The sequence below is a fragment of the Sorangium sp. So ce119 genome, from assembly GCF_051524405.1.
GTDB classification, from domain to species: domain Bacteria; phylum Myxococcota_A; class Polyangia; order Polyangiales; family Polyangiaceae; genus Sorangium; species Sorangium cellulosum_G.
Genome location: NZ_CP150310.1, coordinates 5,644,927 through 5,701,818, shown reverse-complemented (window position 1 = coordinate 5,701,818; position 56,892 = coordinate 5,644,927). Strand labels below are relative to the sequence as shown.

47 protein-coding genes (2 of these 47 cut by a window edge) are annotated in these 56,892 nt (G+C 72.2%); 24 read left to right on the top strand and 23 right to left on the bottom strand.

Annotation, left to right across the window (positions count from 1 at the left end; translation table 11 throughout):
• On the bottom strand, positions 1–423 hold the 5' end (the start) of the coding sequence (locus tag WME76_RS21490) for a serine/threonine-protein kinase (protein WP_437962137.1). The gene continues 468 nt to the left of window position 1, outside the view; 423 of the gene's 891 nt are visible here — the first part of the coding sequence; its start codon is at positions 421–423; its stop codon lies off the left edge, out of view.
• Positions 424–1,064: 641 nt separating this feature from the next.
• Here WME76_RS21490 and WME76_RS21485 point away from each other — a divergent pair.
• Both WME76_RS21485 and WME76_RS21480 read left to right on the top strand, forming a co-directional pair.
• Positions 1,065–4,928: a serine/threonine-protein kinase gene (locus WME76_RS21485; protein WP_437961942.1), complete on the top strand. Its 3,864-nt coding sequence runs from the start codon at positions 1,065–1,067 to the stop codon at positions 4,926–4,928.
• Between the two features lie 292 nt (positions 4,929–5,220).
• Positions 5,221–5,898: a haloacid dehalogenase type II gene (locus WME76_RS21480; RefSeq protein ID WP_437961941.1), complete on the top strand. Its 678-nt coding sequence runs from the start codon at positions 5,221–5,223 to the stop codon at positions 5,896–5,898.
• A gap of 105 nt (positions 5,899–6,003) precedes the next feature.
• On the opposite strand, the gene WME76_RS21475 is transcribed toward WME76_RS21480, so the two are convergent.
• The 8 genes from WME76_RS21475 to WME76_RS21440 form a co-directional block, all read right to left on the bottom strand.
• On the bottom strand, positions 6,004–6,285 hold the full coding sequence (locus WME76_RS21475) for a pyrimidine/purine nucleoside phosphorylase (protein WP_437961940.1): 282 nt from the start codon (positions 6,283–6,285) through the stop codon (positions 6,004–6,006).
• A gap of 130 nt (positions 6,286–6,415) precedes the next feature.
• Complete coding sequence (locus WME76_RS21470; RefSeq protein WP_437961939.1) at positions 6,416–6,679, bottom strand: zf-TFIIB domain-containing protein; 264 nt, start codon at positions 6,677–6,679, stop codon at positions 6,416–6,418.
• 59 nt (positions 6,680–6,738) lie between these two features.
• A complete protein-coding gene (locus WME76_RS21465) occupies positions 6,739–7,911 on the bottom strand; it encodes an aminoglycoside phosphotransferase family protein (RefSeq protein ID WP_437961938.1) in 1,173 nt (390 codons plus the stop codon).
• Positions 7,912–7,951: 40 nt separating this feature from the next.
• Positions 7,952–8,818, bottom strand: coding sequence for a hypothetical protein (locus WME76_RS21460; protein ID WP_437961937.1), 867 nt, complete (start codon positions 8,816–8,818; stop codon positions 7,952–7,954).
• A 570-nt stretch (positions 8,819–9,388) separates the two neighbouring features.
• The gene (locus tag WME76_RS21455; protein ID WP_437961936.1) at positions 9,389–10,207 is read right to left on the bottom strand and encodes a hypothetical protein; all 819 of its coding nucleotides are present in this window, start codon (positions 10,205–10,207) and stop codon (positions 9,389–9,391) included.
• 2 nt (positions 10,208–10,209) lie between these two features.
• Positions 10,210–11,415: an AAA family ATPase gene (locus WME76_RS21450; protein WP_437961935.1), complete on the bottom strand. Its 1,206-nt coding sequence runs from the start codon at positions 11,413–11,415 to the stop codon at positions 10,210–10,212.
• Positions 11,416–11,535: 120 nt separating this feature from the next.
• Positions 11,536–12,888 carry an ATP-binding protein gene (locus tag WME76_RS21445; RefSeq protein ID WP_437961934.1) on the bottom strand — a complete coding sequence of 451 codons (1,353 nt, stop codon included), beginning with the start codon at positions 12,886–12,888 and terminating at the stop codon, positions 11,536–11,538.
• A complete protein-coding gene (locus WME76_RS21440) occupies positions 12,885–13,619 on the bottom strand; it encodes a response regulator transcription factor (RefSeq protein ID WP_437961933.1) in 735 nt (244 codons plus the stop codon). The genes WME76_RS21445 and WME76_RS21440 overlap by 4 nt, the downstream gene beginning before the upstream one ends.
• A gap of 116 nt (positions 13,620–13,735) precedes the next feature.
• Between WME76_RS21440 and WME76_RS21435 the strand changes: the two genes are divergently transcribed.
• The 4 genes from WME76_RS21435 to WME76_RS21420 are packed head-to-tail and all read left to right on the top strand — an operon-like array spanning position 13,736 to position 18,420.
• The gene (locus tag WME76_RS21435) at positions 13,736–15,247 is read left to right on the top strand and encodes a TolC family protein (protein ID WP_437961932.1); all 1,512 of its coding nucleotides are present in this window, start codon (positions 13,736–13,738) and stop codon (positions 15,245–15,247) included.
• On the top strand, positions 15,244–16,491 hold the full coding sequence (locus tag WME76_RS21430) for an efflux RND transporter periplasmic adaptor subunit (RefSeq protein WP_437961931.1): 1,248 nt from the start codon (positions 15,244–15,246) through the stop codon (positions 16,489–16,491). The genes WME76_RS21435 and WME76_RS21430 overlap by 4 nt, the downstream gene beginning before the upstream one ends.
• A 1-nt stretch (position 16,492) precedes the next feature.
• A complete protein-coding gene (locus WME76_RS21425) occupies positions 16,493–17,224 on the top strand; it encodes an ABC transporter ATP-binding protein (RefSeq protein WP_437961930.1) in 732 nt (243 codons plus the stop codon).
• Complete coding sequence (locus WME76_RS21420; protein WP_061619538.1) at positions 17,218–18,420, top strand: ABC transporter permease; 1,203 nt, start codon at positions 17,218–17,220, stop codon at positions 18,418–18,420. The genes WME76_RS21425 and WME76_RS21420 overlap by 7 nt, the downstream gene beginning before the upstream one ends.
• A gap of 31 nt (positions 18,421–18,451) precedes the next feature.
• Here the strand turns inward: WME76_RS21420 and WME76_RS21415 are convergent, their stop codons facing one another.
• Together WME76_RS21415 and WME76_RS21410 are read right to left on the bottom strand one after the other, a co-directional pair.
• Complete coding sequence (locus tag WME76_RS21415) at positions 18,452–19,207, bottom strand: hypothetical protein (RefSeq protein ID WP_437961929.1); 756 nt, start codon at positions 19,205–19,207, stop codon at positions 18,452–18,454.
• Positions 19,204–20,526: an AAA family ATPase gene (locus WME76_RS21410; protein WP_437961928.1), complete on the bottom strand. Its 1,323-nt coding sequence runs from the start codon at positions 20,524–20,526 to the stop codon at positions 19,204–19,206. Before WME76_RS21410 ends, WME76_RS21415 begins: the two co-directional genes overlap by 4 nt.
• Before the next feature lie 185 nt (positions 20,527–20,711).
• Between WME76_RS21410 and WME76_RS21405 the strand changes: the two genes are divergently transcribed.
• From WME76_RS21405 to WME76_RS21385, 5 genes are all read left to right on the top strand, one after another.
• Entirely contained in the window at positions 20,712–21,194 is a 483-nt protein-coding gene (locus WME76_RS21405) for a hypothetical protein (RefSeq protein ID WP_437961927.1), read from the top strand.
• 101 nt (positions 21,195–21,295) lie between these two features.
• Positions 21,296–22,009 carry a zf-TFIIB domain-containing protein gene (locus WME76_RS21400; protein ID WP_437961926.1) on the top strand — a complete coding sequence of 238 codons (714 nt, stop codon included), beginning with the start codon at positions 21,296–21,298 and terminating at the stop codon, positions 22,007–22,009.
• Positions 22,010–22,348: 339 nt separating this feature from the next.
• The gene (locus WME76_RS21395) at positions 22,349–23,923 is read left to right on the top strand and encodes a glycoside hydrolase family 26 protein (RefSeq protein WP_437961925.1); all 1,575 of its coding nucleotides are present in this window, start codon (positions 22,349–22,351) and stop codon (positions 23,921–23,923) included.
• A 59-nt stretch (positions 23,924–23,982) separates the two neighbouring features.
• Positions 23,983–25,131, top strand: coding sequence for an STAS domain-containing protein (locus WME76_RS21390; RefSeq protein WP_437961924.1), 1,149 nt, complete (start codon positions 23,983–23,985; stop codon positions 25,129–25,131).
• 39 nt (positions 25,132–25,170) lie between these two features.
• A complete protein-coding gene (locus WME76_RS21385) occupies positions 25,171–26,220 on the top strand; it encodes an iron-containing alcohol dehydrogenase family protein (RefSeq protein ID WP_437961923.1) in 1,050 nt (349 codons plus the stop codon).
• Positions 26,221–26,308: 88 nt separating this feature from the next.
• On the opposite strand, the gene WME76_RS21380 is transcribed toward WME76_RS21385, so the two are convergent.
• The 3 genes from WME76_RS21380 to WME76_RS21370 are packed head-to-tail and all read right to left on the bottom strand — an operon-like array spanning position 26,309 to position 28,961.
• Positions 26,309–27,127, bottom strand: coding sequence for an ABC transporter ATP-binding protein (locus tag WME76_RS21380; RefSeq protein ID WP_437961922.1), 819 nt, complete (start codon positions 27,125–27,127; stop codon positions 26,309–26,311).
• A 2-nt stretch (positions 27,128–27,129) separates the two neighbouring features.
• Positions 27,130–27,924: an ABC transporter permease subunit gene (locus WME76_RS21375; RefSeq protein ID WP_437961921.1), complete on the bottom strand. Its 795-nt coding sequence runs from the start codon at positions 27,922–27,924 to the stop codon at positions 27,130–27,132.
• On the bottom strand, positions 27,921–28,961 hold the full coding sequence (locus WME76_RS21370) for a sulfonate ABC transporter substrate-binding protein (RefSeq protein ID WP_437961920.1): 1,041 nt from the start codon (positions 28,959–28,961) through the stop codon (positions 27,921–27,923). The genes WME76_RS21375 and WME76_RS21370 overlap by 4 nt, the downstream gene beginning before the upstream one ends.
• Positions 28,962–29,236: 275 nt before the next feature.
• Here WME76_RS21370 and WME76_RS21365 point away from each other — a divergent pair, with 275 nt between their 5' ends.
• The 3 genes from WME76_RS21365 to WME76_RS21355 all read left to right on the top strand — a co-directional run bounded on the left by WME76_RS21365 (position 29,237) and on the right by WME76_RS21355 (position 32,529).
• Positions 29,237–29,944, top strand: coding sequence for an SDR family NAD(P)-dependent oxidoreductase (locus WME76_RS21365; RefSeq protein ID WP_437961919.1), 708 nt, complete (start codon positions 29,237–29,239; stop codon positions 29,942–29,944).
• A 208-nt stretch (positions 29,945–30,152) separates the two neighbouring features.
• Complete coding sequence (locus WME76_RS21360) at positions 30,153–30,929, top strand: hypothetical protein (protein ID WP_437961918.1); 777 nt, start codon at positions 30,153–30,155, stop codon at positions 30,927–30,929.
• A 373-nt stretch (positions 30,930–31,302) separates the two neighbouring features.
• A complete protein-coding gene (locus tag WME76_RS21355) occupies positions 31,303–32,529 on the top strand; it encodes a pectate lyase family protein (protein ID WP_437961917.1) in 1,227 nt (408 codons plus the stop codon).
• A 99-nt stretch (positions 32,530–32,628) separates the two neighbouring features.
• On the opposite strand, the gene WME76_RS21350 is transcribed toward WME76_RS21355, so the two are convergent.
• Positions 32,629–35,373, bottom strand: a complete 2,745-nt coding sequence (locus tag WME76_RS21350) for a glycoside hydrolase family 3 protein (RefSeq protein WP_437961916.1) — start codon at positions 35,371–35,373, stop codon at positions 32,629–32,631.
• A gap of 89 nt (positions 35,374–35,462) precedes the next feature.
• Between WME76_RS21350 and WME76_RS21345 the strand changes: the two genes are divergently transcribed.
• Positions 35,463–36,428, top strand: coding sequence for a VOC family protein (locus WME76_RS21345; RefSeq protein ID WP_437961915.1), 966 nt, complete (start codon positions 35,463–35,465; stop codon positions 36,426–36,428).
• Between the two features lie 144 nt (positions 36,429–36,572).
• Here the strand turns inward: WME76_RS21345 and WME76_RS21340 are convergent, their stop codons facing one another.
• Both WME76_RS21340 and WME76_RS21335 read right to left on the bottom strand, forming a co-directional pair.
• Positions 36,573–37,610, bottom strand: a complete 1,038-nt coding sequence (locus tag WME76_RS21340; RefSeq protein ID WP_437961914.1) for an NAD-dependent epimerase/dehydratase family protein — start codon at positions 37,608–37,610, stop codon at positions 36,573–36,575.
• The gene (locus WME76_RS21335; RefSeq protein ID WP_437961913.1) at positions 37,607–39,721 is read right to left on the bottom strand and encodes a glycoside hydrolase family 52 protein; all 2,115 of its coding nucleotides are present in this window, start codon (positions 39,719–39,721) and stop codon (positions 37,607–37,609) included. Before WME76_RS21335 ends, WME76_RS21340 begins: the two co-directional genes overlap by 4 nt.
• Before the next feature lie 448 nt (positions 39,722–40,169).
• Here WME76_RS21335 and WME76_RS21330 point away from each other — a divergent pair, with 448 nt between their 5' ends.
• Positions 40,170–40,706 (top strand): FHA domain-containing protein, encoded by a 537-nt coding sequence (locus WME76_RS21330; RefSeq protein ID WP_437961912.1) that lies wholly within the window; start codon positions 40,170–40,172, stop codon positions 40,704–40,706.
• Positions 40,707–40,736: 30 nt separating this feature from the next.
• Here WME76_RS21330 and WME76_RS21325 read toward each other — a convergent pair whose 3' ends face one another.
• Positions 40,737–41,801 (bottom strand): hypothetical protein, encoded by a 1,065-nt coding sequence (locus WME76_RS21325; RefSeq protein WP_437961911.1) that lies wholly within the window; start codon positions 41,799–41,801, stop codon positions 40,737–40,739.
• A gap of 482 nt (positions 41,802–42,283) precedes the next feature.
• Here WME76_RS21325 and WME76_RS21320 point away from each other — a divergent pair, with 482 nt between their 5' ends.
• Entirely contained in the window at positions 42,284–43,375 is a 1,092-nt protein-coding gene (locus WME76_RS21320; RefSeq protein ID WP_437961910.1) for a hypothetical protein, read from the top strand.
• Positions 43,375–44,859: a hypothetical protein gene (locus WME76_RS21315; protein ID WP_437961909.1), complete on the top strand. Its 1,485-nt coding sequence runs from the start codon at positions 43,375–43,377 to the stop codon at positions 44,857–44,859. Before WME76_RS21320 ends, WME76_RS21315 begins: the two co-directional genes overlap by 1 nt.
• Here WME76_RS21315 and WME76_RS21310 read toward each other — a convergent pair.
• Positions 44,820–46,409 (bottom strand): ferritin-like domain-containing protein, encoded by a 1,590-nt coding sequence (locus WME76_RS21310; protein WP_437961908.1) that lies wholly within the window; start codon positions 46,407–46,409, stop codon positions 44,820–44,822. The two genes, WME76_RS21315 and WME76_RS21310, sit on opposite strands and share 40 nt — an antisense overlap.
• A 519-nt stretch (positions 46,410–46,928) precedes the next feature.
• On the opposite strand from WME76_RS21310, the gene WME76_RS21305 reads away from it, so the two are divergent.
• The 3 genes from WME76_RS21305 to WME76_RS21295 all read left to right on the top strand — a co-directional run bounded on the left by WME76_RS21305 (position 46,929) and on the right by WME76_RS21295 (position 50,379).
• Positions 46,929–48,269 (top strand): sigma-70 family RNA polymerase sigma factor, encoded by a 1,341-nt coding sequence (locus WME76_RS21305; protein WP_437961907.1) that lies wholly within the window; start codon positions 46,929–46,931, stop codon positions 48,267–48,269.
• A gap of 115 nt (positions 48,270–48,384) precedes the next feature.
• Entirely contained in the window at positions 48,385–49,125 is a 741-nt protein-coding gene (locus WME76_RS21300) for a TetR/AcrR family transcriptional regulator (RefSeq protein WP_437961906.1), read from the top strand.
• A gap of 6 nt (positions 49,126–49,131) precedes the next feature.
• A complete protein-coding gene (locus WME76_RS21295) occupies positions 49,132–50,379 on the top strand; it encodes a cytochrome P450 (RefSeq protein WP_437961905.1) in 1,248 nt (415 codons plus the stop codon).
• Between the two features lie 115 nt (positions 50,380–50,494).
• On the opposite strand, the gene WME76_RS21290 is transcribed toward WME76_RS21295, so the two are convergent.
• From WME76_RS21290 to WME76_RS21280, 3 genes are all read right to left on the bottom strand, one after another.
• Positions 50,495–51,352, bottom strand: coding sequence for a 3'(2'),5'-bisphosphate nucleotidase CysQ family protein (locus WME76_RS21290; RefSeq protein WP_437961904.1), 858 nt, complete (start codon positions 51,350–51,352; stop codon positions 50,495–50,497).
• Positions 51,353–51,452: 100 nt separating this feature from the next.
• Entirely contained in the window at positions 51,453–52,715 is a 1,263-nt protein-coding gene (locus tag WME76_RS21285; protein WP_437961903.1) for an RNA polymerase sigma factor, read from the bottom strand.
• A complete protein-coding gene (locus WME76_RS21280) occupies positions 52,712–53,107 on the bottom strand; it encodes a YciI family protein (RefSeq protein ID WP_437961902.1) in 396 nt (131 codons plus the stop codon). Before WME76_RS21280 ends, WME76_RS21285 begins: the two co-directional genes overlap by 4 nt.
• 201 nt (positions 53,108–53,308) lie before the next feature.
• On the opposite strand from WME76_RS21280, the gene WME76_RS21275 reads away from it, so the two are divergent.
• Both WME76_RS21275 and WME76_RS21270 read left to right on the top strand, forming a co-directional pair.
• Positions 53,309–53,485, top strand: a complete 177-nt coding sequence (locus WME76_RS21275; protein ID WP_437961901.1) for a hypothetical protein — start codon at positions 53,309–53,311, stop codon at positions 53,483–53,485.
• Positions 53,482–54,588, top strand: a complete 1,107-nt coding sequence (locus tag WME76_RS21270; RefSeq protein ID WP_437961900.1) for a DUF3089 domain-containing protein — start codon at positions 53,482–53,484, stop codon at positions 54,586–54,588. Before WME76_RS21275 ends, WME76_RS21270 begins: the two co-directional genes overlap by 4 nt.
• Positions 54,589–54,664: 76 nt before the next feature.
• Here WME76_RS21270 and WME76_RS21265 read toward each other — a convergent pair whose 3' ends face one another.
• Positions 54,665–56,179, bottom strand: coding sequence for a flavin-containing monooxygenase (locus WME76_RS21265; protein ID WP_437961899.1), 1,515 nt, complete (start codon positions 56,177–56,179; stop codon positions 54,665–54,667).
• A gap of 284 nt (positions 56,180–56,463) precedes the next feature.
• Between WME76_RS21265 and WME76_RS21260 the strand changes: the two genes are divergently transcribed.
• Positions 56,464–56,892, top strand: the start of a protein-coding gene (locus tag WME76_RS21260; RefSeq protein ID WP_437961898.1) for an AraC family transcriptional regulator. 537 nt of this gene lie beyond the right edge of the window; the window shows 429 of its 966 coding nt (coding positions 1–429); it begins with the start codon at positions 56,464–56,466; its stop codon lies off the right edge, out of view.

Below are 56,892 nucleotides of genomic sequence, written 5' to 3'. Positions count from 1 at the left end.
CTCGTGGAGCTCGGCGATCGCCAGCCAGAGCTGCTCGATCAGCGGGTGCGTGGCGTCGAACGGGAGCGCCCCGCTCCGGGCGATGCGCTCGGCGAGGAGCTCCCCCTCGCGCAGCTCGAAGACGATGAACGGGCCGTGCTTCGGGTCCGCGCCGCCGCCGATCGACGGGAGCGTGTGCGGGCCCCGCAGCCGCTCGCACGCCGCGGCCTCGCGCCGGAAGCGCGCCTCGGCCTCGGCCAGGGGCATGCGCTCCGGCGCGCTGAACACGCTCCCCGGATCCACGCGCGACGGAGGCTCGCCGAGCACCTTCACCGCGACGCGGCGGCCGGTGCTCGCGTCCTCGGCGCTGAACACTTCGCCGAGGCCCTCGCGGCGGAGGTGACGCACGACGCCGTAGCGCTGGAGCAGGACGGTTCCGGGCACGATTGACAAGAGCGGCCTCCTTCGCTTGACAAAAAGGGGTCGAGCGCGTTCCGGTCGCCTCCCCCCAGTCCCCAGACAAGCTCATTTATCACGCGGGCGCGACAGCGGAAGCGCCGCGCGCCCGTGGATGCGAAGAAGGGGCCGCCGCCTACACCGGCCACGCCGCGTCGGCCGGCCGCTCCACGCTCGAGGTCGTCTGGACGAAAACCGGCCCGGCGCCGCCATCGAAAGCGCGACGAGCGCGCCGTCGAGGCCCGCGGCGCCGGTGGGACCGATCACCGGGAGAGCCGCGGCGGCTGCTCCGGTATCGCGCGCGCGCGGGGCTCCGGGCGCGCCGGAAAGGCCGCTCGGCGCACGCTGGACGACAGCGGAGGAGAACCGACATGACCCGCGGCCGGACGTGACGGCAGGGGCCGCGCCGGGGCTTCGTCGCTCTGGAGTTGCCCCGGACCGCGCTCTCTGGTGACGATGCGGACCGAAGCGCGGTAATCGGCGGTGATTGCATGAGGGGACGCGGAGGCCTCGCGGCCCCGCGCCCGGTGACACGCCTGCTACCCCGAACCGCTGGCCATCCACATGAACTTCGCGTAGCTCCCACACAGAGGACGGACGTCGGTCTGCGGGGAGCGGCGGCTAGGGCAATGCGCGCGGGAAACGTCATCGACGGCCGGTTCGAGATCGTGGAGCTCGCGGGCGCCGGCGGCATGGGCCATGTCTTTCGCGCGCACGACCTCACGACGGGCGACACCGTCGCCCTGAAGGTCCTCCAGAACGCCGCCTCCCAGGACTCCAGCCGCCTCTCGCGCGAGGCGCAGGCGCTCGCCAGCCTGCGCGTGCCGGGGGTGGTCCGGTACATCGCGCACGGCCTCACGGACACCGGGCACCCCTACCTCGCCATGGAGTGGCTCACCGGCGAGACCCTCTCCCAGCGCCTCGCCCGGCAGTCGTTCACCCTGGACGAGAGCCTCAAGCTCGCCCGGCGCGTCGCGATCACCCTCGGGTCCGTGCACCGGCTCGGCGTCGTCCACCGCGACCTCAAGCCGAGCAACCTGCTCCTCGTCGACGGCGCCATCGACCGCATCACGCTCATCGACTTCGGCGTGGTCCGCATGTCCGGCATCGACCAGCAGCTCACCATGCCGGGCGCCATCCTCGGCACCCCCGGCTACATGGCGCCCGAGCAGGCCCGCGGCGAGGCGCAGGTCGACGCCCGCGCCGACGTCTTCGCGCTCGGCTGCCTGCTGTACAAGTGCGTCTCGGGGCGCGCGCCCTTCCGCGGCGCGCGCGGGCTCGCCGTGCTCGTCAAGGTGCTCATCGAGGAGCCGCCGTCGCTCCGGTGGCTCCGCGACGACGTGCCCGAGGCGCTCGACGACCTTGTCACGCGGATGCTGTCGAAGTCGCCCGAGGGGCGGCCGAGCGACGGCAACGCGGTCGCGGTCGAGCTCGCCGCGCTCATGGATCCCGCGGCGCTCTCCGTGCGCCCGCCGGCGCCGTCCATCCGCCCGCCGGAGCTCACGACGGGCGAGCGCAAGGTGATGTGCCTCGTCCTCGCGCGCGACGGCCTCGCCCCTGCCGCGGCCGATCCGGCCGCGCTCGAGGCCGACGAGCAGGCGCGCGCGCAGGCGCTCTCGGCCACGGCGGCGCGCTACCGGGGCCAGCTCGAGCTCGTCGAGGCGCGGCTGCCGCTGGTCGTGCTCTCCGGCGCGGGCGCGACGACCGACCTCGCGGCCCGGGCGGCGCGCTGCGCGCTCGCCGTGCAGGCGCTCCTCGGCGGGGCGCCGGTCGCGCTCGTGACGGGCCGGGCGGAGATCGCCTCGCGCATGCCGATCGGCGATCTCATCGACCGCGTGGTCCAGCTCCTCCCCGAGAGCCGCGCCCCGTCGCGCGCGGCGGCGATCCGCATCGACGAGGTGACGGCGGGGCTGCTCGGGCCGCGGTTCGAGATCTCCGGCGACGAGGCGGGCCGCTGGCTCCACGGCGCGCGCGAGGAGCCGGACGCGGCGCCCCACCTGCTCGGCAAGGTGACGTCGTGCGTCGGGCGCGAGCGCGAGCTGGCGCTGATCCGCGACGAGCTCGCGCGCTGCGTCGAGGAGTCGACCCCGAGCGTCGTGCTCGTGACGGGGCCGGCGGGCATCGGCAAATCGCGGCTCCGCCACGAGATCGTCCGCGGCCTCGGGGAGGAAGGCGCGCCTGTCGAGGTGTGGCTCGGGCAGGTGGACGCCATGAGCGCCGGCTCGGCGTTCGGCCTGCTCGCGCACGCGCTCCGGCGGGCGATCGGCCTGTCGGACGCCGACTCCATCGAGGAGCGGCGGCGCAAGGTGCGGGCGCGGGTCGAGCGGCACGCGGCGCTCGACGCGGCGCGCGTGGCGACGTTCCTCGGCGAGCTGGTCGGCGCGCCGTTCCCGGACGACGACGTCCAGCTCCGGGCGGCGCGGCGGAACCCGATGCTCATGGGCGACCAGCTCCGCCTCGCGTGGGAGGACTTCCTGCGCGCCGAGTGCGCGGAGCACCCGGTGCTGCTCGTGCTCGAGGACCTGCACTGGGGCGACCTGCCCACGGTCACGATGGTCGACGCCGCGCTCCGGAACCTGAAGGACCGGCCGTTCATGGTGATGGCGCTCGGCCGCCCCGAGGTGCACGAGCTCTTCCCGAAGCTCTGGGACGAGCGGCGCGGGCACAAGCTCCGGCTCGCGGGGATCTCGCGCCGGTCGAGCGAGCGGCTCGTGCGCCAGGTGCTCGGCGACGGCGAGAGCCAGGCGCTCGTGGCGACGCTCGTGGAGCGCGCGGACGGCAACGCCTTCTATCTGGAGGAGCAGATCCGCGCGGCGGCGGCCGGCAAGGGGGCCGACCTTCCGGAGACGGTGCTGGCGATGGTGCAGGCGGAGCTCGACGCGCTCGACGTCGGGGCGCGCCGCGCGCTGCGCGCCGGGGCGATCTTCGGCGAGCGCTTCCCGCGGGGCGGGGTCGCGGCGCTGGTCGGCCGGGCGGACGTCGACCCGCTGCTCGCGGAGCTCGAGGCGCGGGAGCTCGTCGTGCGGTGCGCGGCGGAGGGCGCGTCGGAGGCGGCCGAGTACCGGTTCCGGCACGCGCTCGTGCGCGAGGCGGCGTACGGGATGCTGACCGATCACGACCGCCGCCTCGGCCACCGGCTCGCGGGCGAGTGGCTGGAGCGCGCGGGAGCGGCGGAGCCGATGGCGCTGGCCGAGCACTTCGAGCGCGGCGGCGAGCCGGCGCGGGCGGCGACGTGGACGCTGCGCGCGGCCGAGCAGGCGCTGCTCGGGAGCGATCTCGGCGCGGCGATCGAGCGCGTGGAGCGCGGCATCGCGCGCGGGGCCTCGAAGACGACGGCCGGGGCGCTGCGGCTCTGCCAGGCGGAGGCGCACCTCTGGCGCGGCGAGTTCGCGCTGGCGGAGCGGCGGGGGATGGAGGCGCTGGAGCGGCTCTCGCCCGGGTCGGCGTCGTGGTTCTCGGCGCTCACGCAGATGATCCTGGCGGCCTCGAAGCGGGGCAACCACGACCAGGTCGAGCGCCTCGTGGGCGTGGCGCAGAGCACCGAGCCGCGGCGGTCGGCGCGGCCGGCGCGCAGCGTGTGCCTGTGCGCGGGGGCCGGGCGCCTCGTCTTCGGCGGGCGGTACCGGCTCGCGGACGAGCTGCTCGACGCGATCGAGCAGGACGCCGAGGAGACGCAGCAGGAGGTCGAGGTGCTGGCGCGGCTGCACGAGGCGCGCGCGTACCGGGCGATGGCGGACGGCGACCCCGGCGCGAGCCTCGCGGGCTTCGAGGCGGCGCTCGCGGCGTTCGAGCAGGCCGGGGATCGGCGCAACGCCTGCTGGGCGCGGAACAACCTGGGCTCCTGCACCGCGGAGCTCGGCGAGTTCGAGGGCGCCGAGGCGGCGCTGCGCGCGTCGCTGGCGGACGCGGAGCGGATGGGGCTCCTGGACGCGCGGCTCGGGGCGCTGCTCAACCTGGGTCCGGTGCTCGCGCGGCAGGGCCTCGTCGAGGAGGCGCGGCGGACGGAGGAGGAGGCGATCGCGACGTCGCAGCGCCTCGGCGACGTGCGCATGGAGGGCGCGGCGCGGACGTGCCTCGCGAGGATCCTGATCCTGTCGGGCGACCTCGCGGGCGGCGAGCGCGAGGCGCGCGCCGCGGTCGCGATCCTGTACGGCGCGCCGCCGCTCCGCGCCTTCGCCTACGCGGTCCTCGGGCGGACGCTGCTCGACGCGGGGCAGGCGGTGGACGCGCTCGCCGCGACGACCGAGGCGTACTGCCTGCTCGAGTCGGTGGGCGCCGAGATGGGCGAGTCGCTGGTGCGCCTCGCGCACGCCGAGGCGCTCTCCGCGTGCGGCCACCGGCGGGAGGCGACCATGGCGATCGCCTCGGCGCGGGAGCGCCTGCTCGACCGGGCGAGGAAGATCGGCGACCCGGTGTGGCGCGGGAAGTTCCTTGGCAACGTGCCGGACAACGTGGCGACGCTCGAGCTCGAGCGGAGGTGGCTGGGCGCCTAGGCCGGCGCCCGGCGCGGCGGGACCGGAGCGGCGGGAGCGGGCATGCTAGTACCTCGGGGCAGAGACCCTGCCAGGGCGCTGCCTCGCGAGCGGAGAGAGAACTCAACGCAAAGGCGCAAAGGCGCAAAAATGCAAAAATGCAAGAGTGCAGGAATGCACACACTTGCCCTTTCCTTTTTGCGCCTTTGCGCCTTTGCGTCTTTGCGTTGAAATCTCTCCCTCTCTCTCTGGATCCCTGGCGGTTCTCGCTTTCCCCTGACACCGCTCCAGAAGCCAGGGAGGTCACCAGGACATGTCGGACATCCGAGCTGCCATCTTCGACGCCTATGGCACGTTGCTCGACGTGCACGCCCCCGTCGTGGCGCAGTCCGAGCGTATCGGTCCGCACTGGCGCCGGTTCTCGGTGGACTGGCGGGCGAAGCAGCTCGAGTACACCTGGGTGCGCAGCCTGACGGGGCCCGCCCATCACCGCGACTTCTGGCGGTGCACGGAGGACGCGCTCGACTGGGTGTCTGCGAGGCACGGCCTCTCCGATCGCGGCCTGCGCGCGGCGCTGCTCGACGCGTACCGCGCCTGCCCCGCGTATCCGGAGGTGCCGGCCGTGCTGGGCGCGCTTCGCGCCCGCGGCCTCGCGACAGCGATCCTCTCCAACGGGGAGCCCGGCATGCTGGCGGCCGCGGTCACCGCCGCGGGCATCGCCGATCTGCTCGACGACGTGCTGAGCGTGGAGGCGACCGGCGTCTTCAAGCCGCACCCGCTCGTCTACCGCCTGCCCGAGCGCCGGTTCGGGCACGCCGCTGCGTCGATGGCCTTCATCTCCGCCAACGCGTGGGATGCGCAGGGCGCGCTCGCGTGCGGCTACCGTGCCTTCCGCGTGAACCGCGCGGGCGATCCGGACGAGTACGGGCTGCGAGATCGCGCGCCAGAGATCGACGACCTCGCGAAGCTGCCCGCGCTGTTGATCGGGTGATGCCGGCCGCCTGGAGCCGTCAGGGCGCGAGGCGGGAGGAGGGGAGGGGCGCCGTGGAGGCGGATAGGAGCGCCGCGGGAGGCGCGCGGCGCCGCGGGGGCGGGCTCAGAGGAACTCGCAGAAATACCCGGTGGGCTGCGCGGCCTTGACGTCGAAGCCGCTCTTGCCCGCCACCTCGAACGACGTCCCCGCCGGGTAGACGCGCCACTCCTGCGAGCCGTCGAAGCGGATCGCGAGCTCGCCCGCGACGACGGTCATCCGCTCCGGCGATTCGGTCGAGAAGTGGAACTCGCCGGTGTCGATGACACCCATCGTCTGCCGGCGCCCGTGGCGCTCGAAGCCGACGCTCTGGACGCCGCCGTTGAAGTAGCTGTTGTGCTTGAGCATGGCGCCCTCCTACCGCGGTTCGCCCCGCGAGGCCAGCCCGACACGCGCGCTCGTCGCGCCTCGGCGATCGGGGCCGGTCATGGACGCCACGCCGCCTGCGCCGCGTCGGCCGCCTTCCTGAGCGCGTGCCTCACGAGGAGAAGAGCATCTTGGCGAAGCTCTTGTGTCGCTTGTGCCCGTAGTGATGTTGCGGCGCGCCCCACGCGGGCGGCGGCGGCGGGGCCACGGGGACGCCGTGCATCGGCGGCGGAGCATACTGCGCCTCCAGGCGAGACAGGGCCTCGAGCTCGCCGTAATCCAGGAAGATCCCGCGACAGCCATCGCACTGCTCGATGTGAACCCCGTTGCGGTTGTACGTCCGCATGGCGGCGTGGCACTTGGGACACTGCATCATAGGACCCTCGTTTCAACTCGCAGCTTCCCACGGAAAGGGAGCTGACCTTGATTGGGCAATCATAGCATCGGCGGGGCGCCGACGCGGACCATTCGCCGGCACGTGTCGACGAGCGCCGTCTCCACCTCGTCGAGCGGACGGCCGTCGCGGCTGGCGGCCGCGACGGCGAGCGCTGCCGACTGCACGGCCAGCGCGCGCGCCGCCGCATCGAGCGCCGGCCACGGGTCGCCCTCGGCGGGCACCGCGCACCCGCCCGACGCCCGGTACGCCGAGAGGAATCGCCACCACGCCTCGGGCGGCAGCAGCCCGGCGGCGTACCAGGCGGCCGGCCGCGCGAGGTCCCACGCCGGATCGCCCACCCCGAGATCGTCGATGTCGATGAGCCGAAAGCCTCCTGCGCCGGGGCCGCCGGGGCCACCCGGGGGCGCCACCCGCGGCTCCGGCGCGCCGGCCACCGCATCGGCGGCCGCGCGTGCGTCCGGCAGGCGGACCACCTGGCCGAGGTGAAAGTCGCCGTGCACGAGGACGCCGCTCCGCTCCCCTCGCCAGCGCGCACCACCTGCGCCGGATGCATCGAGCGGCGCCGCTGTACCGCCGCCCGGGGGCGGCGCCAGCCTGGCGAAGGCCTGTTCCACCGCGGCGCCCGCCGGCGTGCGGCCCGCGGCGCGCAGGCGCGCCATCGCGCGGGCGACCCGGCCGGGCGCGCCCGCGCGAGGGAGCCGGCCCGCCGGGGAAACCGCGGGGAGCGCGGTCGCGTGCAGGCGCGCGAGCAGCGTCGCGGCCTCTTCCCATGGCGCGGCGTCGGGGTCGTCGGGGCTCACCGGCGCTCCGGCTGGCCATGCCGTGATGAGCCGGCCGCGTACCTCCAGCGCGAGCCGGAGCTGTGTGTCTTCGAGCGCAGTACCGCGCTGCGCACCCTCGGAAGGCATGTTGTCCGGCGGCGCCGGGCGCCACGGCAGCGGCGCCCCGGGAGGTGGGATGGCGAGCGGAGAGAGCAGCGAGGAGCGGAGCTGCGGGCTCGCCGCGAGCTTCAGCCGCGTCAGGAGATCCTGCGGGTCGGTCTCGTGCGCATGCGCCTTGACCACCACGTCGTCAATCCGCACGACCAGGCCGTCCGCGCGACCGGACAGCACGATCGGGGCCCCTGGAAGGCAGGTGCCGCCCGCAAGAGACCTCCCGATGCGGACGAGGTCACGGACGAGCCCGCTGTCGGGCGGAGGATCGGCGCGCATCCGCGGAGTTGAGCATACCCGCTCAGCCCCGACGAGGCGCTCAGGACACCTCGTCCTCGGCGTCGCCCTCGTCTTCGCTCGGCTCGGCTTCATCCGGCGCGGAGGCGGGGCTGTCCGCCTCTTCCTCCGGCGTATCCTCCTCTGCCGGAGCCTCCGCGGGCTTGCTGCTCACGTAGCGCTTGCCGGCGCGGCCCGAGGCGCGGAGCACGGGCCCACGGATGATCTCGATGTCGCGCGCCGGGGCGCGGGACATCTCGAGGTTGGAGAGCACGAGCGACACGACCTTGAACCACTGGCTGCGGGCCGACTGGATGGTTGTCTTGCTGGCCGGCGTCGTGGTCTCGGTCGCCTCGATCTCCGTGCGGGCCCGCTCGATGGCCTGGAGCTCCCGGCCCTTGGTGAGCCACCGCTTCACGACGTCGAGCAGCGACGCCTTGCCCCGGGCGGGGATGGATTTGAGGAAGCCGGCGATCTCGGGCTCCTCCTCCAGGAGGCGAGCGATGCGCGTGGTGTTGCCCGCCTCGGCGAGCGGCGAGGCGTTGAGGATGGAGAGGCCGCTAGGGAAGAGCTTCTTCTGGACGAGATCGCACCGCGCGGCGCCGGCGGTGTCGGCCGGCTCCTCGGCGAGGCAGAGCTCGCGGCGCGCGTCGACGCCGTACGAGACGGCCCGGGCGAGGTGATCGTGGCAGCGGTCGACCTCGTTGCTCCTGGCGATGAGCGCGCGCATCTCGGACGACGCGCCGCCGCTGCTCGGCTGAACCGCGATCACCGCCTCGTGGGCCTCCACGACCCTCGGGTGGAGCGGCGCGATCTCGGGGATCGACAGGAACACCTTGCGCTGCTTCGGATCCTCGACCCACGGGGAGAGGAGCGCGACCATCTCGTCGAGATTCAGATGCTTCAACATGGGAGACACCTCCTGATGGGGTGATGCGGGCAATGCCAGAGGAGGCATTGCGGGTGAGCGGGTAAAGGAAGTCCTGTCTTGCTTTGCGTCAACCCACGTGCGGTGTGGGTTTCGTGCGCCGCCGGCGCGTGAGTTGAACTCTTGCAGGCATGGTGGAGCGCTCACGCGCGGCGGCGCGGGGGTCGAGGCGGGCGCGGAGGGATCGCGACGTGCCGGGACGGCCTCGCGAGGGGGGCAGGTCGATCCGGGATCGAGCGGGACGGTACGGAAGCTGGCACGGGGAGGTCGCGACGTGGCGGAGCCGCCTCGGGAGGGGGGTGGGTCGGTTCGGGACCGAGGAGGGCGGCCTCGAGAGGCGGCGCGGAGAGGTCGCGACGTGGCGGAGCCGCCTCGGGAGGGGCGCGGGTCGGTTCGGGACCGAGGAGGGCGGCCTCGAGAGGCGGCGCCGGGAGGTCGCGACGTGGCGGCAGCGCCTCGGGAGGGGGAAGGGTCGATCTGAGATCGAGAGCAACGGCCCAGAAGGGGGGGCAGGTCGATCAGAGATCGAGCTGGATCCCGTGAGAACCGGGATCAGGAGCGGTCGGGGACCCCGGCGCCGGTGTCGTCCACCTCTTGCGCGGGCGGCTGCGCAGGGCCCAGCTCAGCGCTGGGCTTTGCCTCGACGACAGCGTTCGCGAAGACAGGCGCGAGGTGATCCTCGACCTCGCTCAGGAATGCGGCGAGCCCGTTGTTCCTTCCTCGCTCGCGCAGGCGGTCGAGAGGTGGTTCCGTCCAGCACCGCGCTTCCCGCTCGTGCTCGCCTCCAGCGAGGCGAACGAGAACGCGTTTCGGGCTCTTCTTCGCCGTCTTGCTCGACGCGTCGAGCTCGTGTGACCTGGCGGTGGGGTCGAAGCCGAGCTCCTTCCGGAGGTCGGCGAGCGAGTCGATCTCTGGCTCGGTACCCGGGATGAAGCCGGCGAGCACCCAGCACTCTCGCATCGGGTGGGCGACGCCGAGGATCACCTCGAAGGGCCAGCCAGCGTCCTGTCGCGCCTGCTCCAGACCCTGCCGGCGCTCGGCCTCCCTTCCGTCGCTGTCGCGCACCAGCACGACAACCCGGGGCTGCGGCTCCCGGGCGACGAAGCCACGGAGCGCGAGCACGGCCGTACGGGCGTCCTCGAGCGCCGGCTTTCCCCTGAAATGCCCGTGTTTACGCGGAGCCCGGCAGCGATGGACCGAACTCCACGTGACGCACGACGCACCGAGCTCGATACCGCAATAGCTTCGAGCCTGCCCAATTTCGCCTTCCGGAACGGAGAACGCATTCGTGAGCACCCCATCGACGAGGCCAGGTACCGTCCTCGCGTCATCCGGCCCTTCGACCACCATCCCGAGGAGGCGAGGGGCCACGCTCAGCGCTGCTCCTGAGAGGCGCTCGCCTGCTGCGCGACCCAGTCCTCGCCGACGAAGCTCCAGAGCTCGCCGGAGCGCGTCGTGCTCTTCCAGCGGTCGAAATCAGGGTGGTCGGCGAGCCGGGCGCACGCGGTGGATCCATCCGGCACGAGCGCCGTGAGGAGCACGTCCTGCGCGTCGAAATGATCCAGGAGGTAAGGCGAGTGGCTGGTGGCGATGACCTGGAGATCGGGATCCGTCTCCAGGATCTTTCGGATCTGCGCCACCAGCTCCTCCTGTGCGCGCGGATGGAGCGCTTTGTCGATGTCATCGAGGAGCAGCAGCCGGGGTCTGGGATCCATCCACAGCGCGGTGAGCAGGCCAATCACGAGCAGGGTGCCCTCGCTAGCGAGCGGCGCCGGGACGTCCGGAGCGCCCTTGAAGTCGAGCACGAGCTGCTGGCCCCAGTAGAAGCGCTCCACGGAGTGCAGGATCGGCTCGCCGTCGATGCGAACGTCCTGGTATTCCCGCCTGTGCACCTTGGCGCGACGCGTGCGGATCCGCTCGAGCGTCGGGATCACCCGGCGCGCGGCCTCCTGGATCCACTGGAACGCCTCGGGGCTGCGCCCCGCCACGTCTGCCAGTACCGACGCGAGATCCCTGCCGTTCGCCGCGAGGCGAGGCGTCTCTTCCTCGCTGTACGACGGCGCCGCGAGCGCCTCGAGGTCCAGCCGGAGCTTGCGCGCGGAGCCGAGCTCTCTCTCGAGCTCCGTCATCTCGGGGGACTGATGCTCCCTAACGCTCTCTGGCGGTGATGCCACCAGCGGCTCCGGCTTGATGAGCCGCGATCCTTTGTCTGTCTCGGCGGTCTCCTCGACGACATCACCCCAGCGTCGAGCGAGCTTCCCGCGCCAGTGGGAGCTGCCGTTCGCGTCGTCCTCGCACTCGACGGCGAGCTCGACTTCGGCGTTCACACCGTGGAAGCTGCCGCTGAGCGCGAGCCTCATGGTACCTGTGCTGCCGCGGCTCTTCAGGTTCGGAGGGGCGAATACCCCGCGCATCAACCCCGCAAGCGGGCTTCGTGTCACCTGCGCGAGGTAGTGCAGGCCGTCGAGGATGCTCGTCTTGCCGGAGCCGTGCGGCCCGACGATGACCATGAAGCGCCCGAGGTGAGCGTCGACCCAGCGCAGGGACTTGAAGTTGGTGAAGGAGACCTGCTGGATCATGATTGCCGCCGCCTGCCACGTGCCGCCGAGGTTCTTCGGGCACCGACTGGGTATATACCCAATTGCCGGCAGACGAGACGACCAACCGGACCCCGTTCACCGCGCCTGCCTGCGCTCGGCTCAGCCCCCCGCCACCACCGGCAACCGCAGCGCCACGACGAGCCCGCCGTCCTCCGCGTTCCTCGCCTCGATCTCGCCGCCGTGCAGCAGCACCGCGCGCTGCGTGATCGCCAGCCCGATCCCGGTGCCGCCGGCGCCGCGCGCCCGGTGGTCGTCGACCCGGTAGAACGGCCTGAAGATGTCCCCGAGCGCCGCCTCCGGGACGCCCGGCCCGCGGTCGCGCACGCGCAGCTCGGCGAAGCCGCCGGCGCACTCGAGGTCGACCCGGACCGCGCTGCCCGCCTCGGTGAAGCGCGCCGCGTTGCGCACCACGTTCTCGATCGCGCGCCGGAGCAGCTCGCCGTTGCCGTCCAGCGAGCACGCGTCGCGCGCGCCCAGCTCGACCGAGCACCCCTGCTGCTCGGCCTCGAACGCGGCGTCCTCCACGAGCTGCTCCACCAGCGCCGTCAGGTCGACCCGCTCGGTGCGCTCCATGCCCCGGCCCGACTCCAGCCGGCTCAGCGTGAGCAGCTCGCCGATCATGCCGTTGAGCCGCTCCGTCTCGCGCTCGATCCGGTCGAACGCCGGCTCCACGTCCGGCGGCGAGCGGCGGCGGACGAGCTCCAGCGCGATGTTGAGCCGCGCGAGCGGCGACCGGAGCTCGTGCGAGACGTCGCGGAGCAGCCGGCGCTGCGTCTCGAGCAGCTCGTCGATGCGCTCCGCCATCCGGTCCATGTCGCGGCCGAGCGCCACCGTCTCGCCGTCGGCGCCGGCGAGCTGCTGCGAGACCCGGACCGAGAGATCGCCCGCCGCCATCCGCTGCGTGGCGCCCCGCAGGACGCGGACCGGACGCGACAGGTACCGCGCGAGGACCACCGCGACGAGCCCGGTGACGACCACGATCGCGAGGAGCCGGAGCGGCAACGTCTCCGGCACGATGAAGAACATCCACGGCGACCGGACCGGGCCTGTCGCGACGGCGACGAGCGTCGGGTCGCGGCGCAGCACGACGGCGACGAGCTCCCGGTCGTCGATCTCGACGGCGATGCCCTCGGCCGAGCGCCGCGCCCGCTCCTCGACGCCCGCCGCGCCCTCGACCGGCTCGCCGGCCACGAGCGCGCCGGAGCGGTAGACCGCGACGCGCGGATCCCGCGGATCGAGCGGCGCGAGGCGCTGCTCGCAGCCGGGGAGCCCGTCCCGCGCGCAGACGACCGCGCTCTCGGCCCGGAGCTCGATCGAGCGCGTGCTCAGGCGGCGGCGCAGCGAGCTCGACTCGGCGGAGAACGCCCAGCCGTGGATCACCGCGAACAGGCCGACGAGGAGCGCCATCGCGATCCACAGCGAGACCAGCAGCCGCAGGAAGAGGCTCTTCACGCGCGCTCCCGGGCCAGGATGTAGCCCGCGTTGCGGACCGTCTTGATGCGCTCGACGCCGCCCGGGCCGGGGCCGAGCTTGCGGCGGAGGTTCGAGACGTGCATGTCGATGCCGCGGTCGTACGCCGCGAGGCGACGGCCGAGGACGCGCCGCGCGAGCTCCTCGCGCGAGACCACCGTCCCCGCCTGCCGGACCAGGACCTCGAGCAGGTCGTACTCGGCCGTCGTGAGCTTGATCTCCTCGCCGCGGACGCGGACGCGCCGCGCCGCAGGCGCCACCTCGAGGTCGTCGACCGTGAGGACCTGCTGCGCCTCCGCGGGGCCCGGCGCCGCCGCGCCCGGCGCGCCAGCGTGGCCCACGTGGGATGCCCGCCGGTGGAGCGCGCGCACCCGGGCGACGAGCTCGCGCGGGTTGAACGGCTTCGGCAGGTAGTCGTCGGCCCCCATCTCGAGGCCGACGATGCGGTCGACGTCCTCGCCCCGCGCGGTGAGCATCAGCACAGGGACCCTGGAGCTCTGCCGGAGCCGCGTGAGGACCTCGAAGCCGTTGAGCCCGGGCAGCATCACGTCGAGCACCACCAGCGTGAACGCCTTCTCCTGGGCGCGCGCGAGCCCGGAGATCGCGTCGCGCGCGCTCTCGACCGAATAGCCCTCCTGACCAAGGAGCTCGGCCAGCAGCTCGCAGAGCTCGGCGTCGTCGTCGATGACCAGGATCTGGGGCGGATCGGCCATGTCGGGGACTGTAGCGCGGCCCGCGCGGCGCCGTGTAAGGCCTGGTCAAAAGGCTCTTGACGAATCTTTACACGAACCGGACACCTCTTGAGACACTGGCCTCTAGCTTTCGGCGCATGACGCTCTCTCGCTCCGTTCCCCGGCCGTGGCTGGCGTCCCTCGCCGTGATCGCCGCGTGCTCGCTGAGCAGCGCGGCGCGCGCCGAGACGCTCACCGCCGAACAGGCGGTCGGCCGCGCGGCCTCCCAGAACCCGAGCCTCCGCGCGGCCCTGCTCGAGGCCACCGCCGCCCGGCAGGCCGTGGCCGCCGAGCAAGGCGCCCGCAGGCCCACGCTCTCCGCCTCGGTGACAGGACAGTACACCGAGGCCTTCCGGGGCGGCGGCGACGGCCTCGCGCGCTCGGACAGCACGTCCGTCGCGGCGAACGCGGCGCTCCGGTACACGACCGACATCGGCACGGGCCTCGAGGTGGGCGCGTCGGCGGACTCGGGGTGGCAGAGCGACGACAGGAGGGCGCTCGACGGCGCGATCGCCGGGCCGACCTACAGGGCAGAGGCGTACGTGTCCGCGCGGCAGCCGCTCCTCCGGGGCGCCGGGACCGACGCCGTCCTCGCGCCGGTCGTGCAGGCGGAGGCGACGGCCGTCGCCGTGGAGCGGGAGCGCGAGCTCGCGGCGAGCCAGACCGCGCTCGACGTGCTCGATGCGTACTGGGAGCTCTGGTACGCGGAGCAGGCGATCGGCGTGCAGGAGCAGGCGCTCGCCGCAGCGCAGCGGCAGCTCGCCGACGCGAGGGCCCGCGCCGAGACGCTCGGCACCGGCACGCGCGTCGACGTCCTGCAGTTCTCGACGTCGGCCGGGTCGATCGCCGACGCGCTGTCGCAGGCCCGCGCGGCGCGCTCGGCGCGGGCGATCGCGCTCGGGCGCGCGCTCGGCATGGACCCGGCGCGCGCGGCGTCGCTCGCCGCGACCGGCGCGCCGCCGTCGCTCGGGGCGCTCCCGCCCGCGGCCGCGCTCGTGAAGGCGGCCAGCGAGCGGTCCCAGGAGCTCGCCGCGATGCGCGCCGACCTCGAGGCGCTGCGCGCGCGCGTGGGCGCCGCGGAGGACGCGGACCAGGTCCGCCTCGACGTGTTCACGACCGCGTCGGTGGGCACCTTGTGGGCGGACGACGCCCTGTCGGGGCTCGCGCTCCCGGGCGGACGGCCCGCGTTCAGCGTGCTGGGCGGGCTCGACCTCGAGCTGCCGTTCGGCGGGGGGCGGGCGTCGGCCGACGCGGCGCGCGCGCGCACGCAGCTCGCCGCCGCGGAGGCCCGCTACAGGGCGCGCGCCGACGCGATCACGGCCGAGATCACCTCGCTGCGGGTGACCCTCGAGGCCGCCGCCGATCAGGTCGCGATCGCGGCGGAGACGGCCCGCCTCGCCAACGAGCTGGCCGAGGCGGAGCGGCAGCGGCTCCTGCTCGGGACGTCGACGTCGGCGGACGTGGTGAAGGCGGAGCAGACGCTGCGCGAGGCGGAGCTCCGGAAGCTGCGGGCCGCGGTGACAGAGCTCACGTCGCGGTTCCAGCTCGAGCACGCCACGGGCGCGCTCCTCGATCGCTTCGCTTCGGTGCTCTCCAGGAGGTCGTCATGAACAGGAACAAGAAGCGCTACCTGATGTCCGGCGTGGCCGCGGCGGCGATCGCGACATTCGCGATCGGCGGGTACGCCTGGTATCAGACCCCCTCGCAGGCGCCGGCCGGCCCCACCGTCGAGATCCGCAAGGGGAGCCTGACCGAGACCGCCGCGGCGTCCGGGAAGATCGAGCCCGACGTCCAGGTCGAGGTGAAGTCGCGCGCCGCGGGCCAGGTCATCGAGGTGCTCGTGAAGGAGGGCGACCACGTCGAGGCCGGTCAGCTCCTCGTCAAGCTCGACCCGACGGACGCGGAGCGCGATCTCGCCGCGGCGCGCGTGGCGCGCGACCGCGTGAAGGCGGACCTCGCGGCGGCGCAGGCGTCGCTCGCGGTCGCCGACCTCGAGCGCAAGAACAACGAGGTGAGCCAGGGGATCGCCGAGAAGAGCGCCGAGATGGGCCTCGGGTCGACCGACGCCGCCCGCTCGGCGGCGCACTCGACGAAGGTCGCGGGCGCGAACATGACGCTGCGGCGCGCGCAGGTGAACGCGGCCCAGGCGCAGCTCAAGACGGCCGAGATCGCGGTGCAGGACGCCGAGACGCGCCTGAAGGAGATGCAGATCTACGCGCCGATCGCCGGCACGGTGCTCGACGTGGCCGTGGAGGTGGGGACGCTCGTCTCGTCGGCGCTCACGAACGTGAGCGGCGGCAGCGCCGTGATGACGCTCGCCGACCTGTCGAACCTGCGCATCGTCGGCGCGATCGACGAGGCGCAGATCGGCCGCGTGGCCCCGGGGCAGCGGGTCGAGATCCGCGTCGACGCCTACGGAGACCGGGTGTTCCAGGGCGTCGTCGACCGCGTGAGCCCGCTCGGCAAGGAGACCTCGAGCGTTGTGACGTTCGACGTCGAGATCGTCGTCAACGACAAGGAGGCGTCGCTGCTCCGGTCGGGGATGAGCGCGGACGTGGAGATCGTGACCGCGGAGCAGAAGGACGTGCTGCTCGTGCCGCTCCTGGCCGTGCAGTCGGCGGGCAAGCGGCGGTTCGTGCGGCTCGCGAACGGCGAGGAGCGGCCGATCAAGACCGGGGCGACGGACGGCACGCAGATGGTCGTTGTCGAGGGGCTCAGCGAGGGCGACGACGTCCTCGCGAGCGCCCCCGCCCCGACCCCCCCGCAGGGGCAGGGGCAGCGGCAGGGCGGCGGCCAGAACCCGATGCGCGGGATGGGCATGGGCATGGGCGCGCGCCCGGGGGGAGGCCGCTGACATGGACGTCCCCGTCTTCGTCGAGGGCCTCTCCAAGGTGTACCACGCCGATCGCGAGGACCTCGCGGTGCGGGCGGTCGACCGGATCGGCTTCGAGGTGCGCCGCGGCGAGTCGGTGGCGATCATCGGGCCGTCGGGGTGCGGGAAGTCGAGCCTCCTGAACATCCTCGGCTGCCTCGATCGGCCGACGGAGGGCACGTACCGGCTCGGGGGGCGCGACGTGGCGGAGCTCGACGACGACGAGCTCGCGGGGCTCAGGAACAAGCACATCGGGTTCGTGTTCCAGAGCTTCAACCTGCTGCCGCGGATGACGGCGACGGAGAACGTCGAGCTGCCGCTCCTCTACGGGGCGGTGAAGGACAGCCGCGCCCTGGCGGAGAGCGCGCTCGCGCGGGTGGGGCTCGCGGCGCGCGCGCGGCACCTGCCGTCCGAGCTCTCGGGCGGGCAGCGGCAGCGCGTCGCGATCGCGCGGGCGATCGTGACGCGGCCGTCGATCCTCCTGTGCGACGAGCCCACCGGCGCGCTCGACAGCCGGACGGGGCGCGACGTGCTGGAGCTCCTGCTCTCGCTGAACGCGGACGGGACGACGCTCGTGATGGTGACCCACGATCTCGGCGTGGCGCGGTCGCTCGCGCGCGCCATCCACATGAAGGACGGGCGCATCGTGGCCGACGGCCCGGCCGGCGCCGTGGTGGCGGCGTTCCACGCGAGCGAGATGGAGGGCGCATGCTGATCAAGGAGACCGCGAAGAGCGCGTGGCGCTCGCTCGCCTCGAACCGCCTGCGCACGCTGCTCACGATGCTCGGCATGATCATCGGGACGGCCGCGGTGGTCGCGGTGCTCGGCATCGGCGAGGGCGCGCGCAGCAGCGTCGAGGGGCGGATCCGGTCGCTCGGCGCGAACCTGCTCATGGTGCGCCCGGGATCGGCGTCGACGAGCGGGGTCCGCTCCGGCACCGTCAAGACGCTGACCGAGGACGACGCCGAGGCGCTGCGGGGGCTCGACGGCGTGGCCGCCGTCGCGCCGGAGCGGAGCGGCAGCGCGCAGCTCCGGTACATGGCGAGCAACCTGAACGCCTCGGTGACCGGGATCACGCCGGCGTACCTGGAGGTCCGCTCGCTCGCGATGGGGAGCGGCGTCCCGTTCTCCGACCTCGACGAGCAGCAGCGCTCGCGCGTGGTCATCCTCGGCGCGAACGTCGCGCGGCAGCTCTACCCCGGCGCCTCGCCGCTCGGCACGCGGCTCCAGATCAACGGGAGCGCGTTCCGGGTGGTCGGGGTGCTCGCCGAGAAGGGCTCCGGCATGGGCTCGCCGGACGACGGGGTGTTCGTGCCGCTGTCGACGCACCGGTCGGTGCTGTTCGGGCAGGACCACCTGTCGACGATCTCGCTCCAGCTCGCGAGCGAGGACAGGTCCGACGTGGTGATCGCGCAGCTCGAGCAGCTCCTGCGCCTGCGGCACCGGCTGCGGCCGGATCAGGCGAGCGACTTCGAGGTGCGGTCACAGGCCGAGATGCTCGCGACGATGGGGCAGATCACGGGCACCTTCACGACGCTGCTCGGCAGCGTGGCGGCGGTGTCGCTGATCGTCGGCGGCATCGGGATCATGAACATCATGCTGGTCTCGGTCCGGGAGCGAACCCGCGAGATCGGCGTGCGCATGGCCGTCGGGGCGCGCCGCCGGGACATCCTGCGGCAGTTCCTGGTGGAGGCCGTCGTGGTGTCGCTCGCGGGCGGCGTGGCCGGCGTGGGCCTCGGGTACGCGGCGGCGGTGCTGCTGTCGCGGTTCGGGGAGTGGGCGACCATCGTGCCTCCGTACGCCGTCGGGCTGGCGCTCGGGGTGTCGATCCTCATCGGGATCACGTTCGGCGTGGGCCCGGCGCGGCGCGCGGCGCGGCTCGATCCGGTGGAGGCGCTGCGGTTCGAGTGACGGCCGGGGGGCCGCATGACGCGCGACCGCGTCAGGCTGGCGGCCGGGTGGCGGCGAGGGCGGCGACGAGCGCGGCGTTCTTGTGGAGCGCATCCACGGCGTGGTGGAGGGATTTTTCGGCGTAGTAAACCGTTTCCACGTCGAGGCTTTCCGCCAGCTGGCGATTGTGTTGGCCTTTGAAACAGATCTGCTCTTTGGGCTGCGACACCTCGTCGAGCGCGCTGCGGTTGTCGGCCCATGCCTGGAACAAAGCGACGTGCTTGCCCCGGCACGCCTGGTTCTCCTCGCAGAATCGGATCCCGGCGCGCGTGTTCTGAAAGAGCCAGGCTTCGATGCTGTAGTAAGGCACCAGGAGGAGAAGCTGCGACAGCGCCAGATCGCCGGCCGTGGCGCGACCGCTCTGTCGGCGACGATGCTCGACGAACCGGCGCACGTCGATCTCGATGAAATCGCGGAATTTTTCTATGTTCTCGCTCGTCTCGCGTGCAGCCCACGAGCGGTCGCCGTCGATGTGATAGAGCACGAAGGCGCGATCTCCCTCGAGAAGCTTCGTCGCGATGTAACCCATGAGGTCACGGCGCTTCGGGTGGTTCCGGTTCTTCCACTCGTTGCCACGGAGGACGACGCGCAGGCTTGCATCCTCCAGCGGCTCGAAGCGGATATGTTGCCAGTCGTAGTAGCTATCCACCAAGCAGAAGATATTCTTGGCGAGCGCGACGAGCGTCTCGTGCGCGCCTTCGCCCGAATCCTCTCCGAGTACCAGGATCGAGCAGCGGGCGACGCTCACCAGAGCCCTCGCGTCCGCAGGATCTCACCGACGTGCTCGATACCGACCTGGTAGGCACGGTAGAACATGTCCGCCTCGTCATCGGTCATGTTGCGCCAGATCATCCGCTCGCGGTCGCCGTCGGCCTGGTTGCGGCAGAGGATGAAGCTCTCCTTGACCTGCTCGGCGGACTCGAAGGACAGGTAGTCGAGGAGGAGCGGGTTCTGGCTCGTGAGGAACGCCTGCCGGTCGCCGATGGCGTTCATGCACTCCTCGATCCACGCGTGGTGGAGGCCGTTCACAAGCTCGTCGGCGATGACGAAGCTGGGGTTCGCGTCGAGGTAGTAGAGGAACGCGAGCAGGCGCTTCTGGCCGTAGCTCAGGTGCTGGTCCTGGAAGATCGAGCCGTCGCGGCGGGTGAACCAGAATTTGAGATTGCCGAACTTGAGTTGCTCGTGTGGCGGGCTGTGCTGCACGTTCTTGCCAATGAGCTCCACTTTTGCCATGGCCGAACGCAGATCTAGCAGGCGAACCGATTCGGAGAGAAAAGCAATTTGGTTGTCTTCCATCGAATAGTCGGTTGCTCCTTGGGGCAACCCGAGGCTCATCGCGTCCAGAATTCCCTTCGGCACGATTCCATGGTCAGGGCTAACGATGGATGTCGATTCGAATTGCGGTATGCCTTGGAATCGATCGATGCGAATGCGTGGTCTTAGGTCGTCCTTGGAAAGTTCGGTGTTGTCTGGTCTTGCTGTGAGCGCGCGAAACGTGTCGAGCGATTCGTCAAAGCGATGGGCGCTCCTGAGGTCACTCCAAATGTCAAGCTGAAAGGCTCGCTTGGAGGCCATCGCCACGAGGAAAAAAATCGTCTGGAGGAGTCCCTGGGGGCCTTCTACAACTCGTGTTGGCCACTTGCTGTCAAGATCCGCGCCCTCGATGGCGACCTGGTCTCCCGAGCGGTGGATCGATGCTGTCGACTGGAGATCCAATAGGTTCAGAGTGAGCTGAAAATCCGGTACATCGGAGACCGCATGCACACCCTCACGGGCCGCGCGGGCTATCGCTGGCAGGTTCAAGAGCTCCGCCCGATCGACCTCCGGCTCCCGGCTCGCGATCATCCCGGTCAGCGACCCCTGAGGGAACGTCAGCTCGATCTCGATCGAGAAGGGATCGCCCGGATCGCTCAGGTTCGTCCTAAGCACCTTCGAGATCAGCGAGAGGAGCGTCGTCTTTCCGGCGCCGTTCGGGCCGAGCAGGACGTTGCGGCGGCCGCTAAAGATGAGCTCGCATGGCTCCACGTTGCGGTAGCGGTGGATCTTGAGGCGCTTCAGCTTGACCACGGTGTGGCAGCGTAGTCCCCGGCACCGCCGGCGGGCAACGAGAACGCCTTGCCATCGGTACCCGACCCGTCGGGGAGCGCCGGGGGCCGCTCCGGTCACTCCCGACGCGACAACGCCGCCACGTCTTCGAAATCGCAGCGCTTTTCAGTGCCAGCTCGCCGCCGGCTCGCTATCCTGTTCTGGGCATGTCGGTCCTGCTTCAGAACGAGCACCTGACGGTCATCCTGCAGGAGGACCTCGCGCTCGTCCGGAGCACGCGTTCCGAGGTCCCGTATCCGTCGCCCGACGATTTCATCCGGGTCCACACCGAGGCGCTCACGATCTACGAGTCGCTCGATCGCGCGAGCCTCGGTCACCTGATCGATCTCCGCCAGCCCCCCATGAACAACGACCCGGCCTTCGAGGCCGCGACGATGCGCACCCGCAGCATGCTCGTCCAGGAGTTCGCCTGCGTCGCCATCCTGGTGCGGACCGCTGTCGGCGCCCTGCAGGTCAACCGGCTCCTGCGTGAGGAGAACAACGACAACGTGTTCGTGTTCCACGACGAGGAGGTCGCGGTGGGCTACCTCCGCGGCGAGCTGCGCAAGCTCGGGCGCCGCTCCAGCACGCCGCCGGTCGTCCGCCCCCGGAGCTCCAACCCCGCGGCGCGCCCCGCGCGAGTGCGCTGACGCCGCGCCGCGCCGACGACCCGAAGGCCACGCCGGCGCTCTGCCCGAGCGCGCCCGCCGCGCCGCTTCTCGGATGCGCGGCGTTCTTCTAGAATCACGGGATGGACGCCGGCCGCACCACGTGTCCGCGCTGCGGTCTCTTCGTCGACGCGCAGGGGCGCTGTTATCCCGGGTGCGCTGGCCCGCTCGCCACCTTGCGCTGCGGCGGCTGCTACCAGCTGAACCTCCCCGACGCGGAGCGCTGCGACGGCTGCGGGCACGAGCTCGGCCTGGAGCCGATCGCGGAGCCCGACGCGCTCCGCTGCTCCGACTGCGATGAGCCCTTTTCAGCCTTCCACGCCGCGACTGGCCTGCTGCGCGACTGCGGCCGATGCGGCGGCCAGCTCGTCGACCACGCGCTCCTGCGCGACCTCCTGGAGCGCCGTGAGAGCTACGGCAGGAGCGCGCCGAGGCCGCCGCGGCGCCCGGAGCACGTCAATGTCCGCGTGCGCTACGTCCGCTGCCCGGCCTGCCGCCAGCCGATGAACCGCAAGAACTTCGCCGGCAAGAGCGGCATCATCGTCGACATCTGCAGAGAACACGGCACCTGGTTCGACCGCGGCGAGCTCCCGCAGCTCCTCTCCTTCGTCGCGTCGGGCGGCGCCGCGAGGGCGCGACAGCAGCAGACCGAGGAGGCGGAGCGCGCGCGCCGACAGGCAGAGCTCGCCAGGGACGCGGCGAGGCGCGCGAGCGCCGTCGCGCCCGCGTCGACCTGGGAAAACCGGCGCCTTGTCGTGGAAGAGCTGCTCGAGCTGCTCTGGCAGATCACCCGCTGATCGCACGATCACGACGCCTGGCGACGGACCGCGGACGGTGGACGAGGAGAGGCCCTGTGCGCCCGCCGGGCGCAGGCGGCGACACGTTACAACTCTTCTCAAGCTCGTCACATTACTTAACAGTCCAGCGCGCGTGTCGCGCGGCGCGCTGCGCGGAATCCCCGGTTTGCGCGGCGGATGCGCGGTGAACGACGCCGAGCGCGACGTCTCACAAGGTGTCATGTCGAGGCGCGCGCGTGCAGCGTCGCTGAAGAAGCCGCGAAATTCGCTCAATGTCTTGATCTTCGATTCACGTGTGCTTTCTATCGTCTCATGATGACTTCTCGTTCTCGCTTCACCTTGACCGGTCAACGACTCTTCCTGTGCGCCGTCCCCGCCCTCCTCGCCGCCTGCGGCTCGGGGGAGCTCGCCGGCTCGGAACCGATGGATCAGCAGGCGTCTGCCGCCGCGGCCGCGGTGAGCCTGAAGCCGACGAGCGACGTCGCGCTCACCAAGATCTGGGGTGGCGGCGGCACGGCGCCCATCTACGCGCTGGTCGACGACGGCACCTCGTTCGTGGAGAGCGACGGCGGCAGCACGTTCGCGCGGAGCTCACCCGGGTCCGCGAAGGCGTCGCTGACGCTCGGCTACTCGGGCGCTCCGGCGGGCGGCACGACCCAGGTCGTCGTCAATTACCAGGCCTGGTCGATCGACGGCGGCGCCGGGACCGTGCGCGTCAACCTCTACGACGGCGACACCCTGGTCGGCTCCGGCCCGGCGCGCGCGCTCCGCGCGATGCAGCAGAACCTGAGGGACACGTTCAGCGGCCTCAAGGTGAGGAACGGCGACCAGCTCCGGACCGAGCTCGTCTTCGAGAACTCGGCAGGCCAGGGGTCGCTCGTGTCCTCCATCGTGTGGATCGACGTCACGCCCGCGGACGCCGCGGCGCCCGCGGACGGCGGCACGCCGACCGCGGACGGCGGCTCGTCCACGGACGGCGAGCCCGTCGTGTCGGACAAGCTCGTGCCGAGAGACGGCGCCTGGTGGGGCGCGTACAACTCGGCGAAGAACTACGGCTGGGACTGGGGCGCCGCGATCAAGGACTTCGAGGGGAAGGCCGGACGCAAGCTCGACATCGTGTACCGCTACCACGACTGGGGCACCGCCGATAACGGCGTCTTCCCGGACAGGTACGAGACGGCGCAGATGAGGGAAGGATACATCCTCCACCTGTCGTGGGAGTCGCGCCGCTACTCGGGGGGCACGAACGTGACGTGGACGGAGATCGCGAACGGCTCGCAGGACGCCGTGATCCGGGCGGCCGCGGAGCGCGCCAGGAACGCGCCCGGCAAGCTGATGATCTCCTTCGATCACGAGATGGACAACGTCGATGTCCACGCCGCGGACGGCCCGGACGCCGACTACGTCCGTGCCTACCGGCGCATCGTCGACATGTTCCGCGAGGCGGGCGCGACCAACGTCGTGTGGGTATGGACCCCGATGGGCTGGAGCGGCACGCGCGCCCGGCTCCCCGCCCTCTACCCCGGAGACAGCTACATCGACTGGCTCGGATACGACCCCTACAATTTCTACGTGTGCAACGGCGGGGGATGGAAGGACCCCGCGACCACGTTCGGGAGTCACTACGCGTGGATGCACGAGCCCGCGCAGCGGGCATGGCACGGCGAGAAGCCGTACATCCTGAGCGAGTTCTCCAGCCACGAGGACCCGGCAGACCCGGACCGCAAGGGCGCGTGGATGCGCGGCGTCGTCGACGCCCTGAAGCAGTATCCCGACATCAAGGCGGTGCAGTTCTACAACTCGAACGTGACCCTCAGGAGCGCTTGCAAGCTGGCCGTCGACTCGAGCCCCGAGTCCGTGGCGGGCTACGCGGAGGCGGGGAGCGACCCCTACGTGAACCAGCCGCACGAGTGACGCAGCGCAGATAGTTGCGTGCAGGGCGGTCGAGGGCGTCGTATGACGTGTCGCCCCGAATGACGTCCCTCGACCAGCGCCTGTCGGCCATCGAGCTGTCGATCCTGCCGACCTGGGTCTACGACCACGACCGCTACCGCTTCCCCTGGGCCAACGCCAAGGCCGTCCCGTTCTGGCGCGCGGCGGAGCGCGCCGAGCTGCTCGCCCGCGACCTCTCGGACCTGTCCCCGGCCGTCCGCGCGCGGCTCGACGGCTACGTCCGCGTGCTCGCGGACGGCGGCACGGTCGTGGAGGACTGGACGCTCTACCCGCGCGGGACGCCCGAGACCGTCACCCTCCACGGCCAGGGGATCCGCCTCGACGACGGGCGGCTCGCCATCCTGTTCCAGGCGCTCCCGCGGCGGCCCGGCGTCGACGCCTCGATGGTGCGCGGCGTGGAGGCGGTCCGCCACTCGACGGTGCTGGTCAGCGTCGTCGACCGGGAAGGCGCGGTGCTCTTCCACAACCCGGCGGCCCTGCGCGCCCTCGGCGACGCGCCGCAGATCGACGCGGCGTTCCCGGACGACGGCGTGGGCGCCGCCCTCCGCGGCGCGATCGACGCCGACGCGCCCTGGGCAGGGGAGGTGCGGGTCCTGACGACCGACGGCGAGCGGTGGCACCAGGTGGAGGCGCGCCGCACGACCGACCCCGTGACCGGCGCGCCGGCGGTGCTCATCCAGCAGCTCGACGTCACCGCGCAGCGCCGCGCCGAGGGGCAGATCGAGGAGCAGGGCCGGCTCATCGACCAGCTCAACCGCTCGCTCGCCCTCGTGGAGGAGCAGCGGCGGCAGATCCTGAAGCTCTCGGCGCCGATCCTCGACGTCGGCCGGGGCACGCTCGCCGTGCCGCTCATCGGGCGCCTCGACGCCGAGCGCGGCGGCGAGCTCGGCGAGCGGCTCCTGCCCGCCATCGTCGCGCAGCGGGCGTCCCACGTGGTCCTCGACGTGACCGGCGCGGACGCGCTCGATCCGGACGGCGCCGCCGCCCTGGAGCAGCTCGCGCGCGCGATCCAGCTCCTCGGCTCGCGGCCGATCCTCACCGGCGTCCGCCCCGAGGTCGCCCCCGCGCTCGTCGACGTCGACCTCGGCGAGGACCTGCTCGTCCTGCGCAGCCTGGGCCGCGGCCTGGAGGTCAGCCGGAGGCGCGCCGCGGCGCGGCGGCGGGTGTGATCAGGTGTAATCAGGCGTAATCGAGCGTAAGAACACCGCATGCTCGGCCCGACCCAGGTAGGCATCCCCACGCTGGTGCGCATCAAGCCCGGGGCGCTCGCGCGCAGCGGGCTCTACCTCGCGCGCGCGGCGCGCCGGCACGTCCTGCTGCTCTCCAGCGCGGGGATACCCGCGGCGATCGAGGCGGCGATGCTCGAGGGCCTCGCGGGGCAGGCGATCGAGGTCGTGGCGCGGCGCGAGGTCGCCACGGCCAGCTTCGAGGAGGCCGCCGCGCTGCTGCCCGCGCTGCCCGCGCGCTGCGACGCCATCGTCGGGCTCGGCGGCGGCCGCGCCCTCGACACGGCGAAGTACCTCGCGTTCCTCGCCCGGCTGCCGTTCCTGGCCGTGCCCACGTCGCTCTCGAACGACGGCTTCTGCAGCCCGTCGGCCAGCCTGACGGTCAGCGGCAGGCGCCGCTCGCTCCCGTGCGCGATCCCGTTCGGCGTGGTCGTGGACACCGAGGTCTGCCTGCGCGCGCCCGAGGTCCTGTGGCTCTCCGGCGTGGGCGATCTCGTGGCCAAGGGGACGGCGGTGCACGACTGGAAGCTCGCGTTCCACGCGCGCGGCGAGCCGGTCAACGACTTCGCCGCCCTGCTCTCGGACGCGACCGTGTTCCAGTTCATGGCCCGGCCCGAGCGCGACCTCGAGGGCATGCGCCTGCTCGCGACGGCGCTGATGCTGAACGGCATCGCCATGGAGATCGCCGGCTCGTCCCGGCCGGCGAGCGGCAGCGAGCACCTCCTCTCGCACGCGCTCGACCTGACCTCCGCGCGGCCGCGGCTGCACGGCCTGCAGGTCGGCACGGCCGCGTACGTCGTCAGCCGGCTCCAGGGGCGAGACACGGACCCCATCGCCGCCGTCCTCGACGCGACGCGCTTCTGGGACGCGATCCGCGCGGACCCGTTCTCGTTCGGCGAGTGGCGCGAGGCGGTCCGCGTCGCGCCGGAGATCAAGCCCGGCTACTACACGGTGCTCTCCGCCCGCGACTGCGCGCCGGAGGTCGAGGCGATCCTCCGGACCGACCCGCGCCTCGAGGGGTGCTTCGTCTGAAGCGGCGGGCCGCGCTGTCGCGAGCGGACCGGAGCGATCACGCGCACGCGCGACGGAAGGCTGGAGACGACGGGGAGGAGGCTTCAGCTCACTCCGCGCCGGCCAGGAGGGGCTCCGCCATGTGCGGAGGGAGGCTCGCGCGCGACGGCGGCGTCGTCGGCGGGCCGTCGCCCGACGCGAGGATCGTCCGGAGCAAGGCGCCGGTGAGGCGACCGACCTCCGGGAGCTCCCGCGCGCGAGGCCGCGGCAGATCGACAGCGACGCTCTCCACGATGCGCCCCTCGTCGAACACGAGCACGCGATCGCCGAGCAGGACCGCCTCCTGGACGTCGTGCGTCACCAGGATGGCCGTGAAGCCGTGCTGGACCCACAGCGACTCGACGAGGCGCTGCGCTCCGATGCGGGTGAGGGCGTCGAGGGCCCCGAACGGCTCGTCCAGGAGCAGGACCTTGGGGTCGTGGACGAGCGCGCGCGCGAGGGCGACCCGCTGCCGCTGGCCGCCCGAGAGCACGCCGGGGTAGTCGTCCTGGCGGTCGAGCAGGCCGACCCGGGCGAGGACGTCGCGCGCGCGCTCGCGGCGCTCCCTCGGCAGCCCGATGCAGACGTTCTGGAGGACCGTGCGCCACGGCATCAGCCGGGGCTCCTGGAAGACGACGCGCACGGCCGCGCCGCCCGTGACGCCCTCGCGCGTCACGACGCGCGCCGCGCCGCCCGTGGGCTCCTCGAGGCCGCACAGGATGCGGAGCAGGGTGCTCTTGCCCGATCCGCTCCGCCCGACGATGGTGAGGAGCTCGCCAGGGCGGACGTCGAGCTCGATGCCCGAGAGGACAGGCTTGTCGCCGAACCGCTTCTCGAGCCGATCGAGGAGGACCCGTGCGCCGCTGCGAGGATTGACCGGCACGCTCATGTTCACCCCGCGTCCATTCGCTGCAATCGAGGCTGCCAGGGCAGGAGCTGGCGCTCGGCCCACCGCGCCAGCGAGTCGGCCAGCTTGCCGAGGATCGCCCAGAGCACGATCGTGAGCACGAGCAGGTCCATCTGCATGAACTCCCGCGCGTTCATCGCGACGTAGCCGAGGCCCTGCGTCGCGCCGATCGTCTCGGCGACGATCAGCACGAGCCACGCGAGCCCGAGCGCGAAGCGGAGGCCGACAAGGATCGACGGGAGCGCGCCGGGGAGGATGACCTCGCGGTAGAGCGCGAGCCCGCGGACGTCGTAGACGCGCGCCATCTCGATGATGTGCGGGTCGACGCTGCGCACGCCGTGGAAGGTGTTCAGGTAGACGGGGAAGAGCACCGTCACCGCGACGATGAAGAGCTTGGCCGTCTCGCCCAGCCCGAACCACAGGATGACGAGCGGCACGAGCGCCAGCGCGGGGATGGCGCGGAGCATCTGGAGGGGCCCGTCCACGACGAGCTGGAGCGGGCGCGAGAGGCCGGTGGCGAGGCCGAGCACGAGCCCGATGCCGGCGCCGATCACGAGCCCGCCGAGCGCGCGCAGCGCGCTGACGCCTAGGTGCGCCGGCAGGTCGCCGCTCCTCGTGGCGTGGACCGCGGCCAGCACCACCTCCGAGGGCGACGGCAGAAGGCTCTTCGGGAGGATCTGCAGGCGGGACAGGGCCTCCCAGACGAGCACCAGCGCGAGCGGGGCGACCCAGGGGGCGAGGCCCCGGCCGAGCGCGCCGGGCGCGCGGCCGGCCGTCATCGGACGCCCCCGTACGCGGCCGCCGACAGGAAGGCGTCCTCGACGCGGACGTCGCGCGGGATGACCGCGAGCTCGTGGAGCGTGTCGGCGATGTCCTGCTGCTTCTTCAGGATCTCGGGCGTGATCGGCAGGAGGCCGAACGCGCGCCGGCGCTCGGAGGTGAGGAACGCCTCGTAGGCGACGCCCGACGACCTCGCGAGGATCTGCGAGGTCTCCTCCGTGTGCTCGCGTTCCCAGCCGCTGAGGGTCTGGTACTCGTCGAGCACCGTCCGCAGGAGCTCCGGGTGCTGCTCGGCGAACTCGCGCCGGGCGACGTAGAAGAGGTGGTTGTCGACCAGCCCCTCGCCGCTCTGGAGGACGCGCGCACCGGCGAGCTCCGCCGCGGCCAGGAACGGGTCCCAGATCACCCAGGCGTCGACCTTGCCGCTCTCGAACGCGCTCCGCGCGTCCGCCGGCGCGAGGAACGAGATCTGGAGATCGTCCAGCGTCAGCTTCGCGCTCTCGACGGCCCGGATCAGCAGGTAATGCACGTTGGAGCCGCGGTTGACGGCGACGCGCTTGCCCTTCAGGTCCGCGACGCTGGTGATCGGCGAGCCCTTCGGCACGATGATCGCCTCGGCCTTCGGGGCCGGAGGATCGGTGGCGACGTAGACGAAGGGCACGCCGCCCGCCTGCGCGAAGACAGGGGGCGTCTCGCCGACATGGCCGACGTCCACGGCGCCGGCGCGCATCGCCTCGAGCAGCGGAGGCCCGGCGGGGAACTCGACCCACTCGGCGCGGGCGTTCCTCGCCGCGAGCGCCTTCTTGAGGTTGTCCGCGCGGTCCTTGAGCAGGTAGGGCGTGCCGATCTTCTGGTAGCCGAGGCGCACGACAGCCGCCTCGCGCGTGTCCTGCGCCCGCGCCGGAGCGCCTGCGTCGCTCCCGGCCGCGACGCCCGGCTCACCGCCGCCGCGATCGCAGCCGAGCAGGGCGCACGCCAGCGCGGCGCATGCAAGCAGCCCGGAGCGGATGGTCGCGAAGGAGGTGTGCCTGATCATGGGGTTCTTCTGGATGCCTTCCGGCTCGCCAAGGACGGTACGGGTCGATTCCAGTTGCATGGGATTCGGCGAGAAAATCGCACCTGGATGCAAACGCGGGCATCAGGCAGCCGCCGTGCCACGCAGGAACCCTGAGATTTCGCGCGGTTGCCGGGGCGTCCCCCGGCCGAGCCCGGGTTGCGCTGCTGCTCCAGCAGCACCCGATCAGCAATCGGTGCTGCTGGGGAGGCTTTCATGTGCCAGCGGGGACGGACTTCTGTCATAACGGCGCTGCCATGACGGTGGAAATCCAAGGGAAATGGGCGCTGGTCACCGGCGCGAGCCGGGGTATCGGGACGCAGATCGCGCGCGGCCTCGCGGGGCTCGGCTGCAATGTCGTCCTGCACAGCCGCGACGCGGCGCACACGCGGGAGCTCGAGCGGGAGCTCGCCGGCAAGGGCGTCCGGGTGAGCGCCGTCTCGGGTGAGCTGTCGGATCAGGGGGCGGTCGATCGCCTGGTGGACGACGCCATCGCGGCGTCGGGCGGGATCGACATCCTGTACAACAACGCCGCGATCATGACGCCGTTCCGCGTCACCTACACGGAGACGCCGGCGGAGGACTACCGGCTGAGCTTCGAGGTGAACGTGATCAGCCCGATCCGGATCACGTACCGGCTGCTGCCGACGATGCTGAAGCGCGGCTGGGGGCGCATCGTCCAGGTGACGTCCGGGATCCAGGACCAGCCCGAGCTGATGGCGTATGCGGCGTCGAAGGCGGCGCTCGACAAGTTCGTTCGCGACACCGTCCCTTCGCTGCGCGGCACCGGGGTTCTCATGAACCTGCTCGACCCGGGCTGGCTGCGGACCGACCTCGGCGGGCCGAAGGCGCCGAACGACGTCGAGTCCGTCCTGCCGGGTGCGCTGGTGCCGGCGCTTGTCGACGGCGAGGTCCACGGGGTGTTCTTCCGCGCGCAGGACTACGCGCGTCCTGCGGCGCGCTGAAGCTCCCGGTCGGCGCGGCGCCGCCGGGGCGCCGCTCGGGCCGCGATTTCGAGCGGACCGCGGAGGGGGCGTGTCGACATCTTGTGTCGCGCCGGTGGTGCGCGTGTTGCTAAGGTGGTGGGAGGTGAAAGCGATACCGGGACCCGGGGCGGAGACGGGATGTCGCGCGGCAGCCGGTGCGGGGCGAGCCTCCCCGGAGCGCGCGACGGTGGCCGACGCGCGCCCGCCGCGGCGGGGGCGCTGGGGGGCGTTGCTGCCCCTCCTGGCCTGTGCCGCCTGCTCGCTCGAGGGGCTGTCCGCGGCGTGGGACACGTCATCGGCCTCCGCCGGGGGTGTGGGCGCGGCGAGCGGCGGAGGTGGGGGTGCGGGCGCGGCGAGCGGCGGAGGTGGGGGCGCGGCGAGCGGCGGAGGCGGAGGCGGAGGCGAAGGCGGGGGCGCGGCGAGCGGCGGAGGCGGGGGCGGGGGCGCGTCCAGCGGCGGAGGCGGGGGCGCGGCGAGCGGCGGAGGCGGGGGCGGGGGCGCGTCCAGCGGCGGAGGCGGGGGCGCGGCGAGCGGCGGAGGAGACATGCGCGAGGCCGAGGGCTGCCTCCTCTACGGCAGGTTCACGCGGATGGCCCACCCGGAGGCGAGCGGTGGGCGCTACGTGGTCGTCCCCGAGGACGCGGGTTGCAATGCCGACCGGGTCGACTGCTCGTTCGAGGTCAGCGAGGCCGGCACGTACCAGATCACGGCCACGGTCGCCGAGGGGCCCGACGACGGCAAGGACAACTCGTTCCTGGTCCGCATGGATTACGAGCCGACGCTGGGATACCAGTACGACTTCACCGGCGCCGAGTTCCACGACGACATCGTCAGCGACGCGAAGGCGACCGACACAGCGCTGCTCACCTTCGCGCTCGATCCCGGGGAGCACATCGTCTCGTTCGAGTGCCGCGAGGATGGGTCCATGCTCGACCGGGTCGGGCTCGTACGTATCGGCCCTTGAGCCTCGCCGCGGTTCGCGGCGGTGAGCCCGGCGACACCGGGGTTGGAAACACCGCAGCAGACTGAGCGGGCGAGGGCCGCGCCGCGGTGACTGCGCGTGTCCACCGTGTCAACCCCGGGTTGACGCGGCCTCGGCCCAGGGCGCCGCGCGCGGTGCCGGGGAAGGACGAGCGGCGCGACCGTCTCCGCGGGAGATGCCGTGAGCGACGCGCGCATCGGGGCGGCCCCTGTCCGTTCGGAGCTGCTGGCATGTGCGTTGCTGATTCAAGGGCGCGTGCGTCGCCATGGAGTCGCCGGGAACGGCCCGCGCGCTGTCCGGCTCCTCCTCTGCGCCGCGCGATCCGCTTGGCTCATCACGGAAAGGTCGCTTGCTCATGAAGTGCGAAACTCAGGTTGTCCTGGCTGCGTTGTTCGCGGTCGGGTTCTCGGCGGTCGGCTGCGGCACGGAAGCGTCAGGGCCGTCAGACGACGACGAGGGCCAGCCGACCAGCAGCGCGAGCGTCAGCTCCAGCAGCAGCGCTGGCACAGGCGGGAGCATCGCGGGCAGCAGCGGCTCCGGGAGCGCGACCGCCAGCACCGGCGGCGGCGGTGAAGGCGGCGGCGCCAGCGGCACGGGCGGCAGCACGGGTGGCACCGGCGGCGGCGGCGACGGCGGCTCGGACAGCTCCGGCACCGGCGGCAGCCCCGGCGGCGCGGACTTCCGGCTCTACGGCTACGCCACGACCGGCGACGGGACCACCGGCGGCAAGGGCGGCGAGGTCGTGTCCGTGAGCTCGCTCGACGACCTGAGGACAGAGGCCGCGAGGCCGGGCGCCCTGATCATCCAGATCACCGGCAAGATCAGCGGCAGCGGCGACGACGTGGACGTCGCCTCGGACAAGACCATCGTGGGGGTCGGGACGAGCGGAGAGCTCGAGGGGATCGGGCTCAACCTGAGGAGGTCGTCGAACATCATCGTCCGCAACCTGAAGATCCACCACGTGCTCGCCAGCAGCGGCAACGGCGACGGCATCCACATGGACGAGAGCCACAACGTCTGGATCGACCACTGCGAGCTCTGGGCCGACTCTCCCGCCGTGAACTCCGACAAGGACAAGTACGACGGCCTCATCGACGCCACCCACGAGTCCTCGGACATCACGATCTCGTGGACCTACCTGCACGACCACTGGAAAGGCATGCTGGTCGGCTCGTCGGACAACGACGACAGCGATCGCCGCATCACCTTCCACCACAACCGCATCAACAACGTGAACTCGCGCCTCCCGAGCTACCGCGGCGGCAACGGCCACGTCTTCAACAACTACTTCGAGAACGTCCCCACGTCGGGGGTGAACTCGCGCGTCGGCGCCTGCTTGCGGGTCGAGGGAAACCACTTCTTCAAGGTCAAGAACCCGATCACCACGCTCGACAGCCCGGCCGGCGGCACGCACCGCATCGACAACGTGTTCGAGGAGACCAGCGGGACGCAGGAGTCCGGTGAGGACTGCACCTGGACCGCCCCGTACGACTACCCGCTCGACGGCTCGGCGGCCGTCAAGGCGCTCGTGCTGGAGCACGCGGGCGTGGGCAAGACCGATCCTCTCGAGGACCTGCCCTGATCGCGCACTCCGCCGAGCTCGCCGGCGCGCGGTGGTCGCGTGCCGGCGCGTCGCTGGAGCTCGCGATGGACCTGCCCCTCGGGATCGGGATCCAGAGGCTCAGAACGTGCAGGTCGGCGTGGGGCCGGCGGTGAAGGGCTCCCAGCGGACGTCCTCGATCGCCACGTCCATCGGCGAATCCGAGTAGATCAGGAAGGGCGTGTTGACGTTGGTGATGTCGAGCCCGCTGTCCGTCAGGCACTTCAGCGGGACGGAGACCTCGTGCCACTGCCCGTCCGCGATGGAGGTCAGCGTGCCAGCGATGTTGATGTCGCCGGAGCAGGGATACTCGCAGTGGGCCGCCAGCGTGACCAGCGTGCCCTGGGGCGGCGCATCGACGCGCGCCCGGAAGACGATGGACGTCTCCGAGTTGTAGTAGGGCGACAGGTCGACCCCGGGCGCTCCCGCCGAGACCTGCGCGTATATCTGGCCCGTCGCGCTCCAGGTCACCTGCTTGGCGCTGCCCTGGATCTCGCCGTCGACCGTGCTCACGCTGACCTCGCCGTCGGGCAGGGTGGCCCCCATGCCCACCTCCATGCCGCCCCAGTTCGAGGGGCCGCCGATGCGCAGCACGTAATCGCCCTTCTCGTCGCCATCCACGAAGATCTCGAGCGGCTCGTTCGTGGTGCCGGCCATTCCCGGGTCCGGGGCCGCGCAGCCGTGGCCCGTGGAGACCTCGGGCAGATCGTCGCCGAGCACGTCGGCGTCGGTGGTCATGAGGCCAAAGCCATACGGGAAGAGCGGCTCTTCGCCGTCTCCCTTGTTGATGGGCGTCTGGCAGTCGGCCGAGGGCCACGAGAACGACAGCTTGCCCTGGAACTCGTGATCGCCGAAGAGCACGTCGGCGACGCCGCCGCCCTCGCTGCCCGGCAGCCAGGCCGCCACGAACGCGTCCGATCGGTTGATCTCCTTGTTGGTGTGGAGCGGGCGGCCCGACACGAACACCGTGACGATGGGCACGCCCGGCGCCTGGGCGCGGATGGTTTCGATGACGGCGAGGTCCTCGGGGTGGGCATTGGCGTGCTCGAGCGTCTCGAACTTGCCGATGTCGCCCTGGCCCTCGGCGTAGGGCGTCTCGCCGATGACAACGATCGCGACGTCGAAGGTGTCGGCCGCGGCGGTGCCGTCGGGGCTCAGGGTCGCGGTGCCGTTCATCCCGGCGCCCGTGATCGCCTCGTCGATGCCGGCGTAGATGGACTGCGCGTTCGGGAAATCGGCGTTGGTGTTGCCGGTGCCCTGCCAGGTCAGCGTCCAGCCGCCGGACTGGTTCTCGATGCTGTCCGCGGTCTTGCCGGCCACGAGGACGTTCATCGACTTGCTGAGCGGCAGGACGCCGCCCTTGTTCTTGAGCAGGACGAGCGACTTGCGCACGGCCTCGCGCGCCACGGCCCGGTGCTCCGGCGCGGCGAGGAGCGTGGCGTCGCCGGCGGCCGGCCGGGTCGAGGGGGCGCCCTTGCTCGCCCTGGGGCCGAAGAGGCCGGCCCGCATCTTCACGCGCAGGATCCGGGTCACCGCGTCGTCGATGCGGGCCGTCGGGATCTCGCCGCTCTGCACCTGGGCGATGGTGTTCTCGATGAACGCCATCCAGTCGTTGGGCACCATGATCATGTCCACCCCGGCGTTGATCGCCGCGGCGCACTGCGAGTTGTTGCAACCCGGGAGCTGGCCGTGCCCGTTCCAGTCGCCGACGACGAAGCCGGTGAAGCCGAGCTGGCCCTTGAGGATGTCGGTGAGCAGGTACTGATGGCCGTGCATCTTGTCGCCGTTCCAGCTGCTGAACGACGCCATCACGGTCTGCGCGCCCGCCTCGAGCGCGGAGAAGTAGCCCTGGGCGTGGATGTCGCGCAGGTCCTCCTCGGAGCAGACGGTGTTGCCCTGGTCCTTGCCCTGCTCGGTCCCGCCGTCGCCCATGAAGTGCTTGGCGGTCGCGACGACGCGCGTGCCGCTGAACAGGTCCGCGCTGTCCGCCGGTCGGCCCTGCAGGCCCCGGATCATCCGGCCCGCGTAGCTCTTCACGATCTCCGGATCCTCGGAGTAGCCCTCGTAGGAGCGGCCCCACCGGTCGTCCCGCACCACGGCGAGCGTGGGGGCGAAGGCCCAGTCGAGCCCGGTGACGGCGACCTCGGTGGCGGTGATGGCGCCGATCTCCTCGATGAGATCGGGATCGTTCATGGCGCCGAGCCCGATGTTCTGCGGGAACAGCGTCGCGCCGATCACGTTGTTGTGGCCGTGCACCGCGTCCACGCCCCAGAGGACGGGGATGCCGAGGTGCTCGCCGGGCGCGCCGGTCGTGTCGGTGGAGGCCGCGTGATAGGCGTCCGCGAGCGCGACCCAGTCGGCCGCGGTCGCGTGCTTGGAGCCGCCCGGCCAGGAGCCGCCGCCGTTCAGCACCGAACCGATGTGGTACTCCCGGACCTGGTCCGGCGTGATCGCCAGGATCTCGGCCTGGACCATCTGACCGACCTTCTGCGCCACGCTCATCTGCGCGAGCAGCTCGGTGATGGCGTCCTCGATCTCGGGGTCGAGCGGGATCTCGCTCGTCACCGTCGGCCATTCGACCGACGCGGTCTCGCCGCCCGCGCCGCCGCCGCCGCCGGTGCCGGTGCTGGTGCTGGTGCCGGTGGTCGTGCCCGCGCCGGAGCCGCCCTCGCCGCCGCCGCCGGTCCCGGTCGTGGCGCCGCCGGCCGACCCGCCCGACCCTGTCGGGTCAGCCGGGGGATCTGTGGAGTCGTCCCCGCAGGCGGGGACAGGGATGGTCAGGGCTGCGAGCAGCAGCCAGTTGGCGTATCGGTTCCAATGCTTCATGCGAGGGCCGGAGCATCGTCCCGGCGCAGTGGGGCGTCAATAGATAGCCCCGCAGGCTGCGGGGTGAAGGCGGCCCCTTTCATGCACGGATGACGGCTGTCGGTTCGTGCGCTCGGGCCCGCGGCTTCCAATTTATCCAAGACCGCGGCGCACGCGGACACCAGAGTCGGCTCATGAAGATCGTCCTCAAGCTCATCCTCTTCCTGGTCATGCTCTCCCTCGGTGGCTGCATGTCCCACACCACGGAATCGACCGCGGCCACGGGAGGCCCCGATGCCACCTCGGCGGTGGTCCGCTACCAGACCACGGACGTCGATCGCGCCGTTCGCTTCTACACCGAGCAGCTCGGCTTCGCGCTCGATCTGCAGGCCGGCACGGCGTTCGCGACGGTCTCGCGCGGTGACCTGCGCTTGCTCCTGAGCGGCCCCGGCAGCTCCGGCGCGCGCCCGATGCCCGACGGCCGCGCTCAGGTCGCCGGCGGTTGGAACCGCGTCGTCCTCTATGTCGACGACCTCGCCGCGATCATCGATCGACTCCGTGAGGCCGGGACACCCTTCCGGAACGACATCGAGACCGGCATGGGGGGCGCGCAGATCCAGATCGAAGATCCGGACGGCAACCCGGTCGAGCTTCACGAGGCATCGGCGGAGTCGACCTCGGCGACGGGAGGCCCCGATGCCACCTCGGCAGTGGTCCGCTACCAGACCACGGACGTCGATCGCGCCGTTCGCTTCTACACCGAGCAGCTCGGCTTCGGGCTCGATCTGCAGGTCGGCACGGCGTTCGCGACGGTCTCGCGCGGTGACCTGCGCTTGCTCCTGAGCGGGCCCGGCAGCTCCGGTGCGCGCCCGATGCCCGACGGTCGCGCTCAGGTCGCCGGCGGTTGGAACCGCGTCGTCCTCTACGTCGACGATCTCGCCGCGATCATCGATCGACTCGGTGAGGCCGGGACACCCTTCCGAAACGATATCGAACGCGGCATGGGGGGCGCGCAGATCCAGATCGAAGATCCGGACGGCAACCCGATCGAGCTTCACGAGGCATCGGCGAGTTAGCTGCGCACCTGGTAGAAATTCAACTCACCCAGGTGCATCCCGAGGGGGCGCCGGCGAGGGCGATCGGCGGAAGGTTCTCGTGCGGAGGCGTCGAGAGATGGTGAAGCCACCCCTCGTATCCCCTGATCCGCGCGGCGGCGCGGATCAGGACTCGGGCTCGTTGCCCCAGGGATTGTAGTCGTGCACCTGCCCCGGCGCGGGCTTCTCGCCCTTCGTGAACGCGTCGATCAGGGCGTCCTGCAGGGGCTCTTCCCCGGCGCGCCGGTAGGTCCCGGCGCGCTCCGACCAGGCGATCTGGCGGCGGAAGGTCTCGACCAGCGGCACGGTGGTCCGGAAGTCGAGATCGCGCGCCGCCTTGCTGTTGTCGAAGATCGACCCGTATTGATAGATGAACTTGACGCCGACCATGCGGCGCGGGGCGACGTCGTAGAGCCAGTCGGTCGGGATCGGAACCACGGGGGACTTGCCGCCGGCGGCCTCCTGCAGCGCGGCGAAGATGCCGCCCCAGGTGGTGTGCTCGTCGCTCGTGAGGTGGTAGGCCTGCCCGTAGGCCTTCTCGTTGCCGAGCGCGTTGACGAACCCCCGGGCCACATCGGAGACGTGCGCGATGGCCCACGGCGTCGCGCCGTCGTCATGGACGACGAGCGGGAGGCCGCGGCGCGCGCGGTCGGCCATCGAGTCGTCGAAGTAGAGCGCGCCGAGGGCGGTGTGCCCCTCGCCGGTCGTGAACGACGGCCGCAGGATCGTTGTCTTCAGCCCGCCCTGGCCGTTCGCCGCGAGCAGCGTCGACTCGATGCGCGACTTGTTGTGGCCATACTTCGTCACGGGGCGGTGCGGCTCGTCGTCGGTCGCCGGCGAGCGCGTGAGGGGACCGCCGTAGACGCACACCGTCGAGCAGACGACGAGGTGGCCCGCGCGGCCCGAGAACGCCCTCAGCAGCGAGTCGGCGTTCTCCGGCCCGAAGGCGACCATGTCGATCACGGCGTCGAACGTGCGCTGCTGCATCTCGCGCTCGAACTCGTCGTATTTCCAGCGATCACCGACGATGACGTCGACGTCTCCCTCGAACCGCCGCGCCGTCACGCCCCGGTTGAAGAGCGTGACCCGATCGCCCCGCGCGAGGAGCTGCTCGACGATGGCCGTCGAGATGAGCCCCGTCCCGCCGATGACGAGAACTCTCATGAACGCACCTGCTTCTGCCCCGAGGGGGCCTCGTCGAGCCAGAGGATGGCAGTCACGCCGCGGGGGTAGTAGCGGCTGCCGACGGGCACGCCGCGCTGCATCTGGTCGGAGTAGGCCCAGTAGCCGGAGCCCTCGATCTGCCAGCGGACGTGGGCCTCCTCGTGGCGGTCGGGGTCGGGGAGGTCGACCTTCAGCACCGCGCGCGCGATGTGCTGGCAGAGGGCGATCTTGCTCGCCCACGAGTTGTCGCTGCTGCTCGAGAGCTTCCAGCCGCCCTCGGGGAACAGGCACAGCCCGGGCTTGAGCACCGCGCTCAGGTGACGGCGGAGCACCTGGATGAGCTCGCCGTGCTCGCCGCCCGCGTCGAGCAGACCCATGACGTGCGGGTAGAGCAGCCCCTCGATCGCGGGGATGATCGCGCTCGTCGAGCCCCCGTCGAGCAGCGCGGGGATGTAGCCCGATCGCTCGTCGAAGGCCGCCGCGATCGCGCGCGCGGCCTTGCGGGCCGCCGCCTTCGCCTCCGCGGCGCGCTGGGCGTCGCCGCGGCGCTCGAGCAGGTGCGCGAGGATCACGTACGACGCCCACCCCTTGCCGGCGAGGTAGAGGTTGCCGCGCGCGCGCCCGAGCGAGTGGTCGAGCGAGTCGTAGGTCGTGATCTCGGCGCCGGTCCCGCAGCGATCGCTGTCGAGCGCCATCACGCCGGTGCGCGCGCCGGGCTCCGGCGCGTCGCGGTGGGACAGGCTCGCGAGCAGCTCGGCGAAGAGGCCCCCGTGGCGCTCGAGGAACTGCGCGTCGCCGGTGCGCGCGACGTACACGCCGGCGCAGCAGATCCAGTTCGTGAGCTGCTCGTACGTCATGTAGCTGAAGCAGGCGGCGTCGAGGTTCGGCCGCTCGTAGCTGGAGTTGCCCGCGGGCGAGAAATGGTTGCTCATGCCCATGTCGTGCGTGAACGACACGCCGCCGGGCAGGAGCTCGCCGGGCGCGCCGGGGCGCTTCACCCTGTCGCGGTAGCTGTAGCGGTCGACGTAGAGGTCGAGGACGTTGCGCACGGCCCAGGGCGCGTAGCGCAGCTCGAAGAAGAGGTGATCGATCGTGAGATCGAAGGTGTTCATCATCTCGTACTCGCCCTCGTTCACGACCCACAGCGGCGCGGGCGGCGAGGCGTCGTCGAGCGCGGTGTCCAGCCACTCGGTCGAGCCGAAGTAGCTGTGCGTCGCCTGGGCGAGCAGCCACTTCTGGGCGGGGCTGAGCGCCGCGCGCGAGAGCTCCTCGTCCCGCTGCGCCGCCTCGGCGACGAGCGCCTCGCGGCGGTCGAGGGCGAAGGAGAGGACGTCCTCGAGCCCCTTGAAGTAGCGGGTGTAGGCGTAGCGCGCCTCGATGCCGGTCGTGATCGCGCCGGCGTCGTGGAACCCGAGCGCGATCCAGACCTCGCGCTTCTCGCCCGGGGGGACCTCGATGAGCAGGCCGCCGGTCTTGCCGAGGCGGAACAGGCGATCGGCGCTGCCGTCGAACGCGTGCTCGGGCGAGAAGGCCTGGAAGGCGCGGACGCCGGCCTCGGGGCGAACCGCGAAGCCCCAGCGCCGGCCGTGGGCGACCCCGACGAGGCGGCCGTCGCTCGCCGTCTCGAGGTCGCGCAGGCTCGGCGCCTCGAGCGCGAACACGCCCGTCAGGGGCTCGGAGCGGCCGGTGTTATCGAGCTCGATGCGCGCGATGAGCGCCGGGCAGGACCGCGCGGCGACCTCGGCGGGCGGCGCCGTGCGCGGGTCGGGGATCGGGCCGAAGGGCGAGTAGATGGCGAGCGTGAGCCTGCCGGCGCGGATCGTGTCGCTGGCCCAGCCGAGCTCGCGGCGGATGTCCTGCGCACCGAAGACGCGGCGCATGCGCGTGTCGCGCGACAACGTGACGCCGAACGGGACGTCCGGGCCGCGGGCCGTCTCGAAGTAGGGGAGGAGGAAGAGGTCCCCGTCGCCCTCGCGGTAGCCGATGTAGAGGTTCGAGTCTCCCGGGCGGCCCACCTGGGAGGCGAAGCCGCCCCGGCGGTCGAAGCTGCCGAGCGTGAAGGAGGCAAAGGCGCCGACCGGCGCGTGCTGGACATTGTAGGAGGAGGTCACGGCGGCAACATACCGTGATCGCCCCGCGAAGCGATCCCGCGAGTCGTCGTGGGTGCGTGATTTCAATCCGCTCTTCGGCCTCTCTCCTCGCTCCCATCGGGCATGGAGCGCGTCGTCCGGATCCGCGTGTCCGACGGCGCTGCCGCCGGCCCTCGCCCCGTGGAGGTACCTGGGAGCGCACGTGGGTACGCCGCGCGAGCGCGCCACGTGAGCCGCATGTGCGTCGCGCGCGCCTCGCATGTGAGCCGCGCGTCAGCCGGGTATGGCGAGTACCGACCTGTGGTCCGCGCGGCGCCTGAATTTTCGACCACACGGCGCGGCGTGGCCCCCGGTGATCCCGTCGTGGACTGATGTATAACCGCCTTATCAGGCCCCGCCGGACCGGCCGCGCGCCGCCCGGCCGGGCCCCGTCGCTCGAACAGCACGGAACCTGGGGGACGATCCGCTCATGTTGACCTTCGCGACCCTTTGTGCCCAGAGCCGCGCGCTCTCACGGATGGCCTTCGATCGAAGGTACCCTCACGCCTGGTTGCTCCGGGAGCTCGGCCCCGAGGACCAGCCTCCTCCGTCGTTCAAGACCCTCTTCGCCGGCACCTCGCCCGGCTCGGCCGGCCAACCGGCGCTGTGCCGCCACCGGATCTCGTCGGGCATGTCCGTGGCGTCCCACGGCTGCGAGCTCCTCGCCGTGACCAAGCGCCCGGAGAGCCCCTGGCAGGATCGCATCCTCATCGGGCGCGCCTTGAACAGCGATATCGTTCTCCGCGACCAGTCCGTCTCCAAGGTCCACGCGCACATCTCGGTCCTCGTCGCAGACACCCCGCTGCTCCACGCGAGGAAGAGCACCAACGGGACCTACCTGAACGACCGGCTCCTCGCGCCGGCCGGCGACGGCGTGCCCCTCCGGAGCGGCGACATCCTCCAGTTCGGCAACGTCGTCTGCGAGTTCATCCTGAACGCCGATCTCTACCGGCTCATGAACCGCTGAGTCGTCGCCCGCCGCTCGCCCGCCGCCGGATCAGCGCCGCGCCGGGTGCGGCGCGCCGAACAGCACCTCCACCGGGCCCGCCTGCGTCTCCACCACGAAGGTCGCGTCCACCGGGGCGCCGCCGCGGAAGGCTTTCACGACCTCCTTGCGCCGCTTCATCAGCTCGACCAGGCCGAGCGCGAGCGCCTCGGAGGCGGTCAGCTCCTTGGGCGTCGGCTTGCGGCCGATCAGGTCCTCGTCGACCATCGCGAGCATCGGATACGTGTCGGGATCGGCGAGCTCCCAGCGCTGCTCGGCGACCTCGGCGCGCAGCGCCGGGTGCAGGTCGCCGGCGCGGTCGAAGCTCAGCGAGAAGAAGCTCGCCGGCAGCGAGGCGGGCGGCGCGTCCGGGAGCTTCGCGGTCTCGGCGAGGTAGAGCTCGAACCCCTGCGCGCTCTCGAAGAGCAGCACGCCGTGGCTCTGGCCGGCCTGCCCGACGACGCACAGCGCGAGGTCGCGCGCGCCGAGCGACGGGATCGACAGCGCCATGATGTCGGCGTCGCTGGGCACGGCCTTCCAGGGCGCCGCGCGGTAGAGCGCGGCCGCCGCGCGGAAGAACGACGCCATCGCCGGCGCCTCGATGCCGCCCCCGAGGAAGCTCGGCGTCAGCCGGCCGTCGCGCGCGCCGAGGTGCTCCTCCAGGTCCTCGGCGACGACGTCGATCTCCGGCGTCGGCGCGACGCGGACCTCGACCGTCGCGCCGAGCCGCGCGCGCAGCGCGTCCGCGAGCGCGGGCGACGCCACGCGCACGCGCGCGGGCAGGCGCGCCTCGCCGTCCAGCGGCTCCCTGGCGGCGGCCTCGAAGCTGTCGACCGCGCCCGCCACGACGTCGCCGGGGCGCAGCGCGGCGCAGCTCAGCACGAGGCCGCGCTCGGTCATCCAGACGACCGCCTCGGGGCGGTACGCCTCGTCGCCCTCGTGCACGAACGCGCGCAGGGAGAAGAAGCCGCCGATCCACGCCTCGTCGCGGCGAGGCAGCGGGGCCGCGGTCTTCTTCACGGCCTTCTTGGCGAGCTTCTTGGGCCGCTTCTTCTTCGGGGCTGGCACGGAGGACATCAGGGCACCTGTTCGCGAGAGCGCTCCAGCCGGTACGCTCGACGAGGGGGGACGAGGGCGGGACCGGAAGCGGACGCGCAACGCTAGCGCAACGGCCGCGCGGATCGAAGGTCAGGCAGGCCGCGCCTCTCCAGCTCCCGCGCCGCGAGGAGCTTCGCCCCGAGCTCGCCGGCGCGCCGCGCCTCCTCCTCGTCGGCGACCTCTCTCTCCGGGTCCCCCGGAGCCGGCACGCGCCGCGCGCAACGCGCCAGGGATGGAGGGGAGTCGTCGGGCGGCCAAACCCGTCTCGCATGCGGCGTGAGGGGTTGATGGGGTCGAGCGCGGGCCGCGCGCCCGACCAGGGCACCGGCGGGCGGGGAGCCCAGGGCGCCTTTCGCCCTGGCGCTCCTCGCGGTGCCCTGTTATCGGTCGTCGCGGTCCAGCGCGCCGATCCGGAGCGGGTGCTGCGCGCCGACCTTCCTGGGGACTCGATGCCTGAAGAGATGTGCAGAAGGTCCCGCCGCCTGGCGCGTGGCGCAGGGGGCGGCGCGCGTCGCGCGGCGCCGGGGGGCCTCGGCCGCCTCGCGCTCGGGCTCGCCGTGGCGCTGGCCGCCTCGGCGCCGGCGGCCCCGGCCGGCGCCGAGCCGACGACGATCGGGGAGCGCGCGCGGGCCGACCAGCTCCGCCGGGAGGCGGGGGAGCTCATGGCGAGCGGCCGGCCCGAGTCGGCCTGTCCGAAGCTCGAGGAGAGCGACCGGCTGAGCCCGTCGGCCGGGACGAAGCTCGAGCTCGCGAGGTGCCATGAGGCCACGGGGCGCCTCGCGAGCGCGTGGGCCCTCTACGCCGAGGTCGCGGCGGCGCCGGAGGGAGCGGGCGGCGACCCGCGGCAGGCGGCGGAGGCCCGCGGGCGCGCGGCGGCGATGGAGCAGCGGCTCCCGAAGCTCGCGATCGTCGCGTCGCCCGAGGTGCAGGCGCTGCCGGGGCTCGTGGTGAGGCTCGACGGCGTGGACGCGCGCGGCCTGCTCGGCGCCGCCCGCCCCGTCGATCCGGGCAAGCACCGGGTGACCGCGATCGCGCCGGGCACGCAGGCCTTCTCGCGCGAGGTCGAGGCGAGCCAGCCAGGACAGCTCGTCGAGGTCCAGATCCCGGCGCTCGATCCCGAGCTCGCGGCAGAGGACGCGCCGCCTGCGCCCCGCGTCATCGAGCGGCGCACGCAGGCGCCGTACGGCGCGCGGCCCGATCCGATCCACCGGAACCTGATGTGGGTGACTGGCGGGCTCGCGCTGGCGGGCATCGCGCTCGGAAGCACGTTTGGCGCTCTCGCGATCTCCACGTGGGACAAGGTCGAGAACGCCGCCGGGACGGCGTGCAGGGATCCGGCGCGTTACCGGGACTGCGCGCAGCCGGTGCCCGATCTGTCGAGCAGGGCGATGTCGTACGCGACCGTCTCCGATTTCTCGTTCATCGCCGCGGGCGCGGCGCTCGCCGGCACGGCCGTCCTCTGGTGGACGCTGCCCCCGGACGGCCCGCGCGCGAGCGCCCGCGTGCACATCGCGCCGGGCGTCCTCGGCGGCGCCGTCGTCGGGGTGTTCTGATGAGGAGGACGCTCGAACGGCGCGCCCTGCTCTGGCTGGCGAGCGCCCTCTTCGCGGCGAGCGCCGCGGGGTGCGCGGACATCGCGGGCATCGAGCGCATCGGCGAGCAGGGCGTCGGGGGAGGCACGTCCAGCGAGCCCGGGTACACGTGCCAGTGGGCGATGCCCTTCGGCGACGCCGACACGACGCTCGGCGGGATCGCGGCCGACAGGGACGGCACCTTGTGGGTCGCGGGCGGCTTCCAGGGGACCCTCGCGGTCGCGGGCGGCGCGGCGCTCCGGGCGGGCGGCGGGGGCAAGGACGTCTTCGTGGCGCACCTCGCGGCGGACGGGAATCACCTCTGGAGCGGGCGCTTCGGGAACGCGGAGAACGACGTCGCGACCAGCGTCCATCAGGCGACCGCGATCGCCCTCGGCGACAGCGGCGTCTACGTGGCGGGCGACTTCACCGGCAGCCTCGCGTTCGGCGCGGACTGCGCGCTCCCGGAGGGCGCGGGCGACGGCGACGTCTTCGTTGCGCGGCTCGACAAGAGCGATCCAGGCGGGCCCGCGGCCTGCGCGACCCACGGCTCCAGCCGCCTCGACGAGGCCAGGGCGGTCGCCGTGGACGGCGATCGCGTGCTCGTCCTGACGTCGCTCAACGGCGGGGCGGACATGGGCTTCGCCAGCCACGACGGACAGACGCTCTCGAGCGCGTGCAACGGCGTCTTCTCGGGCCGCGAGGGGGCGAGCTACCGGCCCCGCGCGCTCCGCGTGGACGCCGGCGAGGCGTTCGTGGTCGCCGATTTCGAGGGCCGCGTGAACCTCGGCTTTCCCGGCGCCGAGCGCGGGCTGCCGTCCGGCGACGAGGCCGCCGACGGCGTCGACGCCGTGCTCGCGTCGTTCCCCACGGCGTGGATCTGCGACCCGCCGAGCGCCGGCGCCGCGGGCCTCTGGTACCGGCATTACTCGTCGCTCCCCGGCGATCAGCGCGCCAGCGCCGTCGCGGTGCACAAGGAGGGCGTCGTCCTGGCCGGCTCGTTCACGGGGGGGATCGACCTCGCCGGCGAGCCTGACGGCGGGTTCGTCTCCACCGACGAGGACGGCTTCGTCGCGCACCTCGATCGGCGCGGCGTCTCCCGGTGGGCCAAGCACCTCGGGGGCAGCCTGGCCCAGTCGGCGCAGGCGGTCGGGACCGACACGTCCGAGAAGATCGTCGTGGCCGGGCATTTCCAGCAGCAGATGAAGACCGACGACGCGGAGCTCACCGGCGAGGGCGTCGAGGGCGACCTCTTCCTCGCGCGGCTCAACGCCACGACCGGCGAGGTCGAGTGGAGCGGCGCGCTCGCCGGCGCCGGGCTCCAGCAGATCCAGGCGCTCGTCGTCTCCGGGACGGACATCTTCCTGGCGGGCACCTTCAGCGACGACTTCAGGCTCCTGAACTGCGAGCCCGAGGTCGCGGACGGTCAGCTCTTCATCGCGAAGCTCTCGGTCTCCTCGCGCTGAGCGCCGGCCGTGGCGCGCGGCGCGCGCCGCTCGTCGCGCTCGCGCGCGAGCAGCGCCTGCGCGCAGGGCGCGATGACCTGCGCGAGCGCGCGCTCCCGGATCGCGCGCCGGTGCTGCGCCGAGAGCACGCCGAAGCCGAGCAGCGGCCCGCCGCCGTCGGCCTCGCGCGGGGCGGGGGGCTCCGCGCGCGCGGCGGCGAGCTCGTCGAGGACGGCGCTCGCCAGGGAGGGGTCGCGCTCGAGGGCCCAGGCGGTGAACCGGAAGGCGAGCTCGGCGTGCCGCGTCTCGTCCTCGGCGATCTTCTCGAGCGCGCGCCGGATCGTGGGATCCGTCGCGTGGAGGGCGGCCTCTGCCGCCTCGATCGCGGCGACGGTCTCGCCGACGCACCCCTCGCGGAAGGTGGTCACCAGGATCTCGCGGGCGCCGTCGCCGCCGAGGGCGCCGTCGATGGCGAGGGGCCCCGGGCCGACGCCGCGGCCGGCGAAGGCGCTCGCGAGCTCGAAGCACGTGCGCGCGTGCTCGGCCTCGTCGCCCATGGCCGCCTGCGCCGCGTGGACGAGCTCGGGCGGCGCGCCGAGCGAGAGGAGCTGCAGCGAGAAGCGCGCGAAGGCCGCGATCGACGCGTGCTCGAGCAGGGCGGCGCGGGTCCAGTGCGCGGCGAGCGCCGCCTGCTGCTCGGGCGAGAGCGCCTCGCGGCGGGGCGTCGCTCCCGGGGCTGCGGCCCGCCAGTCGTCGCGCGCGGCGGGCTCGGCGGTGCGCGCGACCCCCTCGACGAGGAACGGCCGGCCGATCACGCAGATCTGCGGCGTGCAGGCGTGGCGCCCGGCCTCGAGCGAGCACTGTTCCTCCCCGACGCAGTCGTCGTCGCTGGCGCACTCGTCGGCGGACGTCTGGCAGGCGAAGCCGGTCCCGCCGCAGCCGGGGTTCAGGACGTAGGTGGAGCAGAGCAGCCCGCCGCAGTCGTCGTCGCTCGTGCACTGCGCGAGCACGCACTGCCCGACCGGATCGCCACAGAGGCAGATCTGCCCCTCGCCGCAGTCGGCGTCGGTCGTGCACCCATAGTTGCAGTAGCACCCTGGCAGCACGTCGCCTCCGGTCGCGGCGTTGCAGTAGCCGTGCGGCTGGTCGGTGCAGTCGGCGTCGGTCTTGCAGCTCCCCGCGGCGCCGCTCGGGTCCGAGCACGCCTCCTCGCGCGGGAGCGCGCTGGGGCAGGCGACGACCTTGGCGCGGTGCATCCAGCCGCCGGCGCAGCGCACGTACCCGGTGTCCACGCCCGCGACGACGATGGGCTCGGGATCGTCGCACGCGAACGGCGGACCTTCCGGCGTCACGCTCCCCGTGCTCCCGGCGGGGCCATCGACCGAGCTCCCTCCCGAGCCCACCGCCGGGCTCCCTCCCGAGCCCGCGGCCGGGCTTCCGCCCGATCCTTCCGCCGAGCTCCCGCCCGACCCTCCTCCGGTCGTGACGCCACCGCAGCTCAGGGCGGGCGCGATCGCCAGCACCGAGAGCAACCTCGCACCCCACGAGTCGATAGAGACGAGCAATCGCATGGAATTTCCCTCTTGCGAGGAGTTTACCCGGGGGCGGCGCCGCCGTCGTCACGAGCTCGCGGCGGTCCGCCCGGCGGGGTGATGGCCAGTTCTCGACATCCGGGGGGAGACCCTCGGTGAACGCCGCACAGCCACGGAGCTCAGCCGGCATGATCCGAGAGCCGGCCGCTCTTCGCCACGAGCACGCCGGTCACCCCCGGTCGAGCGCCCGGCACACGCGGGCTCGACCGGCCTCGCAACGGGCTGAGCCGACGCCGCCCATCCCGGAGGATGCCCCCGGCGCGCGCTCCTCCGCGCCGAGAACCCCGCGCGCGCGCCGGCGCCGCCGCCCAGATGCAAACGACGCGCGCGGAGCGGTGGAACAACCAAGAAAAATGCCGTAAAAGGGCGGCAGTAGGCTAGCCCTTCGATTTTCTGTTTACGTCCATAGCGGATAGAGTATCGAGGCGCCTCGCTGCTCGTATCTCCCTGCACCTCCGGGGGCAGGCACGACGCAGCGGCAACACTGGAGCGCACTGAATGAGGTTCCGTCCCTCGCTCTCTGCGAGCGAGCCCGAATCGAGTCGTCCCGTTGTCATCGATTCCCCGGAGGAGCAGGCGGGCGAGCGCGCTCCTGCGCGCCGCGGCCGGGCTCCGGCCGGGCACGTCGCGCCGGGCGCGACCGAGCTCTACTTCCGCTCGCTCGCCGGCAGCCAGCCGCTGACGCGCGAGGGGGAGGTCGCGATCGGCCGCCGCATCGAGGCGGGCGCGCTCGCGTGCGTCGAGGCCTGGGTCCGCTCGCCGATCGCCTTGCGCGAGCTCGCCTGGACGGCGGAGGACGTGCATGTGGGGGCGCTCGGCATCCGGGATCTGCTGTGCGAGTCCGACGCCAGCGATGTCGACGCGGAAGCGTGCTTGAAGCGGCTCGCGGGGCTGCTCGATCTGGCGCGCTCGCTCCATGCCGGGGAGCGGACCGGCGAGGACCAGGAGATCGCGCTCGCGGGCCTCGCCGCGGGCCTCGCGGAGCTGCGCCTCGATCCCGCCTTCGAGGAGCGCATCGAGCGGAGCCTGCGCACGGCGGTGGCCGAGGCGACGGGGGCCGAGCGCGCGCCGATCCAGGCCACGATCGCGGCGATCGCCCGGGCGCGCCGCGCCGTGGCCCAGGCGAAGTCCGAGCTCGTCCAGGCGAACCTGCGCCTCGCGGTCGCGATCGCGCGGGAGCACCAGCGCTTCGGCGTCCCGCTGCTCGACCTCGTGCAGGAGGGGAACCTCGGCCTGATCCGCGCCGCCGACAAGTTCGAGTACCGCCGCGGCCATCGCTTCGGCACCTACGCCGCGTGGTGGATCAAGCAGGCGATCAAGCGGGCGGTCCTCAACCAGGGCAAGGCCGTGCGCATGCCGGTGCACCTCACCGCGATCCGGAGCCAGGTGGTGCGCGCCCGGCGGGATCTGGTGCAGGAGCGCGGCCGCGAGCCCTCGGTCGAGGAGGTCGCGGAGCGCAGCGGCCTCTCGGTGGAGAAGGTGCGCATGATCGGCGAGCTCGCGCTCGACCCGCTCAGCCTCGACGCCCCCATCGGCGAGGAGGGGGACACCCGGTACGGCGATCTGCTGGCCGGCGACGAGCCCACGCCCGCCGACATGCTGGCCCGGCGCCGCCTGATCGAGCAGACGCGCGAGCTGCTCGACTCGCTGCAGCCGCGCGAGCGTGAGCTCCTGCGGCGCCGCTTCGGCCTCGACGGCAACGAGGACGAGACGCTCGAGGAGATCGGGCAGTCCTTCTCGCTGACGCGCGAGCGCATCCGCCAGATCGAGGCGAAGCTGCTCGAGAAGCTCCGGATGCGCTCGCGGCAGCGAGAGCTCGGCTCGTACCTCGAAGGCTGACGGCGCCCCCTGCGGCGAGCGGCGCCCGCCGGGTTGACCAGCCCGGCGGGCGCGCTACATTGACGTCTCGACGTTTGACCAATTTAGAAAATTGGTCAAACGTCCACGATGGAGCATGCGCTTGACCGAAGGGGAGATCTCGAAGCACCGGCAGCGGGCCGAGCGGATTCTGGATGCAGCGGCGGAGCTGGTGCTCCGCTGGGGGTACAAGCGCGTCACGATCGATGAGGTCGCCAAGCGGGCTGGTATCGGCAAGGGGACTGTCTACCTGCACTGGAGGACGCGAGAGGCGCTCTTCCTCGCCGTGCTCGCGCGCGACTCGGTGAAGCTGTACGCCGGCCTCATCGCGGCGATCCGCGAGGATCCTGCGGAGATCCTGCTGCACCGACTGCTGCGGAGGACGCTCCTTTTGCTGAAGGAGTTCCCGCTGCTGCAGGCGATGTTCACCGGGGACACGGAGGTGCTCGGCGGCCTTCTCGAGGAGAGCACGGTGCGGCCGCTCCGGGGCCGCAAGTTCGCCTCGTTCCGCGGCCACTTTGCGCTCCTCCGGTCGCACGGCCTGCTGCGCACCGACATGGCCGCGGACGACCAGTTCTATGCGATCAACGCCTCGATGTTCGGTTTCTACCTGCTCGATCCCATGTTGCCGCCCGAGGAGCGGCGGTCGCTGGACGAGAGGGCCGAGATCGTCGCGGCGATGGTGCGCAACGCCTTCGAGCCCCCGGATCCCCCCGATCCCGCGGTCCTCCGCGCGCTCGCGCCCGGGATCATCGACATGTTCGTGCGGTTACGCGCTGATTACGTGCAGTTCGTACAAGGGAATTCGACCTCAACGCGGGGGAGCCCCGAGGAGTGATCCACCATGAGCACGACCGACGCGATCGCCCATCCGAACCAGCCCGCGCTGGACCCGCTCCTGGCCTGGCTACGCCATGCGCGGGAGTCCAGCCCGATTCATCATGACGAGACGCAGCGGATCTGGCAGCTCTTCGGTCACGCGGAGATCTTCCGCGTGCTGTCCGATCCGGCGACGTTCTCGTCGGACATGTCCAGGTTCATCCCGCCGCAGGCGGACTTCGAGCTGTTCTCCCGGGGCAATTTCGTCCGGATGGACCCTCCGATGCACCGGAAGCTCCGCGATCTGGTGAGCCAGGCGTTCACGCCGCGCATGGTGTCCGGGCTCGCGCCGCGGATCGCGGCGCTCACGAGCGAGCTGCTCGACGGCGTCGGCGACGCCGAGCGCTTCGATCTGGTGGGATCCCTGGCGTATCCGCTGCCGGTGATCGTGATCGCCGAGCTGCTCGGGATCCCGGTCGCGGACCGGGATTCGTTCCGGCGGTGGGCCGACTCGCTGCTGTCGAGGGAGGACACGGGCGCGATGCCGGACGAGGCGATGATGAACCGGATGGCCCCGACGCTGCGGGAGATGAACGACTACCTGCTTTCGCACATCAGGCAGCGTCGCGCCCGGCCCACCGACGATCTGATCGGCAAGCTGGTGTGCGCCGAGGTCGACGGCCACCGCCTCGAGGACGAGGAGATCGTGGGCTTCGTCGGCCTGCTGCTGATCGCCGGGCACATCACGACGACAGCGCTCGTCGGCAATGCGATCCTCTGCCTCGACGAGAACCCCGCCGCCGCGGACGAGCTCCGGGCCGACCCCTCGGCGATCCCGGCGGCCATCGAGGAGGTGCTCCGCTATCGCCCGCCGTTCCCGCGGCTCGCCCGGCGGACCACCGCCGAGGTGGAGCTCGGCGGGAAGCGGATCCCGGCGGATCAGATCCTGATTCTGTGGCTCGTCTCGGCCAACCGCGACAGCGCGCAGTTCGAGGATCCCGATCGGTTCAACATCCACCGCAAGCCGAACCCGCACCTGAGCTTCGGGTACAGCATCCATTTCTGTCTCGGCGCCCCGCTGGCCAGGCTGGAGGCGAAGATCGCGCTGGAGATCCTGCTCGACCGGTACCGGTCCATCGCGGTGGCGCGCGACGGTGAGCGCGAGTTCTTCAGCCCGACGGCGATGATCAGCGCCAGGCGACTGCCGGTGGACGTGCAGGCCGCGCGGCCGAAGGCGAAGGGAGAAGGGCGGCGGGGCCTGGTGTCCGCGTAGCGCCGCCCGGCGTCCTGGAGTCCTGGCGGTTCATCGCCTCTCCTCGTCTGGTCTCGTCCGAACACCGATATTGGAAGGAGGTCTACAGGCGTGAGCCGGGCAGCCCTCGCGGACCTCACGGCTCCTGGGCGAGGGTCGAGAGGAGCTGCTCGTGCAGGACGGGAGATCGGCTGATGAGCAGCCCGTCATCGAGGCGCGGCGTGGGCCGGTTGTAGCGGAGCGGGTTGCCGGCGAGGTCGGTGGCGGCGCCGCCCGCCTCCCGGACGATAAGATCGACCGCGGCGATGTCCCACTCCCAGGCGCCGAGGCGGCGGCCGGCGGGAACACCGGCGATCGCGTCGATGGAGCCCTTGCCGGGCAGCAGCGCGCGGGCGCAGAGGCTCCGCGTCGCCTCGACGACGTGCGCGGCCCCCAGCCGCGGCGCGACGCGCTGCAGGCGAGGGAGGTTGTCCGGAGCGCCGAGCCAGCCCTTGGTGGCGATCACGGGCCGCCCGCCGCCCAAGGAGAGGCGGAGCGGCCGGCGCTCCTGCCCGGGGCGCTCGATCCAGGCGCCGCTCCCGGCGACGGCGCTCAGGAGGAGCCCGGTCGTCGGCTGGTAGGACAGCGCGACGACCGGCGCGCCACGGACGACAAGCGCGATGAACACATCGAAATCGCCCGTGCGCGCGACGAACTGCGCTGTCCCGTCGATGGGGTCGACGATCCAGCAGCGGTCTCTGGCGAGCCGCGCAGCATCGTCCGCTCCTTCCTCGGTCAGGAGGGCGTCGCCCGGGAACGCCGACGAGAGCGCGGCGCGAATCGCGGCGTCCGAGGCGTGATCCGCCTCCGTCACCACGGACCCGTCGGGCTTCTCCGAGACCGCGGCGCGCCCGTAGAGCGCCAGGATCACCTCGCCGGCGGCCCGCGACGCGGCCGTCGCGACCTCGAGCTCCCGGGCGTAACGCGCCATGGACGCGTCGCTTGCGCTGGACATGGCGACCGGTTAGGCGCGAGCATCTTCCGGGTCAACCGGTCGATCCTCGACAGGAAAGCCGGTCGGGTCGGGCGCGGTGACGCGCGCCGGCGCCTGCCGCTCACTTCAGGGCGTCGCTCAGCCGCGCCGCCTGCGTCGCCAGGTAGGCCTGCTCCGGGAGGCTCGTCGTGCGGCTGGCCGCTCGTCTGTAGTGCGCGATCGCGGCCTCGTGATCGGCGGCGCGCTCCAGCAGGTGCGCGCGGACGGCGTCGAGGCGGTAATGCCCCGCGAGCCGCGGGTCGGCGTCGAGGGCGTTCAGCAGATCGAGCCCTGAGCGAGGGCCGTGCACCATCGCCGTCGCGACCGCGTGGCTGAGCGCGACCATCGGATTGTCGGACATCCGCATCAGCACGCCGTAGAGCGCCAGGATCTGGGGCCAGTCGGTGTCCTCGGCGCGCGCCGCCTCGTCGTGCACCGCCGCGATGGCGGCCTGCAGCGGATAGGCGCCGATGGCTCCCCTCGACAGCGCCGCGGTGACGAGCGCGACGCCCTCGGCGATGGCGCGCTGATCCCACAGGCGCCGATCCTGCTCATGGAGGGGGATCAGCTCGCCCGCCGGCCCGGTGCGCGCCGCGCGACGCGCGTCGGTCAGCAGCATCAGCGCGAGCAGGCCCGCGACCTCGCCGTCGTCCGGGAGGAGCGCGTGCACGGCGCGCATGAGGCGGATCGCCTCGCTCGACAGGTCGGTGCGGTGCAGCTCGGGGCCGGCGCTCGTGGTGTAGCCCTCGTTGAAGATCAGGTAGAGCACGTGCAGCACGGCGCCGAGGCGCTGCGCGCGCTCCTCGGGCGTGGGCATCTGGAACGGCACGCCGGAGGCCTTGATGCTCTGCTTGGCCCGGCTGATCCGTTGCGCCATGGTGGCCTCGGGGACCAGGAAGGCTCTGGCGATCTCGGCGGTGGTCAGGCCGCCGACGGCGCGGAGCGTGAGCGCGATGGCGGAGGACGGCGACAGGGCGGGGTGAGAGCACATGAAGAGCAGGGCGAGCGTGTCGTCGTGCTCGGGGGTCTCGTCGCTGTCGGGGGCGAGGGCGATCTGCTGCTCCGGCGGCACGAGGCTGATCACGAGCGCCTCGCGGCGGCGGCGGGCGGCCTCGCTCCGGACGTGATCGGTGATCCGGCGCGACGCGACCTGGATGAGCCAGGCGCGCGGCTCGTCGGGCACGCCGTCGCGCGGCCACTGGGTGGCCGCGGCGAGCAACGCTTCCTGGACGGCGTCCTCGGAGGCGGCGAAGTCGCGGAATCGCCGGAGGACGGCGCCGAGCACCTGCGGCGCGAGGTCGCGCAGCAGGCGCTCGGCGCGGGCGTCGCGTGACGGAGGGGTCACAGCAGATCGTTGGGGGGCGCGCTCATCACCTCGCGGACCTCGATCCCCATGTTGAGCGGCGCGCCGCCGGGGCCGGGCGCGGCGGAGGCCTCGGCGGCGATCTGGCAGGCGCGCTCGGGGGTGTCGACCTCGACGATCCAGTATCCGGCGAGGAACTCCTTGGTCTCCGGGAAGACGCCGTCGGTGATCGGCTTGCCGTCGTTGCCGGCGCGCACGAGCCTGGCCTGGTCGGGCCCGGAGAGGCCTTCGGCGGCCACGAGCTCGCCCGAGTCGCTGAGCTTCTTGTGGAAGCTCTTCATGAAGGCGATGTGCGCGTGGAGATCCTTCTGCGGCCAGCTTGCAACCTGGTACGGCCCGCCGTGCGGGGTGTTCATCATCAGCATGTATTTCATGGTGGGCTCCCTCTCATCGCTGGCGCCCCGGGCGCGGGGCGCGTTCACAGGCAGGTCGGAGCTGCGGGCGGAGTCTCGACATGCCGGGTGACGAATGGCGAAGAAATTCGACGGGAGATGTGAGGTGATGTGGGCGTAGGTGTGTGGTTGCCAGGGGGAGAGGAAACTGAATCCCCGCTGCGCGAGGCCTTCTCGCAAGGGATGATCACGCTCGATCCCGAGCGGCTCGGCCACGTGCTCTGGGCTGCGACGCACGGGCTGATCGGCCTGCACAGGGCAGGGAAGCTGAGGCACGGGATCGCGTTCGAGCAGCTCTTGCAGGATCTCGGCGACACGCTGGCCTTCGGCTTCGTGCCTCGAAGCGGGGGAGCCGAGTGACCAGGCGGGCGCGGGTCGCGCTCCTTGTCGCGCTCGGCGTCGTGGCCATCGGCGCGATCGCCTCGCTGAACCTCGGCGCGCTGGTCCGGTTCGCGATGACGCCGGGGGGGCCCTTCGACGCGACGAAGCTGCCGCCCGCGCCGGACTACACGGACGCTCGGAGCTGGAGCGCGCTTCCGGAGCGCGACGACGTCGGGGATCTCTCGCCCACCGGCGCGCCGGCCGTGGATCAGCGCCGCGCGACAGCCGACGTCTTCTATGTTCACGCGACGTCCTACGTGGGCAGCGCCTGGAACGCCCGTACGGACGATCCCACGACCAACGAGGCCACCGATCGAGGCGCCACGCGCCTCCAGGCGACGCCGTTCAACGGCTGCTGCGCGGTGTACGCGCCCCGGTACCGGCAGGCGAACGGCATGGCGTTCACGCGATCCTCCGCCGACGGAGGCCGCGCGCCCGACGTGGCCTACAGCGACGTCAGGCGGGCCTTCGACGCCTTCAACGCGAGGCGCGGCGCCGGCCGCCCGTTCTTCCTCGCCGCCCACAGCCAGGGGGCGGTCATGGCGGAGCGGCTGCTGTACGACGCGATCTCGGGCACCCCGCTCCGGGACCAGCTCGTGGCGGCGTACCTGATCGGCAGCGCGATCACCGTCGATGGGCTGCGCGAGCGCGCGCCCGACATCCCGGCGTGTCGAGCGCCCGATGACCTTCACTGCGCGGTTGCGTGGAACGCGCGCGGAGCGATGTATGCGCCGAGCGATTTCGAGATGCACCGGCCGGACCCGCGCGAGCGGCTCTGCACCAACCCCCTGTCCTGGCGGACGGACGGAGCCCTCGCTCCCGCGGCCCTGAACCTCGGCGCGGTGTTCCTCGAGAGCGACGACAGGGCGCCGCGCCGCGGGCTCGTGGGCGATGCCCAGTGCGTGGACGGCACGCTCGTCCTTCACCACGTGGGCGCGATTCCCAGGGACCTGCCGAGCCGCATCCTCGATCGCGTGCTCGGCGACGGGAATCATCACGCGATCGAGTACCAGCTCTTCTTCATGAACATTCGAGAGAACGCCGATGCGCGGTTAGCCGCGCTCCTCTCGTCATCGAGGTGAGCGACCCGGGGCGGGGGTGCGTTGTCGCGGAGCGATCCCGGCCCCGTGAGCGGACGGAGCGCGCCTCCCGTCCGCTTCAGGTCTCCGCGTGCCGAGGACGCGCCGCGCTGGCGACATCGCTGCGCGTCGGCTGACCGCCTCTGGAAAAGACCATGGTCCCGTCGTCCACCGGACCGAGCTTCATCGCGAGCAGATCGAGCACGTAGTTCTGGTGGAAGGACCACGGCGCCCTCGAGCCCTGCTTGGGCAGGTGGTCCACGGCGCGCTGCACGTAGCCCGAGGTCAGGCCGAGCAGCGGACGGCCCTCGAGGATGGACTCGTCAGGGCGCGGCAGGCATTGCCGGTAGCCGTGGCGATCCATGTGGTTGAGCAGCCGACAGACGTACGTCGACGCCAGCTCCGCGCGGAGCGTCCACGAGGCGTTGGTGTACCCGAGGCAGAGCGCGAAGTTCGGAACGCCGCCCAGCATCAACCCCTTGTAGACGAAGGTCCTGCCGGGCTCGAGGACGTCACCGTCGACGGCGATGCGGATGCCGCCGCAGAGCAGGAGCTGAAGGCCAGTCGCCGTCACGATGATGTCCGCCTGGAGCTCCTTGCCCGACTCGAGCAGGATGCCGTCCTTCGTGAAGGTCCGGATCCGGTCGGTGACCACCGAGGCGCGCCCCGCCTCGACCGCGCGGAAAAGATCGGCGTCGGGAACGAGGCAGAGGCGCTGATCCCACGGGTCGTAGCGCGGGTTGAAGTGCGTATCGACGTCGAAGTCGGGCGGCAGATGCCGCGCGACGCCGCTGCGGAGCAGCCGCCTCGCCAGCGCCGGCGCGCGCTGACAGATCTGGTAGACAAGAAGGCTGATCCCGACGTTCTTCCAGCGGGCCACGCGGTGGGCGATCCGCTCCGGCAAGCGCGCGCGGAGCGCGTTCGCGACCGGGTCCTCGGCGGGCAACGAGGCGATGTACGACGGCGAGCGCTGGAGCATCGTCACGTGCGCTGCGTCAGCGGCCATCGCAGGCACCAGCGTCACCGCCGTGGCGCCGCTGCCGATGATCACGACGCGCTTGCCCCGGTAGTCGAGATCTTGAGGCCAGTCCTGAGGGTGCACCAGCCGACCCTGGAAGTCCTCGCGGCCCGGGAAGCTCGGGGTATAGCCGCTCTCGTAACTGTAGTAGCCGCTGCAGACGTACAGGAAGCTACAGGAGATGCGGACGCGCTCCTCGCTCGGGCCGACGTCCACCTCGACGGTCCAGCGCGAGTGCTCGGAGGACCACGATACGGACCGGACCCGGTGATTGAACCGGATGTGCCGGTCGATGCCGAACTCCCGGGCTGTATCGCGCACGTAGTCGCGGATCGACGGTCCGTCGGCGATCGCCTTGGCCTCCTTCCAGGGGCGGAACGAGTAACCGAGCGTGAACATGTCGGAGTCCGAGCGGATTCCGGGGTAGCGGAAAAGGTCCCACGTCCCGCCGATGGCGCTGCGTGCCTCGAGGATCGCGTAGCGCTTGCCGGGGCAGCGCGCCTGGAGATGGTAGCCGGCCCCGATGCCGGAGAGGCCGGCGCCGATGATCAGGACGTCGAAGTGCTCGATGGACATGCTGGGCTCCTCGGGGGCGAGCGCCATGGCGCTCCACGGCCGAGGATAGCGTGGTCGGCCGCGCGCGCTCGCGACCAGCGAATTTCGTGGCTGTGGGGGCTGACGGGGATGAGGTGCGTCGCTGGCCTGGCCGGGATCGAGGCCTGAGCCGCTGGGTTCGGCGGCGATCCGGACGAGCTGGCGCGGTGGCCGCCGGCGCCGGGGGGCGGGGGCCTGGACGCGGCGCGCGGTGCCGTGGCCTGTTCGGTCCGGCCGGCGCAGCCCCGATCAGCTAACCTGCGCGCGTGGCGAGCAGCGACAGGAGCCGAGCCGAGTACCAGAAGCGCGTCAACCGCGTGATCGACTACATCCAGGCCCACCGCGCGGAGGAGCTGTCCCTCGAGACGCTGGCGGCGGTGGCGGCGTTCTCACCGTTTCACTTCCATCGCGTGTTCAAGTCGATGACCGGCGAGAACCTGCGCGAGTTCATCCAGCGGACGCGCCTCGAGAGCGCCGCCAGCCACCTGACGCAGCGGCCGCGCGCCGACATCCTCGAGATCGCGCTCGAGAACGGCTTCAGCTCGGCGAGCGCCTTCGCGCGCGCGTTCAAGGAGCGCTTCGGCATGAGCGCTTCGGCCTGGCGCAGCGGCGGGGCCGCGGAGGCGTGCAAGGCGCGTCAAGCGGAGAGCAAGCCGGGTGAAGTCGTGCGCAATGCGGGCAAAGCAGCGGCGCGC

What these genes read in the sequence shown, in the direction of transcription:
- WME76_RS21390 (WP_437961924.1), top strand. Translation starts at nt 23,983, where the DNA reads ATGACGTCCCTCGACCAGCGCCTGTCGGCCATCGAGCTGTCGATCCTG.
- WME76_RS21400 (WP_437961926.1), top strand. Translation starts at nt 21,296, where the DNA reads ATGGACGCCGGCCGCACCACGTGTCCGCGCTGCGGTCTCTTCGTCGAC.
- WME76_RS21330 (WP_437961912.1), top strand. Translation starts at nt 40,170, where the DNA reads ATGTTGACCTTCGCGACCCTTTGTGCCCAGAGCCGCGCGCTCTCACGG.
- WME76_RS21315 (WP_437961909.1), top strand. Translation starts at nt 43,375, where the DNA reads ATGAGGAGGACGCTCGAACGGCGCGCCCTGCTCTGGCTGGCGAGCGCC.
- WME76_RS21300 (WP_437961906.1), top strand. Translation starts at nt 48,385, where the DNA reads ATGCGCTTGACCGAAGGGGAGATCTCGAAGCACCGGCAGCGGGCCGAG.
- WME76_RS21345 (WP_437961915.1), top strand. Translation starts at nt 35,463, where the DNA reads ATGACGGCTGTCGGTTCGTGCGCTCGGGCCCGCGGCTTCCAATTTATC.
- WME76_RS21450 (WP_437961935.1), bottom strand. Translation starts at nt 11,415, where the DNA reads ATGATCCAGCAGGTCTCCTTCACCAACTTCAAGTCCCTGCGCTGGGTC.
- WME76_RS21290 (WP_437961904.1), bottom strand. Translation starts at nt 51,352, where the DNA reads ATGTCCAGCGCAAGCGACGCGTCCATGGCGCGTTACGCCCGGGAGCTC.
- WME76_RS21350 (WP_437961916.1), bottom strand. Translation starts at nt 35,373, where the DNA reads ATGAAGCATTGGAACCGATACGCCAACTGGCTGCTGCTCGCAGCCCTG.
- WME76_RS21325 (WP_437961911.1), bottom strand. Translation starts at nt 41,801, where the DNA reads ATGTCCTCCGTGCCAGCCCCGAAGAAGAAGCGGCCCAAGAAGCTCGCC.
- WME76_RS21385 (WP_437961923.1), top strand. Translation starts at nt 25,171, where the DNA reads ATGCTCGGCCCGACCCAGGTAGGCATCCCCACGCTGGTGCGCATCAAG.
- WME76_RS21380 (WP_437961922.1), bottom strand. Translation starts at nt 27,127, where the DNA reads ATGAGCGTGCCGGTCAATCCTCGCAGCGGCGCACGGGTCCTCCTCGAT.
- WME76_RS21460 (WP_437961937.1), bottom strand. Translation starts at nt 8,818, where the DNA reads ATGTTGAAGCATCTGAATCTCGACGAGATGGTCGCGCTCCTCTCCCCG.
- WME76_RS21375 (WP_437961921.1), bottom strand. Translation starts at nt 27,924, where the DNA reads ATGACGGCCGGCCGCGCGCCCGGCGCGCTCGGCCGGGGCCTCGCCCCC.
- WME76_RS21430 (WP_437961931.1), top strand. Translation starts at nt 15,244, where the DNA reads ATGAACAGGAACAAGAAGCGCTACCTGATGTCCGGCGTGGCCGCGGCG.
- WME76_RS21305 (WP_437961907.1), top strand. Translation starts at nt 46,929, where the DNA reads ATGAGGTTCCGTCCCTCGCTCTCTGCGAGCGAGCCCGAATCGAGTCGT.
- WME76_RS21440 (WP_437961933.1), bottom strand. Translation starts at nt 13,619, where the DNA reads ATGGCCGATCCGCCCCAGATCCTGGTCATCGACGACGACGCCGAGCTC.
- WME76_RS21485 (WP_437961942.1), top strand. Translation starts at nt 1,065, where the DNA reads ATGCGCGCGGGAAACGTCATCGACGGCCGGTTCGAGATCGTGGAGCTC.
- WME76_RS21265 (WP_437961899.1), bottom strand. Translation starts at nt 56,179, where the DNA reads ATGTCCATCGAGCACTTCGACGTCCTGATCATCGGCGCCGGCCTCTCC.
- WME76_RS21365 (WP_437961919.1), top strand. Translation starts at nt 29,237, where the DNA reads ATGACGGTGGAAATCCAAGGGAAATGGGCGCTGGTCACCGGCGCGAGC.
- WME76_RS21425 (WP_437961930.1), top strand. Translation starts at nt 16,493, where the DNA reads ATGGACGTCCCCGTCTTCGTCGAGGGCCTCTCCAAGGTGTACCACGCC.
- WME76_RS21480 (WP_437961941.1), top strand. Translation starts at nt 5,221, where the DNA reads ATGTCGGACATCCGAGCTGCCATCTTCGACGCCTATGGCACGTTGCTC.
- WME76_RS21295 (WP_437961905.1), top strand. Translation starts at nt 49,132, where the DNA reads ATGAGCACGACCGACGCGATCGCCCATCCGAACCAGCCCGCGCTGGAC.
- WME76_RS21310 (WP_437961908.1), bottom strand. Translation starts at nt 46,409, where the DNA reads ATGCGATTGCTCGTCTCTATCGACTCGTGGGGTGCGAGGTTGCTCTCG.
- WME76_RS21370 (WP_437961920.1), bottom strand. Translation starts at nt 28,961, where the DNA reads ATGATCAGGCACACCTCCTTCGCGACCATCCGCTCCGGGCTGCTTGCA.
- WME76_RS21475 (WP_437961940.1), bottom strand. Translation starts at nt 6,285, where the DNA reads ATGCTCAAGCACAACAGCTACTTCAACGGCGGCGTCCAGAGCGTCGGC.
- WME76_RS21275 (WP_437961901.1), top strand. Translation starts at nt 53,309, where the DNA reads ATGATCACGCTCGATCCCGAGCGGCTCGGCCACGTGCTCTGGGCTGCG.
- WME76_RS21280 (WP_437961902.1), bottom strand. Translation starts at nt 53,107, where the DNA reads ATGAAATACATGCTGATGATGAACACCCCGCACGGCGGGCCGTACCAG.
- WME76_RS21420 (WP_061619538.1), top strand. Translation starts at nt 17,218, where the DNA reads ATGCTGATCAAGGAGACCGCGAAGAGCGCGTGGCGCTCGCTCGCCTCG.
- WME76_RS21470 (WP_437961939.1), bottom strand. Translation starts at nt 6,679, where the DNA reads ATGATGCAGTGTCCCAAGTGCCACGCCGCCATGCGGACGTACAACCGC.
- WME76_RS21320 (WP_437961910.1), top strand. Translation starts at nt 42,284, where the DNA reads ATGTGCAGAAGGTCCCGCCGCCTGGCGCGTGGCGCAGGGGGCGGCGCG.
- WME76_RS21340 (WP_437961914.1), bottom strand. Translation starts at nt 37,610, where the DNA reads ATGAGAGTTCTCGTCATCGGCGGGACGGGGCTCATCTCGACGGCCATC.
- WME76_RS21355 (WP_437961917.1), top strand. Translation starts at nt 31,303, where the DNA reads ATGAAGTGCGAAACTCAGGTTGTCCTGGCTGCGTTGTTCGCGGTCGGG.
- WME76_RS21405 (WP_437961927.1), top strand. Translation starts at nt 20,712, where the DNA reads ATGTCGGTCCTGCTTCAGAACGAGCACCTGACGGTCATCCTGCAGGAG.
- WME76_RS21465 (WP_437961938.1), bottom strand. Translation starts at nt 7,911, where the DNA reads ATGCGCGCCGATCCTCCGCCCGACAGCGGGCTCGTCCGTGACCTCGTC.
- WME76_RS21435 (WP_437961932.1), top strand. Translation starts at nt 13,736, where the DNA reads ATGACGCTCTCTCGCTCCGTTCCCCGGCCGTGGCTGGCGTCCCTCGCC.